The organism is Leptospira bouyouniensis (assembly GCF_004769525.1).
GTDB lineage: Bacteria > Spirochaetota > Leptospiria > Leptospirales > Leptospiraceae > Leptospira_A > Leptospira_A bouyouniensis.
Genome location: NZ_RQFT01000012.1, coordinates 327,843 through 375,000, shown reverse-complemented (window position 1 = coordinate 375,000; position 47,158 = coordinate 327,843). Strand labels below are relative to the sequence as shown.

General features: G+C 37.1%; 41 protein-coding genes, 1 other RNA gene and 2 pseudogenes (2 of these 44 only partly in view). 23 read left to right on the top strand and 21 right to left on the bottom strand.

What is annotated here, in order from left to right; all coding sequences use genetic code 11:
* Positions 1-120, top strand: the final stretch of a protein-coding gene (locus tag EHQ43_RS15950) for an ATP-binding protein (RefSeq protein WP_244242852.1). 2,142 nt of this gene lie to the left of the window's left edge; 120 of the gene's 2,262 nt are visible here — the last part of the coding sequence; the start codon falls outside the window, past its left edge; it ends in the stop codon at positions 118-120.
* 13 nt (positions 121-133) lie between these two features.
* On the opposite strand, the gene EHQ43_RS15945 is transcribed toward EHQ43_RS15950, so the two are convergent.
* From EHQ43_RS15945 to EHQ43_RS15935, 3 genes are all read right to left on the bottom strand, one after another.
* The gene (locus tag EHQ43_RS15945; protein WP_135771705.1) at positions 134-1,816 is read right to left on the bottom strand and encodes a sensor histidine kinase; all 1,683 of its coding nucleotides are present in this window, start codon (positions 1,814-1,816) and stop codon (positions 134-136) included.
* Between the two features lie 93 nt (positions 1,817-1,909).
* On the bottom strand, positions 1,910-2,683 hold the full coding sequence (locus EHQ43_RS15940) for an indole-3-glycerol-phosphate synthase (RefSeq protein WP_135771704.1): 774 nt from the start codon (positions 2,681-2,683) through the stop codon (positions 1,910-1,912).
* A 9-nt stretch (positions 2,684-2,692) separates the two neighbouring features.
* On the bottom strand, positions 2,693-3,025 hold the full coding sequence (locus EHQ43_RS15935) for an STAS domain-containing protein (RefSeq protein ID WP_100727565.1): 333 nt from the start codon (positions 3,023-3,025) through the stop codon (positions 2,693-2,695).
* A 60-nt stretch (positions 3,026-3,085) separates the two neighbouring features.
* On the opposite strand from EHQ43_RS15935, the gene murD reads away from it, so the two are divergent.
* The gene (murD, locus tag EHQ43_RS15930) at positions 3,086-4,495 is read left to right on the top strand and encodes a UDP-N-acetylmuramoyl-L-alanine--D-glutamate ligase (protein WP_135771703.1); all 1,410 of its coding nucleotides are present in this window, start codon (positions 3,086-3,088) and stop codon (positions 4,493-4,495) included.
* A gap of 3 nt (positions 4,496-4,498) precedes the next feature.
* Here murD and EHQ43_RS15925 read toward each other — a convergent pair whose 3' ends face one another.
* From EHQ43_RS15925 to EHQ43_RS15895, 7 genes and pseudogenes are all read right to left on the bottom strand, one after another.
* Complete coding sequence (locus tag EHQ43_RS15925; protein ID WP_135771702.1) at positions 4,499-5,335, bottom strand: enoyl-ACP reductase FabI; 837 nt, start codon at positions 5,333-5,335, stop codon at positions 4,499-4,501.
* A 70-nt stretch (positions 5,336-5,405) separates the two neighbouring features.
* The gene (locus EHQ43_RS15920) at positions 5,406-7,385 is read right to left on the bottom strand and encodes an HD family phosphohydrolase (protein ID WP_135741556.1); all 1,980 of its coding nucleotides are present in this window, start codon (positions 7,383-7,385) and stop codon (positions 5,406-5,408) included.
* A 45-nt stretch (positions 7,386-7,430) separates the two neighbouring features.
* A complete protein-coding gene (locus EHQ43_RS15915; protein WP_135741555.1) occupies positions 7,431-8,432 on the bottom strand; it encodes a hypothetical protein in 1,002 nt (333 codons plus the stop codon).
* Positions 8,429-10,774 carry a tetratricopeptide repeat protein gene (locus EHQ43_RS15910; protein ID WP_135771701.1) on the bottom strand — a complete coding sequence of 782 codons (2,346 nt, stop codon included), beginning with the start codon at positions 10,772-10,774 and terminating at the stop codon, positions 8,429-8,431. The genes EHQ43_RS15915 and EHQ43_RS15910 overlap by 4 nt, the downstream gene beginning before the upstream one ends.
* Before the next feature lie 96 nt (positions 10,775-10,870).
* Positions 10,871-12,265: a flagellar hook protein FlgE gene (gene flgE / locus EHQ43_RS15905; RefSeq protein WP_135771700.1), complete on the bottom strand. Its 1,395-nt coding sequence runs from the start codon at positions 12,263-12,265 to the stop codon at positions 10,871-10,873.
* Positions 12,266-12,348: 83 nt separating this feature from the next.
* Positions 12,349-12,888: pseudogene (locus EHQ43_RS15900) on the bottom strand (flagellar hook capping FlgD N-terminal domain-containing protein); the annotation flags it as partial.
* Between the two features lie 30 nt (positions 12,889-12,918).
* Positions 12,919-14,571 (bottom strand): flagellar hook-length control protein FliK, encoded by a 1,653-nt coding sequence (locus EHQ43_RS15895; RefSeq protein ID WP_135771699.1) that lies wholly within the window; start codon positions 14,569-14,571, stop codon positions 12,919-12,921.
* Positions 14,572-14,752: 181 nt separating this feature from the next.
* Here EHQ43_RS15895 and EHQ43_RS15890 point away from each other — a divergent pair, with 181 nt between their 5' ends.
* The 9 genes from EHQ43_RS15890 to EHQ43_RS15850 all read left to right on the top strand — a co-directional run bounded on the left by EHQ43_RS15890 (position 14,753) and on the right by EHQ43_RS15850 (position 23,470).
* A complete protein-coding gene (locus EHQ43_RS15890; protein WP_135771698.1) occupies positions 14,753-15,790 on the top strand; it encodes a sulfate ABC transporter substrate-binding protein in 1,038 nt (345 codons plus the stop codon).
* A gap of 3 nt (positions 15,791-15,793) precedes the next feature.
* Positions 15,794-16,621 (top strand): sulfate ABC transporter permease subunit CysT, encoded by an 828-nt coding sequence (gene cysT, locus EHQ43_RS15885; RefSeq protein WP_135771872.1) that lies wholly within the window; start codon positions 15,794-15,796, stop codon positions 16,619-16,621.
* A complete protein-coding gene (gene cysW / locus EHQ43_RS15880) occupies positions 16,618-17,421 on the top strand; it encodes a sulfate ABC transporter permease subunit CysW (protein ID WP_135741549.1) in 804 nt (267 codons plus the stop codon). Before cysT ends, cysW begins: the two co-directional genes overlap by 4 nt.
* A gap of 1 nt (position 17,422) precedes the next feature.
* Positions 17,423-18,487: a sulfate/molybdate ABC transporter ATP-binding protein gene (locus EHQ43_RS15875; protein WP_135741548.1), complete on the top strand. Its 1,065-nt coding sequence runs from the start codon at positions 17,423-17,425 to the stop codon at positions 18,485-18,487.
* A gap of 68 nt (positions 18,488-18,555) precedes the next feature.
* Positions 18,556-19,281 (top strand): phosphoadenylyl-sulfate reductase, encoded by a 726-nt coding sequence (locus tag EHQ43_RS15870; protein ID WP_135771697.1) that lies wholly within the window; start codon positions 18,556-18,558, stop codon positions 19,279-19,281.
* A gap of 5 nt (positions 19,282-19,286) precedes the next feature.
* On the top strand, positions 19,287-20,195 hold the full coding sequence (gene cysD / locus EHQ43_RS15865; protein WP_135741546.1) for a sulfate adenylyltransferase subunit CysD: 909 nt from the start codon (positions 19,287-19,289) through the stop codon (positions 20,193-20,195).
* Positions 20,195-21,427 carry a sulfate adenylyltransferase subunit 1 gene (locus EHQ43_RS15860; RefSeq protein ID WP_135741545.1) on the top strand — a complete coding sequence of 411 codons (1,233 nt, stop codon included), beginning with the start codon at positions 20,195-20,197 and terminating at the stop codon, positions 21,425-21,427. The genes cysD and EHQ43_RS15860 overlap by 1 nt, the downstream gene beginning before the upstream one ends.
* Before the next feature lie 69 nt (positions 21,428-21,496).
* Positions 21,497-22,567 (top strand): TauD/TfdA family dioxygenase, encoded by a 1,071-nt coding sequence (locus tag EHQ43_RS15855; protein WP_135771696.1) that lies wholly within the window; start codon positions 21,497-21,499, stop codon positions 22,565-22,567.
* Complete coding sequence (locus EHQ43_RS15850) at positions 22,568-23,470, top strand: bile acid:sodium symporter family protein (RefSeq protein WP_135771695.1); 903 nt, start codon at positions 22,568-22,570, stop codon at positions 23,468-23,470. It begins immediately after the preceding gene.
* On the opposite strand, the gene EHQ43_RS15845 is transcribed toward EHQ43_RS15850, so the two are convergent.
* Together EHQ43_RS15845 and EHQ43_RS15840 are read right to left on the bottom strand one after the other, a co-directional pair.
* Positions 23,467-25,134: an NADPH-dependent assimilatory sulfite reductase hemoprotein subunit gene (locus EHQ43_RS15845; protein ID WP_135771694.1), complete on the bottom strand. Its 1,668-nt coding sequence runs from the start codon at positions 25,132-25,134 to the stop codon at positions 23,467-23,469. The genes EHQ43_RS15850 and EHQ43_RS15845 overlap by 4 nt on opposite strands.
* Positions 25,135-25,141: 7 nt before the next feature.
* Complete coding sequence (locus tag EHQ43_RS15840) at positions 25,142-26,905, bottom strand: diflavin oxidoreductase (RefSeq protein WP_135771693.1); 1,764 nt, start codon at positions 26,903-26,905, stop codon at positions 25,142-25,144.
* 164 nt (positions 26,906-27,069) lie between these two features.
* Between EHQ43_RS15840 and cobA the strand changes: the two genes are divergently transcribed.
* Both cobA and EHQ43_RS15830 read left to right on the top strand, forming a co-directional pair.
* Positions 27,070-27,861 (top strand): uroporphyrinogen-III C-methyltransferase, encoded by a 792-nt coding sequence (cobA, locus tag EHQ43_RS15835; RefSeq protein WP_135741540.1) that lies wholly within the window; start codon positions 27,070-27,072, stop codon positions 27,859-27,861.
* Positions 27,862-27,863: 2 nt separating this feature from the next.
* Positions 27,864-28,457, top strand: coding sequence for a precorrin-2 dehydrogenase/sirohydrochlorin ferrochelatase family protein (locus EHQ43_RS15830; protein ID WP_135771692.1), 594 nt, complete (start codon positions 27,864-27,866; stop codon positions 28,455-28,457).
* A 3-nt stretch (positions 28,458-28,460) separates the two neighbouring features.
* On the opposite strand, the gene EHQ43_RS15825 is transcribed toward EHQ43_RS15830, so the two are convergent.
* Entirely contained in the window at positions 28,461-29,060 is a 600-nt protein-coding gene (locus EHQ43_RS15825; protein ID WP_208731104.1) for an LBF_1134 family protein, read from the bottom strand.
* A gap of 43 nt (positions 29,061-29,103) precedes the next feature.
* Here EHQ43_RS15825 and EHQ43_RS19880 point away from each other — a divergent pair.
* Positions 29,104-29,493, top strand: a pseudogene (locus EHQ43_RS19880) (nuclease-related domain-containing protein); the annotation flags it as partial.
* A 1,151-nt stretch (positions 29,494-30,644) separates the two neighbouring features.
* Here the strand turns inward: EHQ43_RS19880 and rnpB are convergent.
* An RNA gene (rnpB, locus tag EHQ43_RS15815) (RNase P RNA component class A) lies at positions 30,645-30,994 on the bottom strand.
* A gap of 105 nt (positions 30,995-31,099) precedes the next feature.
* Here rnpB and EHQ43_RS15810 point away from each other — a divergent pair.
* Complete coding sequence (locus EHQ43_RS15810; RefSeq protein WP_135771691.1) at positions 31,100-31,546, top strand: LEPBI_I1174 family sigma 54-regulated protein; 447 nt, start codon at positions 31,100-31,102, stop codon at positions 31,544-31,546.
* A gap of 162 nt (positions 31,547-31,708) precedes the next feature.
* On the opposite strand, the gene msrB is transcribed toward EHQ43_RS15810, so the two are convergent.
* Complete coding sequence (gene msrB / locus EHQ43_RS15805) at positions 31,709-32,089, bottom strand: peptide-methionine (R)-S-oxide reductase MsrB (RefSeq protein WP_135771690.1); 381 nt, start codon at positions 32,087-32,089, stop codon at positions 31,709-31,711.
* Positions 32,090-32,197: 108 nt separating this feature from the next.
* Between msrB and EHQ43_RS15800 the strand changes: the two genes are divergently transcribed.
* From EHQ43_RS15800 to EHQ43_RS15770, 7 genes are read left to right on the top strand one after another with little or no spacing between them, the layout of a single operon-like run.
* A complete protein-coding gene (locus tag EHQ43_RS15800) occupies positions 32,198-33,070 on the top strand; it encodes a Rossmann-fold NAD(P)-binding domain-containing protein (RefSeq protein ID WP_135771689.1) in 873 nt (290 codons plus the stop codon).
* Entirely contained in the window at positions 33,063-34,598 is a 1,536-nt protein-coding gene (gene hemC / locus EHQ43_RS15795; protein ID WP_135771688.1) for a hydroxymethylbilane synthase, read from the top strand. The genes EHQ43_RS15800 and hemC overlap by 8 nt, the downstream gene beginning before the upstream one ends.
* A complete protein-coding gene (gene hemB, locus EHQ43_RS15790) occupies positions 34,595-35,548 on the top strand; it encodes a porphobilinogen synthase (protein ID WP_135741534.1) in 954 nt (317 codons plus the stop codon). Before hemC ends, hemB begins: the two co-directional genes overlap by 4 nt.
* Entirely contained in the window at positions 35,545-36,822 is a 1,278-nt protein-coding gene (gene hemL, locus EHQ43_RS15785) for a glutamate-1-semialdehyde 2,1-aminomutase (protein WP_135771687.1), read from the top strand. The genes hemB and hemL overlap by 4 nt, the downstream gene beginning before the upstream one ends.
* Positions 36,823-36,825: 3 nt before the next feature.
* Complete coding sequence (locus EHQ43_RS15780; RefSeq protein WP_135741532.1) at positions 36,826-37,869, top strand: uroporphyrinogen decarboxylase family protein; 1,044 nt, start codon at positions 36,826-36,828, stop codon at positions 37,867-37,869.
* Positions 37,866-39,206, top strand: a complete 1,341-nt coding sequence (gene hemN, locus EHQ43_RS15775) for an oxygen-independent coproporphyrinogen III oxidase (protein ID WP_135741531.1) — start codon at positions 37,866-37,868, stop codon at positions 39,204-39,206. Before EHQ43_RS15780 ends, hemN begins: the two co-directional genes overlap by 4 nt.
* On the top strand, positions 39,203-40,414 hold the full coding sequence (locus EHQ43_RS15770; RefSeq protein WP_135771686.1) for an NAD(P)-binding protein: 1,212 nt from the start codon (positions 39,203-39,205) through the stop codon (positions 40,412-40,414). The genes hemN and EHQ43_RS15770 overlap by 4 nt, the downstream gene beginning before the upstream one ends.
* Here the strand turns inward: EHQ43_RS15770 and hemH are convergent.
* From hemH to EHQ43_RS15745, 5 genes are all read right to left on the bottom strand, one after another.
* A complete protein-coding gene (gene hemH / locus EHQ43_RS15765; RefSeq protein WP_135754966.1) occupies positions 40,385-41,473 on the bottom strand; it encodes a ferrochelatase in 1,089 nt (362 codons plus the stop codon). The genes EHQ43_RS15770 and hemH overlap by 30 nt on opposite strands.
* Positions 41,463-43,373 carry a type I DNA topoisomerase gene (gene topA / locus EHQ43_RS15760; RefSeq protein WP_135771685.1) on the bottom strand — a complete coding sequence of 637 codons (1,911 nt, stop codon included), beginning with the start codon at positions 43,371-43,373 and terminating at the stop codon, positions 41,463-41,465. The genes hemH and topA overlap by 11 nt, the downstream gene beginning before the upstream one ends.
* Positions 43,374-43,411: 38 nt before the next feature.
* Positions 43,412-44,326: a cysteine synthase A gene (gene cysK / locus EHQ43_RS15755; RefSeq protein ID WP_135741528.1), complete on the bottom strand. Its 915-nt coding sequence runs from the start codon at positions 44,324-44,326 to the stop codon at positions 43,412-43,414.
* A gap of 65 nt (positions 44,327-44,391) precedes the next feature.
* Positions 44,392-45,276: a HEAT repeat domain-containing protein gene (locus EHQ43_RS15750; protein ID WP_135771684.1), complete on the bottom strand. Its 885-nt coding sequence runs from the start codon at positions 45,274-45,276 to the stop codon at positions 44,392-44,394.
* A 41-nt stretch (positions 45,277-45,317) separates the two neighbouring features.
* A complete protein-coding gene (locus EHQ43_RS15745) occupies positions 45,318-45,866 on the bottom strand; it encodes a polyhydroxyalkanoate synthesis regulator DNA-binding domain-containing protein (RefSeq protein ID WP_012388157.1) in 549 nt (182 codons plus the stop codon).
* Between the two features lie 57 nt (positions 45,867-45,923).
* On the opposite strand from EHQ43_RS15745, the gene EHQ43_RS15740 reads away from it, so the two are divergent.
* Positions 45,924-46,787 (top strand): hypothetical protein, encoded by an 864-nt coding sequence (locus tag EHQ43_RS15740; RefSeq protein WP_135771683.1) that lies wholly within the window; start codon positions 45,924-45,926, stop codon positions 46,785-46,787.
* Between the two features lie 24 nt (positions 46,788-46,811).
* Here EHQ43_RS15740 and EHQ43_RS15735 read toward each other — a convergent pair whose 3' ends face one another.
* Positions 46,812-47,158, bottom strand: partial view of a hypothetical protein gene (locus tag EHQ43_RS15735; protein WP_135741525.1) — the 3' end only. It continues 427 nt past the right edge of the window; 347 of the gene's 774 nt are visible here — the last part of the coding sequence; its start codon lies beyond the right edge, outside the window; it ends in the stop codon at positions 46,812-46,814.

Sequence of the window (47,158 nt, the reverse complement as noted above, 5' to 3'; positions counted from 1 at the left end):
GGGTTCATCGATGTGATTTCCACAAAAGGAATCACAAAATTTATCGTGTATTTACCATACCTAGATAAAACAAATACTGTTAATGAAGATTCGGATTCGACATTAATATCAAACAAATAAAGGATATAAACTGTTATTTTGGGTCCGGCAATCTAAAACTAACAGTTGTTCCTTTTCCTTTTTCACTTTTTGCCCAAATCTCTCCACCGTGTAATTTGATAAATTCGTGACATAGAATGAGTCCAAGCCCGGTCCCTTTTTCGCCTTCAAGGCCTATCCTTGTTAACTGAGCATCTAGACGAAATAGTTTTTCTAGATCGGAACTTTCCATTCCTACCCCATTGTCAGTACATTCGATTTTTACTCCATCTTCATCTTGCGAGGCAGAAATTTGTATATAACCATTTTCATTTGTAAATTTGATAGAATTCGTAATCAAATTTCGAAGTACGGCTTGGATCATTTCAGAATCAGCATATACAATGGAATATTTTTCCGGAATATCCACACGTAATTGGATGCCTTTTTTTTGGACCCTTTCCATCATTTGGTCGGTTATTTTCGAAACGATCGAACGTAAGTTAATCTCTCTAGGACGAAATGGCATATTTCCAGTTTGTGTTCTGGCCCAATCCAAAAGTTGTTCTAACAAACTATATACACGTGAAGCTGATTTTTGAATTTCAAATATAGTATCTTTTTTTTCTATATCAGAGTATGTATCAAATTCTGTATACATAAGCTCCGTGATTTGTTTAAATGATCCAAGAGGATTTCTTAAATCATGAGCAATGATAGAAAAGAATATATCTTTTGTACGATTGGACTCACTTAATAAATTTTCAGATTTATGTAAAGCTTCAATCGCTTGATTTTTTTCAAATATCTGGGTTCTGAGTAACTTTGTTCTCTCATATACTTTTTTTTCTAACTCAAAACGATTAAAAAGTAATCGCTGGTATTGTAACGTTATGAATTCAGCAAGTATTGCGTATGGAATAAGAAAGGAAATTAGATAGATATACGAATCAAAAATGATGGGTTGTACAAATGGGCCAACCCCTAATCGAGTCATCAATATGCTTGATAAATATAATAAAAACACTCCTAAGGTAACGCCACGAATTTGGAAGCGATAACCTAGATAAATCAAAATCAAAAATGACAAAAAAAATAAATAGGGTAAGTGATAAACAATCAATGCTTGAAAAACTATAAATACGAATGTCCAAAAAATTAGTCGGTAAGAAAGATCCTTCCACATCAATTTTCGCCATGCCATAAACATAGGAACTGTGATAAAAATTCCTATAGTATCACCAAAAGTTATGACGAGTAATGTTCTGAAGATTTCATTCGGGTTCAAACTATGAAAGTAACCAAATGTATTTAATATAACACCAAGAATCAGAATAGAAATCAAACTAGAGAGAAAAGCTACATAAACAATGAAATAAAAATTGTCTTTAGTCGATGTTAGATTTTTACGAATTTTCCTTGTCCAAAAATAATACGATAAGGCAGATTGGAAGGCATCAACCGAAGCAGTTAAGCTGATACTTAAATAAAGAAGAAACGGAGAAAGACCATGATGGCTACTGATGAGACCATCTTTGTTTGCAATAAAACTTGCCAGCCAAACGAACGGAATGAACCGAAAACCAAAAAACAAACAACCAATCAGTCCAATACCTGAAGGTATCCATAGGACAGCTAAATTCATTGGATGGAAGGAAAAATATTCCATACCTAATTTGGCCGTACCAATATAAGCACAAAATAGGAATAGACCTTTTAAAATTGACTTCCAGTCCATATGTGAAACATCAAAAATATCTAATCTTAAATTGGTAAAAAGACAACATTTAATTCATTTAATTTAGTGATTTCTAAATTTTTAGCTGGTTTGTCACTTTGTGTTTTGAGGTGGGCCGTTCAAAAGAGAGAAAAAATCAACAGATATATTTTTACTTTTCATAAAAAAAGTTCCAACTAACATCGAATCTATCAATCCTCGATACTTTTGCCAATCATTGTAACTTTCTATTCCTGATTCAGCAACGCGAATGATTGAGGAATCTAATTTTGGTGCAATTTGTTCGATTAAATTTTTGTGAATTTGGAATGTATCTAAATCACGAGTGTTAATTCCAATGGTGTTTGCACCAGAATCGAGAGCCACTTGCACCTCATGTTCGTTATGAGTTTCTACAAGGACAGCAAGACCAAGTCCACTTGCATGACGTAATAATGATTTTAATAGTTCCGGAGTGAGGATACGAACAATGAGCAAAATGGCTGAGGCGCCATAGGCATATGCCTCATCAATCTGCACTGGATCTAATATAAAATCCTTTCGAATCACCGGAAGTGAGACTTGTTTTGCAACGGATTCTAAATCCTGTAATGAACCAAAAAAATAAGACCTGTCCGTGAGAACAGAAATGGCTCCTGCCCCAGATTCTTCATATATTTTTGCAATTTGGACTGGATCATAATCGGGACGTAAGATTCCAGCACTGGGACTTCCCTTTTTACATTCGGCGATCACCGATACAGAATTTGTTTTAAGATGTGACTTCCAATCTCGAATGGGAATCGTTCGGTCGGGTAAGGGTTTACTCCGACTGATTTCGATTTCAGAATATTTAGTTTCTACAATTTTATGTAAAATTGGATTCAATTCGATTGGTTAAAATGATTTTAATGCAGCTTCTTCCGAGTCATAAATATCAAATAAAGAAGTGAGTTCAATCACGTCAAAGATCCGCTTTACAGCTGGTTTGATATTAGAGATCTTCAGAAATCCTTCTTTCGAGTTGAGTTTGCGTAAAGTGGAAATACAAGCGCGAAATCCAGACGAAGACATATACTCAACGTCTTTCATGTTGAGAAGCACCTTTCTATGACCTAAAGAATCAATAAGTTCTGTAAGTCCCTCTTCCACTTCATTTGCCACAGATACGTCCAATCGACCTTCCAGATAAACGACTAGTTTTCCGTCTTTCACTTCGTGTTTCAGCACCGATTTACCCAACCTGATATGATTTTACAAAATCATCGTATTTTAGCGGAGTGTCAATCAATGTTTTCTGAAACACTCCCGACCCCTCAGGCCATACAAAATCTCCATTCTTTCCTCATTTTGGGTGGAGGCTCATCAGGAGATTCCTCTGCCAAACTCCTCTCTTCTCTCGGAAAAAAAGTAACACTTTCTGATCGTTTCCCTGAAAAAGCAAACCATACAATTTACCATCAAGTTTTGTCCGATAATGAGCCACATACTGTTTTATCAGGAATTGAGTGTATCATCAAAAGTCCGGGGGTATTACCGGATCATCCTATCTTACTTGTAGCAAAACAAAAGAAGATACCGATTCTCAGTGAAATATCTCTGGCAAGGATCTTTTTCCAAGGTACGGCCATCGGGATCACTGGAACGGATGGGAAATCAACAACAACTGCCTTGGCTTTCCATCTTATCCAAAAAAAATTCCCAAATTCAAAAATGGGAGGGAATATTGGAATCCCATTTACATCATTTTGTTTGGAGAAATTAGATATTGTTGTTTTAGAGTTATCGAGTTACCAATTAGATGACTCACCTAACTTAAAATTAACGGCTTCAGCAATTTTGAATCTTGCTTCTGACCATTTGGAAAGACATAAAACGATGGAATCATATGCGGAAGCCAAATGGAAAATCCAAAATTTAGCAGACAAAAAGCATAATTGTTTTATAAATCCCTCTTTTTTTACTTACACTACTTTCACAAAACCAAAAAATCCTAACCTTCATTGTGTCGGCGAGAATGAATCTTACTATGTGAGTTTGAATCCAGATTTAGTTCATACACCAAGTCACGTATACGATGCATCTCGGTTTCCATTAAAAGGAAAACATAATTTGATGAATTTGTGTTTTGCAATTGCACTTGCAGAAGTGGTAGGAATAAGTCCAGAAGAGATCCAAGCTCAATTGGAAACTTTCCAAGGACTACCCCACAGATTTCAATCGGTCGAGATCAAAAATCTAGATCCAAAATATAAATCGCTTCGTTTTATTAATGATTCAAAGTCAACAAACTTACATTCCATGTTATCCGGGATTTCGGGATTTCAAAAGGGTGATCCACTTCTACTTATATTAGGTGGGATACCAAAAGAAGAACCAATTGAACCTTTTATCAAACGTTGGAAAGAATTAGAATGCCCACTTTATGTTTATGGAAAGGCTAAAGAGGTTTGGTTAGAAGATTTAAACAAAACAGGGATTCCTGTATCTTATTTTGATACTTTAGATATACTTGTTTTAGAATTAAAAATGAATATCGAAAAGCTGCTAGTTGAGGAAAGCAAACTTAGTAAGGAAAAAAACCTGACAGTGATATTTTCACCGGCAGGAGCAAGTTTTGATTTGTACAAAAATTTTGAAGAGCGTGGAAACCATTTTGTCGCTCTATTAAATGCGACATTTGGAAACGTGACTCCTTAAAATTTAACCTCTAATATGATATCCTCCATCCACATGCCGAATCTCACCTGTGATTCGATTGGATGGACGAAATAAATAACAAACTTCTTCTGCCAGATCCTTAGCTTTCGCATTTCCAAGAGGAGATGATGTCTGACAATGAATTTCAGCTTCCTCTAAACCTTCGATCGCTGAACCTGCTTTACTTGCGCGATAAGGAGAAAATCGAATGGCATTCACTTGGATTTCTTTTTCTTTCCCTAACTCCATTGCCATTTCTTTCACAAGTCGTTCTAAAGCAGCCTTAGCAACACCAATGTTCTTATAAGGATGGACCACAACTTTTTCAGCTCCTAAATAACTGAGAGCGACAATAGAAGCACCATTTGGCAAAAGATTACGATTGTAAAGGCTTTGGACAATGGCAAGTAGCGAAAAGGAAGATACGTTCATTGCATCCATAAATTCTTCGCGTGAAACTGTCATGATTGGTTTTACTTTTCCTTGGCGAATGGTTTTATCCATCGCGATCGAATGTAATAAAGAATGGACAGATTCATTTTTTTCCTTTAGAAAATCTGCAAATGAATCAATACTCTCTTGAATGGTTACATCTAAAGGGAATGTAACAACATCTTCACCTAACTCTTTTTTGACGGTGTTTTGGAAATCAGAATAAGTACGGTCTAAAAAATTGATACTATTTTCTGATAAATTTTTGTGGAACGGGGTTTTGCCGAGTCCTGTACAAATTAGTTTTGCACCTTGGTCTTTACATTCTTTTGCAATGATAAGTGCGAGTGATGACGCATCCGTGATTCCTGTTATGATTACCGTGCGACCTTTTAGAGTTTGGTACATGTCTCCTCCTAATGCTTAGACACACAAGTTTCGGAGGTGCTTAAAAAGACGAACTTTTTTTCGGGTTTTTTTATCGTTTGTGCTGAATTTTTTCGTATGCTTTGCTTTCAATGAAAAGGTCCAACAAATCACCATCGATATGTTGGTCTCTTACTTCCATCTTTAAAATATCAAAAGCTCGGTCTAGTGGCACTGCTTTTTTATATGGTCGGTCTTGGTCCGTTAAGGCATCGAAAATATCAGCAATCGCCATCATTTTTGCCTGAACAGGGATTTCTACTGCGGACAAACCTCTTGGGTATCCAGAACCGTTCAATTTTTCGTGGTGACCATGGGCAATGCTTGGAACCATTTTTAATTCACGAGTCCAAGGAATTTTAGATAAAAATTGGAACGTATGTTCTACGTGAGATTCAATTTCCCTTCGTTCTTCGAAATCAAGTGAACCTCGCCTTATAGACAAAAATCCAAACTCTTTTGGTAAAAGTAAATTCAACTGGTTTCCATCCGTTGTGTGGTAACTCATCTTTGAAATTTCTTCTAAAAAGTTTGAATTCCCTTCTTCCAAAATGGTGGGTTCATTGGAATCAGTGATCACACGAACCATCTCTTCCAATTTTTCCTTTTCTAAGGCATATTCCAATTGGATTGATTTTTCAAACTGCGGATAACCATTGTTACCATGTTTTTTTAAGTATTCTATTTTTTTCTGGGCAAGTTTTGCTTCCACATCCTTTAATATAAATTGGAATCTCCATCGAATGAGATCTAACTCATAGTCTTCCAATTTTTTAGCTTTGACTAAAACTTTTTCTCTAACCCCTACTTTCCCAAAATCATGTAACAGGGAAGCATATCGAATTTCTTTGATTTGCGATTCATTAAAATTGACATCTTTAAAACGTCCAACCTGCACATTATTCACAGATTCAGCAAGTCCAACGGTATATTGTGCAACTCGAAAGGAATGACCTGAAGTTGTAGGGTCCCTTGATTCAATTGCAGATACACTTGCAGTGACAAAACCTTCAAACAAAGTTTCAATGTCATGAACCAAATTATTGTTTTGAATGGCAACAGCAGCTTGTCCAGCTACCGCCATTACTAATTCCTCTGAATATTTGTCATAATCCAAAACAGAATTTGATTTCATTTCATCCAATGTGAGTTTGGTTTGAAAATTCTTTTTTCTGTTGATGAGTTGGATCACACCCACTACTTCATCATGATGGTCTTTCATGGGTACAACTAACATTGATTTAGAGTAATAATTACTCATTCGATCAAAATCACTGTTAAACTTATATTCCTCTTTACCTGAGAGTTCGTAAACGTTTGGAATATTTAGTTGTTTTCCAGTGTATGCAACGTAACCAGCGATACTTTTTTTATTAATAGGTAAAATGAATTCATCACTATTCAAATCCAAAGCAGAAATTTTAAATCTTAGATTTCTTGGATTTCCACGTTCATCCTTTTCTACCAAATACAATGAACCAGAATCAGAATTAGATATCTCACGTGCCGAATTTAAAATATCACGTAGTAATTTTGTAAAATCTTTTTCATTCGCAAGACTGATTCCAATTTTTGTTAGTTTTGAAATTTCATTGGTAGAAACATTGATACGTTTTTGAAGTTCAAACTTATCAACGATCATTTGTAAGCTAGTAAAAGCATTAATAAGATTTTTAATTAAGAATACAAGTGGAGCATCGTCAGGTACATTCGTGAAAAACAAATCTTCTTCAATGGATAATGCCATATAACCAGTGTAGTCGATAGGGGCACGAACAATGATGTTCGACATAATTGTTGGATGTTCTTTTAAAAATTGATGGATTTCTTTGTGTTTATTTTCCAGCTCATATCGAGAGATGTAAAATAGTACTTTGATGATCTTGCCTTGCGAATCAAAATCAGTTGTCAAAAGGGCCGAAAGTGTTAGAACATTTGTTTTTAGTTTTTTAGAATAATCGGCAATTTTGCCTTCAAAAAAGGGGTCATCCGTAATGATGTATTTGAAATCCGGAGATTGGGTCACGGTAATACTATCGACAGCAAAAAATTCACTGTCGATTGTTTTTTGAAAAAATTATTCTGACTTTGGTTTGAGGAGAAGTAGAATTCCAAATACCAAACTCGAAACCAGATAAAAACTCAAAAAATAAAGAATTTGTACCCCTAACAATACGTAGGGTGAGTGTAACCAATCCTTTGGTTCGAGCACTAAAAAAGGCAAAAAGATAGCAATGATAGAAGGGAACAAAAAGCAAACAACTCCCCGTTTCCCAGATACTGTCCAATTCAATTGGTCCAAATAGAAGTAAAATCCACGAGCAAAAGCACCAACAAAAAAAGCCATGGGTATACAAACAAGAAGGTCGGCACCAAACGAGGAAGAAAAAGCGATAGTTCCAATCCACACCCCAATTTCAGCTTCATCTGGGATTGATACCTTTAGGATCAAAGAAACAAGTGTAAACCCAACAAAGGACGAAATTCCAATCACAACAGCGGATGACAATACTTCAATAAAACCATAGTTTGTCGAGAAAGGAGTTAAAACATAAAGAAAACACGGAAGGAATAAGAATGCCAACTTCGGCTCCTTCTCATCTCCTAACTTTAATTCAAGTAGCTTCAAATTTGGCCAAAACATTTCCCTAGACCAAACAAAGGCACCAATTGCAATGGTGAATGGTAAAATACGTGAAGTATCTTCCGCACGGATCTCAACCTGAAACATTTGTATCCAATAGAAAAAAGTACCTAGAAAAAGAAAAAGGCAAAAGGTGATTAAAAAACCAATTGTACGTCGGTATAAAAATATTCTCTCTTCTAATAATTGATAAACAAAATATAAAACCAAATTTGATTTGGTTAATAAAAGAAAAATAGATTTTGTTTCCCATCCAAAGACAGAAATACCCCATCGAGACAGTGAGTGAATCGAAATAAACGTAAGGATGATGATACCCATCCAATATGTGAGCAACAAACTTTTATTTTCCCTATTCGCTATGGAAAACAAACATCGGTATAAAAAAAATAAAGATACAAAAAAGAATAAGAAGTCAATTTCAATCGAAATCATGGCATCACCTCTTCACTGATACTAAATGGAAGGATGGAATACGGAGGTTCTCCGTTACGATCTAAGCTTTGGAAATTATGATGGAATCCTCGTATGGATTGGTTTCCAATCAAGATAAACTTTTCTTTCCCTTTTGGTTTGAGCAGGATACTACGATTGAAAAAATACAATACTGGATTCTCTTTCAATTCCTTCCCTAGATTTACAAAATGAGGTAAAATTTTTGTAAATGGTTCATAGATATCAATGGAATTGGCGGCACGAATCACTATGGTTTTATTTTTTAGGTTAGGGATAGGACGATTTCGAAGGATCCAATGGTTTGGGTCATTGTATTCTGTTTGGAAATCACCAACTCCATCTGCAGAAAGAATCCTAATATTTGAAAAACCATATAATTTTTCTTTGAGCTCAGGTTTTACTTTTTTTAAAAATAAATCAACTTCTCCTGGTAATTCCCATAATACCACTTCCATTTTTGGAAAATGTTTTGCGACAGCTTGGGAAGTCACACCTGGGTATTCTGGATGGTTGAGTGCAGGGCCAATATCCAAAAAAACAACTTGGTTACCACGATCATAAACCTTTAGATCACCAAACAATGATTTTCTAAGCATGTGCATTGACTTAGAGAGATATGCATTTGGATTCAAAAGATCATCTAAAATCAAATTTGTATCTTCTAAACGATTTTCATATGTTCTAGCACGGATTTCTTCATCTTGAGTTTGGAATAAATATCGCCCAGTATAAGACCTGATGGTTTTTTCTTCTAAATCAGAAAATAGATGATGATTTGGTATGTACCAAGTATAAGGATAAATAGGATTGCCGATTTCAAAATTCACATTAGATGGCAATGTTAGAATTTGTCCGTAAGGAGTAAGTTTTACATATTGTTTGTAATACGACTCCGATTGCTCAGCATTGTTTCTTTGAGATGACAAAATACTCAAATTAAACAATGCATTTCGATAATAGATCTTTTCCTCTATTGCATATGTTGTTTTGGAATTGATGATAGATTCCCAAATTGATTTGGCAATACTCCAGTTACCAATCTGGTATTCAGCTGCACCATATAATAACAAAGATTGTAATGAAATATCAAAATTGGGTATTGAAGATTCAAAGATTTTTTTCCTCTGTTCTTGCAAAAGGGAAATTGTCGCCTCATAACGACCTAATCTATAAAGTATAAGGGCTAAATTGTAATCTAAATATATATTTTCATAAACACCATTTAGTTTGCCTTGGATGTTCGAAAGTTCATATGCAGATAATTCAATTTGAGAGACATCAGAAAGTGTTAATCCATAAAAATATGAATTTTCTAAACCCATCGAGTCTTCCAATAAACCTAAGGTTTCATAGATTTTTTTAGCAGAAGTGAGGTAAAATATTGCCTCCTCCTTTTTACCATCTAACACTAAACTTTTTCCAATTAGAGAAATTGTATCGGCATAATCGCTATGGAAAACTTGTTTTGATGATTCTTTTTCACGGCGAGCAGCATTTGCATATTCGACAGATTTGCTGTATTCAGATTTTTCAAAATAAAATTTGGAAATGTTTTTTGCTATTTGAAATCTTATAAATGGTGTTATCTTAGGATTTGCTCCCACCTCTTTCCAAATTTCTTTTAGATTCTCTTCTGATTGTTTTTCCAATCGGAATTGGTATCGCAACCATTCACTAAAGTCTATTTTAAAGTCAATGGATTGAAAATAATTTTTTCTATTCTCTGAACTTCCATTTGCATCGTATGCGGAAAGTTTAACAAATTCAGACTCTGATAAAATTTGTTCCTCAAAAACATAGGTCCATTTTGGATTTCTTTTGATAAGTCGCTTCAAACGGATCGTTTCATCGAGTAAATGTGTTAATGAGGATTGAATTTTTAAAACAAGCGACCCCCTGTCTTCATATCTAACAAAAATAGATTTTCCTTCTATGATTGATTTTGATTCCACATAACGTAATTTAGGTGCAAATTTAATTCCCTTTTCTTCCCAATCAAATGTCCCAGATAAAATGATTTCGGATCGATTTTGTTTTGATAAATTTAGTTCAGAGTGTTTGCCCAAATAAACTGCATCCGTTGTTTGTTGGAATTGGAAATCCAACATTTCATTCAGGATACGAATAGTTCTAGGATCGGCACCATCCCCATTAGGCTCAAATTCACCTAAACTAAAAAAAACAACTGTTTCAGGAGTTTCTAATGTAATTGGTAAAGATTCTTTTTTAATTACATTTTTAATAGAATAGTATAACGGAGCATAGGCGATAGCCGTAAGGAGTGTGAATATAAGAAGGGTATTTTTTTGGAAACGTGACAATTGACAAAATTCTAAATGGTTTGGTTTGACCTAGTTTTATTAGAATTTTGCAGAACTCAAGGAAAAAACGGGGTTTCCCCCGTCTTCTCATTCACCTTATCGTTTGAGACCAAGAACTTCTTGGATCATTTGGTCAGAGGTGACAATGGTTCGAGAGTTTGCTTGGAATCCCCTTTGGGTCACGATCATATCTGTGAATTGGTCGGAAAGGTCAACGTTTGACATCTCAAGAAGTCCTGCGTTGATTTTTCCTCGCCCTTGGCTACCAGCTTCCCCAATATTTGCTTCCCCAGAGTTGAGAGAGAAACTATACATTGTATCCCCTTCTTTGTTAAGACCTGCTGGGTTTGTAAAGTTAGCAAGTGCAACTCTTGCGAGCGGTTGGCGCACGCCATTTGAGAAAACTCCAGTGACTGTTCCTGTGTTATCAATGGAAAAAGATTCCATGTAACCCATAGGGTAACCATCTTGTTTCACAGCTTTCGTAGTAAAATCTGATGAAAATTGAGTGATACCACCTACAAGACCCGCTTCCCCGAGGTTTAGGCTAAATTTTTGGGGAGTTGGGTTTCCAGGAATGCGGAAGGAAATGTCCGCTTTTAGTTTTCCCGTTGTTTGCGAATCCACTCCGTCAGAAACACTAATGATCTTGCCGTCAGGAGTAAAGGATACTTCAAGTTCAGTATTCCCAGAGACACTTGTGTTTTCACCACCAGTTCCACTTACGTCGACGGAAACTTGACTAGCATCTTCTAATTTAAAACGCATCTTCCAAACGTTATCGCGCATTTTGTAGAACTCCACTCCCATTTGTCGGGTGTTACCGAGTTCATCGTATACATTAATGGAAGTTACGTGACCTCTTCTTTGGCGAGGGTCTGGATCGTTGATATAACGTTGGATGTCTTCTTCAGTTGCGTCAGCAGGAACAGCTGCGACACTTGCATTTAGGTTTGATTGGAAGTCAACATTTTGCGTAGCGCGAGCAGGTTCTTTTGAATAAAGAGGGATTACGATGTCTTCGAGAGATCCTGCGGAGTTAATGTATTTGTTTCCAGATTCATCAAGTCTTGAATTCCAACCTTGCACTTTAAGTCCGTTAGCTGGGTTTACGTAAAAACCATTTTTATCAACGTTAAATGCACCAGCTCGAGTGTAAAATTGTTTGTCACCATCTTTAACGACAAAAAATCCTTCTCCAGAAACCGCAAGGTCTGTATTTTTACCGGTTGTTTGTAAGGCACCTTGTGTCATAATTTTATCAATGGCAGCAATCAGTGAACCAAGACCAACTTGTTTTGGGTTTGTTCCCCCAATCCTTTCATTTGGTTCAGATGCACCTTGTAATTCTTGTGAGATCATATCTTGGAACGTTACACGTTCTGTTTTAAATCCATGTGTGTTAACGTTAGAAATGTTGTTACCAATAACATCCATTCTAACTTGGTGGTTTTTCAATCCGGAAACACCGGAGTAAAGTGATCTCATCATAACGTTCTATCCTCTCTTTTTTTATCGACCTTTTTTGATTAATCCTGATAAGCTTCTTGTTTTTTTAAAGTATTGTTAGGAATTTCTGGAATGTTTGGTTGGCGTTGGAATTGTGTTTCTGATTTTAATAACTCTGGATCAGAGATTAAATTGATTTTAGAAACATCGAGCATTCTACCATTCACCCTTACATATGTTTTCCCTTCGTTATCAAAAAGTATGGCACCAGCTAAACCCGTGACATCTTCTCCGGTTACTAAATCTGGACCTGATACAATTTTTCCAACAACCGAATAACTTTGTTTTGATTCCATTCTGGCAATTCCAGAAGAAATGTTTTTCATTTGTTCGAGGGAGGAAAACTGCGCCATCTGTGCGATGAAGTCTTTGTCTTGCACTGGGTTTGTCGGATCTTGGTGAGAAAGCTGAGTTAACAGAAGTTTTAGGAAATCATCTTTTCCTAACTCTTTTTGTTTTTCTCGAATTTCGATTCCTTTAAGACCGCTTGTCTCTTCCTTTTCCAATTGGTCCAAATGTTTTCGAATATTAAAACTTCTATCGCCTTCAAAGTATTTGGCTCTTGCTGAATTTTGTGTTGAAATATCTTGCATTCCGTCTGGCATATAGTCCTCGATTTTTTTCTGTCTTAATGATTACGCAAAAAACTCTAATACTTTGGATTCGCTAGGTAACGGGATACCATCGAGACCCAAATCAGGTTCTTGTTCTAAATCCTGTGATTTTCCACGGTTTTTCGATGATTCTAATAAGGTTTGGTACAATTCATTTTGGTTTTGCCTTTCTGCAAAATGATTTCCGTCATCCCAAAGATCTATGATTAACGCCTGTAAATCGAGACCTGATTCCTTTAAGTTGTCTTTAATTGTTTGGATTTCGTTTAAGAGTGATTTTTGTAACTCTTCTGATTCTACCAAAATTCGACCTTCAACCTTTTCTCCATCAACTGAAACCTTTAAAGTCAAACGACCATATTCCTTAGGGTTCATGATGATTTCAGCACTTGATTTTCCGTTTTGGACTATGTCAAACTTTGCTTGTTTGATGAGTTCATCCAAATTTTGTTTCAAATTTGTTTCTTTCGGTTTTTGGTTTCGTTCAATGTTTTTTACTTCTTCTGATTTCGAATGGAGTTTGTTTTCAACAGAATGTAAGTTTAAACCTTGTTTAGATCCTTTGTCTTCAGAGGACTTTCCGTTCTCTTCCCCCATTTTGGAAGAAGAAACATTTTGGATTTGATTGGTAAATGAGGAATCCATTTTTAGTTTTTCATTTTGAACTTGGCTTTTGTTTTCATTTTGTTTTTGAAATTCTTTTTCTTTCAGACCAAGTGAACGAATCATTTTATCAGAAGTCATTGAAACATTGTTTGTTTCTTTCTCACCGATAGACTCAGAGAAACTGTTTTCTGATTTTTGATTTTTGATTGTTTTAAATTTTGAATCCAATTTTCGGAGTGTTCCCTCCGACTTAGTTTCATTTTCTAGACTACGATTGGTTTTTCCATTTTGTAATAAAGAATGTGCGAGTGTCATTCCACTCGGAACATTCTCCATTTTAATTGTATCCATATTTGGAGAGGATTTAATATGATTTCCTAGTTTTTCATTTTGCACTTTTTTCGCAGAATCAGGAAACATCACTAGATTGGTTGGAACTTTATCAACAATAGATAGTTTATTGGTTATGTTTATTTCTTTTGAATTGGTAAGTTCCATTTTCAAAAGACCTTCAACAAGTTTATTTGTTTCTTCTACAAATGTTTTTGATTCTTTGTTTGAATATGAAGGATTTTTTTCAGCTGATTTTTGAAGGGAAAGTAAAATTGTTTTCTCTTTAGAAATTACCTCATTCACTTCGTTAGCAGGTATGTTTTGTTTTTCCCAGAGAGAATATTTCGATAAAATTCCAATGCTATATTCGAGTGCGTCCCGGTCCAAATCTTCTTCTTCAGAAGATTCTTCGTTTTCTTCCTGTTTTTTATTTTGCACAAAGGATTCATTCACTTGGTTGGAAGGATCACTTGCCATTTGGGATGGGCTTTCTGACTCGGATTTTGTTTGAGTTGGTTTCTCCGATTCATTTGAAGTTGTTGTTTGTGTACTTAGAGGTTTACATTCGGAAGGAGACTTTGGTTTTTCGGAGTGGACCTGGAATTCACGTTCCAAAATTTCTCCAAAACTTTCTTTTACCGCAAAATAGTTGTTATCGGCACCATCACGTCTATTCGTTCTCAATTCAGCTTGAGGAAAGGGAATTAAGTTTTGTTTGTCAACGTTCACATTCATTGGGGTGCCTTCTCCCTTAAGGATCGAACTTCCCCAGATTTCCTTGAGAGAATTATCTTCTTCCTTTTCCGGTTTATGTCCAGAAAACAAATCCAAAGGCAAAAAGTGGACGGATTATCATTGACAAAAATTCACTAAATTGGAGGATAGGTCTGATTTAACGATCAAAAGGACGCTAAAAATGAAAAAAATCTCCCAATTCCTCCAGTTTAAACCAAGTATTTCTGTCATATTGTCCATTCTTTTGGGAATTGGGACTTTTTCTTCCCTATTTTCGCAAGAAAGTTTTCTGCATGTATCCTTTGATCCAACGCGGGAATTGTATGAAGAAATTAACAAAACCTTCTTAACTCAATGGAAACAGAAAAAAGGTGAAGAATTTTCGATCCAACAATCACATGGTGGTTCCGGAAAACAAGCGCGTGCGGTGATTGATGGACTTGAAGCGGATGTGGTAAGCCTTGCACTTTCTTATGACATTGATAGCATTGCCAGCAAATCAAAGTTAATTGAATCAAATTGGCAAACCAAACTTCCTAACAAAAGTACTCCTTATTACTCAACGATCATATTCCTAGTACGAAAATCAAATTCCAAAAAAATCAAAGATTGGGATGACATAGTCAAACCTGGAATTTCTGTCATCACCCCCAATCCAAAAACAAGTGGTGGAGCACGTTGGAATTACCTTGCTGCTTATGGTTATGCCAAACGAAAATATAAGTCTGACGAAAAGGCAATAGACTTTGTGAAAGCATTGTTCCAAAATACATCTGTTCTCGATACCGGCGCACGTGGATCCACAACAACTTTTGTGAATCGCAAAATCGGGGATGTTCTCATAACTTGGGAAAACGAAGCAAAACTAGCATTAGATGAAGAAAAAAGATCAGGTAAAAATAGTTTAGAAGTGATTTATCCTTCGGAGTCGATCAAAGCAGAAACTCCAGTGGCCGTTGTCACAAAGACAGCGACTGAGAAAGGAAATTTAGAAAAAGCAACTGCCTACCTTGAATTCCTTTTTACCAAAGAAGGCCAAACCATCATTGCAAAGCATTTTTTTAGACCCATCGACCCGGCAATTGCCAAGTCCTCTGCGAAAGAATTTCCCAATCTAAAATTATTTTCTCTATCCGATTTAGGGGAAACTTGGGAGACTGCACAGAAAAAACATTTTGCAGATGGAGGGGTCTTTGATGCCATCTACAAAACCAAATAAATGATGCAAATTGAAACGCGGCCGTATAAAAAAATCCATTTAGGAATCAGCTTAGGATTAACAGTCTTTTATTCGTCCGCTGTAGTCATCATACCACTTCTTGGACTCTTCTTCCATTCACTTGGAATTGGAATGACAGGGATCTTAGAAGTGTTTACTGATGAAAGAATTCGTTCAGCTCTATATTTAAGTTTCACAGTAGGGTTTGTGTCTGCCATACTCAATCTGTTCATTGGATTTTTATTCGCTTGGGTTCTTGTCCGTTATCAATTTCCATTTAAAAAATTTTTTGATACATTAGTCGATTTACCATTCACTTTGCCCACAGCTGTAGCAGGGATTGCTCTTACCACAATTTACTCCCAAACAGGGATTGTAGGATCTGCCTTTGCCAAATGGGGGATCCAAATCGCATACACTCCAATTGGAATTGTGATCGCACTTGTTTTCATCGGATTTCCTTTTGTTGTTAGAACTGTCCAACCTGTCATAGAAGAACTTCCGAAAGAATTGGAAGAAAGTGCTCGATGCCTCGGAGCCACACCCTTCCAAACTTTTTATAAAGTATTACTGCCTGAACTTTGGCCATCTTTACTTGCAGGAACTGGAATGGCGTTTGCACGAAGTATAGGAGAATATGGATCTGTTGTTTTTATTTCAGGAAACCTCCCAGGGAAAACAGAAATTTTACCACTTCTAATTGTGACAAAACTCGAACAATACGAATATGAAAAAGCGACTTCCATTGCTCTTGTGATGTTACTTACATCGTTTTTCTTTATGTTCATCATCAATTTATTACAAGAAAGGGCTTCAAAAAAACTCGCATGAAACAAAAAGCCCTTCCCATATTTTTAATTTTACTCGCATATACATTGTTTGGTGTATTATTACTTTTACCCATTTATACAGTGTTTTCTGAAGCGTTCTCAGAAGGATTTGATAAATATTGGTCATCTATTACAAGTGAATATGCTTTATTTGCGATAGGTCTAACGATCAAAGTATCTTTTGTATCAGTTGTATTAAATACTCTGTTTGGAATCACAGCAGCGTTTACCATCACTAGGTTTTCATTTCCTGGTAAAAACCTACTTGTGACAATCATCGATTCACCTTTTGCTGTTTCACCAGTTGTCTCTGGTCTCATCTTTTTATTGTTATTTGGTAGACAAGGTACTTTTGGAGAGTATCTCACAGAAAATCAGATCAAAATCGTTTTTAATACTCCTGGTCTCATCATTGCAACAGTCTTTATCACTTTCCCTTTTGTCGCACGTGAACTCATTCCTCTGATGCAAAGTCAAGGACGAGAAGAAGAAGAAGCAGGTTTATTACTGGGTGCTAGTTTTTGGCAATTATTGTGGCGGATTATATTACCAAACATCAAATGGGGTCTGTTATACGGTATCATACTTTGTAACGCAAGGGCAATGGGTGAGTTTGGAGCAGTTTCAGTACTCAGCGGACATATTCGAGGAAAAACAACAACCCTGCCACTTTATATTGAAATGTTATACAATGAATTTGATTCGGTAGGTGCGTTTGCCTGTGCCACCTTACTCGTGTTTTTATCACTTCTAACCCTCATCTTCAAATTAATTTTGGAAAAACGAACCGAGAGACTATAAAATGCCAATTGAAATACAAAATGTACATAAAATCTTTGGATCGTTTACCGCATTAAAAAATGTAAACCTTACAATACCTGACGGAGAACTTGTGGCACTGCTTGGTCCCTCGGGTTCCGGGAAAACAACCTTACTCCGTATTATCGCCGGTCTCGAAGAACCAAGTAGTGGGTCAGTGAGTTTTGTTGGTGACCAATTGGCAGCTTCGAAAATCCAAAATGGTGAGGTAGGATTTGTATTCCAACACTATGCACTCTTTCGCCATATGACAATTGCGGAAAATATTTCCTTTGGTTTGGAAGTAAGACCCAAAGCCACAAGACCATCAAAAAAAGAAATCGAAGAAAAAGTTTCTAAACTCTTAACTCTTATCCAACTTGAAAAATTTCACAATCGTTACCCACATGAACTCTCAGGTGGGCAAAGGCAGAGAGTGGCGCTTGCTCGTGCCCTTGCCATTGAACCTAAATTTCTCTTACTCGATGAACCTTTCGGTGCCCTTGATGCCAAAGTACGAAAGGAACTGCGGAATTGGTTACGTAGACTACATGATGAAATTCATATCACCAGTGTCTTTGTCACCCATGACCAAGAAGAAGCTCTCGAAGTGAGTGACCGCATTGTCATATTAAACCATGGGCAATTAGAACAAGTAGGAAGCCCGGATGAAGTGTACAACAAACCAAAGTCTCCTTTTGTCTTTCATTTTTTGGGAGATGTAAATCTATTCCATGGCCGGATCGAAGAAGGGAAAACAAAAATTGGAAACATCGCACTCGATACATCAGAACATGAAAACGTCAAGGAGTCTGATGCCGTAGCCTACGTCAGGCCATATGATGTGGAAATTGTTCGGGAAAAAGACCAAGGGATCGCCGCCGAAATCCAGTACATCCATTCTACAGGTCGCAATGTGCGAGTGGAATTAAAACGGGTGGACACAGGGACTCTCATCGAGTCTGTCCTTGAGCAAGAAACCTATAAATACCTAAATTTGTTACCAGGTGAGACGGTTTACCTCCGGATCAAAAAGGCAAAAGTTTACGTAGAAGACTTCTCTATTTAATAATTTCCGCTAATATACTTTACAATTCGTCCAATATACAAAACATTGGATGCTAGGACGGGAGAATTATGGGAAATTTGGAAGTTTTGACAGAATCTTATGCCAAGCTTTCGCTTGTCGAAGGCCTTAAAAAATTAAGTTCTGAGTTCCCTGGCAAAGTGGTCTTCACCACAAGTTTTGGATTAGAGGACCAAGCCATCACTCACGCCATTCTGAGCAATCATCTTCCGATCCGCATAGCTACTTTGGATACAGGACGTCTTTTCCAAGAAACCTATGATGTTTGGCAAAAAACTAACATCCGTTATGGGGCAAAAATCGAAACGTATTTCCCAAATCCGAAAGAAATCCAAAATTTTGTGAATGCAAACGGCCCAAATGCTTTTTACGATTCGCAAGACTTACGTAAAGAATGTTGTCGAATCCGAAAGCTTGTTCCTTTGGATTCCATATTGGATGGAATGGAAGTATGGGTGACTGGTCTCCGAAAAGACCAATCGGGATTTCGTACAGAGATGTCTTTATTCGAATCTGACCCTGCAAGAAATTTAATCAAATACCAACCACTACTCCATTGGAGTTTTGAAACCACATGGAAATACATCCGAGAAAATAATATTCCTTACAATTTGTTACATGACAAAGGATTTCCAAGCATTGGATGTGCACCATGTACGCGAGCCATTGAACCAGGGGAAGACTTTCGAGCTGGAAGATGGTGGTGGGAAGAAGAATCAAAGAAGGAATGTGGGTTACATTGGGTAGATGGTAAACTCATGCCGAAAAAAGGATAATATATATGACAAACGCCCATCGACTTTCTCATTTAGACCAACTAGAATCGGAAGCCATTTATATCTTAAGAGAAGTAGCGGCCCAATTTGAAAGACCCGCATTACTCTTTTCAGGTGGTAAGGACTCAATCTGTTTAGTCCATCTTGCGCTCAAAGCGTTTCGTCCAGGAAAATTCCCATTTCCACTTGTACATATTGATACAGGGCATAACTTTGATGAGGCGCTAAAATTTAGAGATGACCTGGCAGAAAAAATTGGTGAAAAATTAATTGTACGGTATGTGCAAGATTCCATCGACCAAGGGAAAGCAGTGGAAGAGAAAGGAAAATTCCCAAGTAGAAATGCCATCCAAGCGGTTACCTTACTTGATACCATTGCAGAATTTAAATTTGATGCATGTATCGGCGGAGCGCGACGTGATGAGGAAAAAGCAAGAGCCAAAGAACGAATATTTTCTGTTCGTGATGAATTTGGTTCATGGGATCCAAAACTCCAACGACCAGAACTTTGGAATATTTATAATGGCAAAATCCATGTAGGAGAAAACGTTCGCGTTTTTCCTATCAGTAACTGGACAGAACTCGATGTATGGGAATATATACGTAAAGAAAAAATAGAGCTTCCTTCCTTATACTTTTCACACCAAAGAGAAATTGTATGGAGAGAAGAATTAGTATTTCCTGTTTCAAAGTTTATCAGTTTAGACAATACGGACAAAGTAGAAACAAGAACCGTTCGATTTCGCACTGTTGGAGATATGACTTGTACAGCAGCTGTGGAATCAGAAGCCAATTCTGTTGATGATATCATCCGCGAAATCCAAGTTTCCCGCACAACAGAAAGAGGTTCCCGTTTGGATGACAAACGTTCGGAAGCGGCAATGGAAGAGAGAAAGAAAGGTGGGTATTTTTAATGGATATTTTACGTTTTATTACTGCAGGTAGTGTCGATGATGGGAAATCAACTCTCATCGGACGTTTGTTATACGATAGTAAATCGATTTTCCAGGACCAAATGGAAGCAATCGAAAGGGCAGGGCAAGTAAATGGGCAAATCAACTTAGCCCTACTCACCGATGGACTCAAAGCAGAAAGAGAACAAGGGATCACAATCGATATTGCTTATAAATACTTTTCTACTCCGAAGAGAAAGTTCATCATAGCCGATGCACCGGGTCATGTGCAGTATACAAGGAATATGGTCACAGGAGCATCTAATTCAGACCTTGCCATCATCCTCATCGATGCAAGAAAAGGTGTGATTGAACAAACCTACAGACATTCATATATCGTATCTCTATTACGTTTACCGTATGTGGTTGTATGCGTAAACAAAATGGATTTGGTCGATTTTTCGGAAGAAGTATTTTTAAATATCAAAAAACAATACTTAGAATTTGCGAAAGACTTAGATTTAAAATCCATTCATTTCCTTCCTATTTCAGCTTTGAATGGAGATAATGTGGTAGATAGTTCAACATCAATGCCATGGTGGAAAGGAAAATCATTACTTCATTTTTTAGAAGAAATCGAAATTCATACAGAAGAAGAGTCCCCTGCCCCAAGATTCCCAGTACAAAATGTGATTCGCCCACAAACGACAGAATACCATGATTACAGAGGTTATGCGGGTCAAATCAGAAGTGGTCACTTTACAGTTGGAGATCCTATAACCGTTTTACCGAGTGGACTTACTTCTAAAATCAAAGCCATAGATACTTATGATGGCCCACTCACCACTGCTTATTCTCCAATGTCTGTTACAATTCGATTGGAAGATGAAATCGATGTGAGTCGAGGTGACATGCTTGTTGTGACCGGGAAAGAACCATTCATCTCCCAAGACTTGGAAGCACATATTTGTTGGATGGACCAAAAAGTCCTCACACCTGGTTCCAAGTATTTACTCCGACAAACAACAAATGCCGTTAAAGTTTCCATCCGTTCGTTAGAATACAAAGTCGAAACAAGCACTCACGAAAAAAAAGAACAGGCTAGTCTTGGATTGAATGAAATCGGTAAAATCACCATTCGAACCGCAAAACCTGTCGCTTATGATCCCTATTCCAAAATTAGAGGGACTGGGAGTTTTATTTTAGTCGATGAGGGCACAAACCAAACCGTTGCGGCAGGCATGCTATTGTGAACTTTTTCTCCATTATAGCAGATTTTTGACTTGATTCCTGAAAGTTAATGTCGTTAATCTGACAGTAAGATGAGTCAATCAACAACTGTCGAAAAACAATGGATCAAAAAATCCTTCCTTCAGGGAACGAAACTTCCTCTTGTCTATGAACCACTCGAGGACATTCAAATTGAGAACCTCACTGATTGGATCCGATCCCACCAAAATGAGTGGCGCGAAGATTTAAAAAATCACGGAGCAATTCTTTTCCGAAGTTTCCCCGTACATGAAGCACTAGATTTCCAATCGATCCTTTATGCAACGGAAGAAAAAAAGTTGGGGGAGTTTTATTTAGGTACGTCTCCAAGAGACCAAGTTGTTAAACATGTGTTCACTGCAAGTGAATTACCTCCTCACTATCCTATCATGCAACATGCTGAAATGAGTTTTTTAGACAATCCTCCAAAGTTATTATTTTTTTATGCAGAAAAAGCTTCTGCTTTTGGAGGAGAAACTCCACTCACTGACCTTCGTGAAGTGTATCATCATGTACATCCAAAGATCAAAGAAAAAATTGAAAAACATGGTATTCGATATAGAAGGCGATACGATGGTCCTTCAAAAAAATCCAGATTTTCACTTTGGAAAACAAAACGATGGGATGAAATGTTTGGAACCACAAACTTGGAGGAAGTTAAAAAAATTGCTGAACAAAACCGATTTCAATTGGAATGGTTTGGCAAAGATTCGTTAACCATCACCAATGAACAATCCGGATTTCGAATCCACCCAGAAGCAAATACCATTGCATGGCATAACCATTCACAAACATTTCACTACCAAGCAGCCGTTAGCGAGGTATGGAAGATTGTAAAACGACAAAAAACGATTCGTTCTCTCGGTGTTGCGATACTACTTACTCTACTTACGATATTAAAAAGATTAGCAGGTCAAAAATCACATGATGTACATGTGACTTACGGGAATGGAGAAGAAATTTCTGTGAACGAAATGAAATCGATTTCAGATGTGTTTTGGAAACATATGGTTGCCTTCCCTTGGCAAACAGGTGACGTCCTCATCATTGATAATTTTTCAGTTTCGCATGGAAGGCTTCCCTTCACAGGACCACGTCGTATCTTAGTAGGATGGTCTGATTAAATGGATATCAATGGAGTTCGACTTAATTTTAACAAAGAATCCGTTTATCTTATCAATGCATTGGTTGGATTTATTATGTTTGGAGTCGCATTGGAATTAAAACTCCAAGACTTCCGTCTCCTCTTCCGAAATCCTAAACCAGCGATTATTGGTCTTGTCAGTCAATACTTACTGTTGCCGATAGCGACTCTTCTTATCATTTGGGTACTGAATCCACATCCAGGCCTAGCTTTGGGAATGGTCCTTGTAGCCGCTTGCCCAGGTGGAAATATGTCGAATTTTTTCACACATTTGGCGAAAGGTAATTTGGCCCTTTCAGTGAGTCTTACAACTTTTTCTTCGACCTTTGCCTTTCTATTGACTCCTATCGGATTTTTCTTTTGGGGAAATATCCTTCCGATCACTAGGAGTTATCTTAAATCGATCTCTGTCAGTCCAATCGAGATTTTAGTTTCCATTACAATACTGCTCGTTGTTCCCCTACTACTTGGAATCTTTTTTCAAATACGATTTCCTAAACTCACTCATTCTGTGAAACGTGTCGTACAAAGGATCTCCATTTTGTTACTTGCATTTTTTATCATCGGTGCCCTGCTAACAAATTGGAAATTTTTCAAAGAATACATTCACCTGCTATTCGGACTTGTATTCCTTATGAATTTAGCAGGACTTTCGATCGGATATTACTTTGCAAAATTATTTCAGTTACCGAAGAGCGATCGGAAAACAATCTCAATCGAAACCGGAATTCAAAATTCTAGTTTAGGTCTTGCCATTGTTTTTAGTTTCTTTGATGGTCTAGGTGGGATGGCGATGATTTGTGCTTGGTGGGGAATTTGGCACCTAGTTGCAGGTGCCATCATTGCTACTTACTGGAATCAAACTTCCAAATTGGGATCCTAATTTAAGATCCCAATCCGATTGATGAAATCACCAAAAGACTCTTTTCCATTTCTTTCTTTTGAGAATCTTCCAAATAATCCATCTAACTCATGTAATATTGCAGACTCATCTAAATCCTCTTTAAATTTTTTGTTGAGTCTATAACCTTCAGCATCTGCACCTAAGTGTAAATTATACTTACCATATGAGGTACCTACAAGTCCAATCTCAGAGATATATGGCCTTGCACATCCATTGGGACAACCTGTCATTCGGATGGAAACTGGCTCATCAGATAAATTGTGCTTTGATAGTAGTGGTTCAATTTTATCGATAAGACTTGGAAGGTATCTTTGTGCTTCCGCTAACGCCAACGAACATGTATTTAAAGCTACACAAGCGATGGAGTTTTTTCGAATCGGAGAAACTTCTGCTGTTTTTCGATGCACGCCAAACTTCACAAGGATTGATTCAATAAGATCTTTGTCTTTTGGGAAAATATCAGACAAAATTAAGTTTTGGTTACAAGTAAAACGAAATGTAGCTCTTCTTGTCTTGGAAACTTCAAGCAGAGCGGTTTTTAAGTTATAACCATGTTCGTCACATACTCTTCCATTTTCGACAAAAACGGTATAATGCCAGTTCCCAGCTGCATCTTGTTTCCAACCAAAATCGTCAGACCTTGTTGTGAATTGGAAATCCTTTGCAGCTTCAAAACTAATACCAGCGCGTTTTTCCACTTCTCGTTTGTAAAACTCAACACCTAACCGATCTAGTGTATATTTTAAACGAGAAAGTTTTCGATCTTCTCTATTTCCAAAATCTCTTTGGACTGTGACAATTTCATATACAACTCTTAATATGTCTTTTTTAGGAATGAAACCAAAAACAGTTCCAACTCTTGGGTAAGTATCTGGGTTTCCATGAGTTGTACCAAGTCCGCCTCCAACAGCTACGTTAAATCCAAGTAGTTGCCCGTTTTCAATGATCGCAATGAGTCCAATATCATTGGTAAAAAGGTCCACATCATTATAAGGTGGGATTGCAATGGCAATTTTAAACTTACGAGGGAGATAAACATCCTTGTATAGAGGATCTTCAGGTTCTTCCTTTTCTGCTAATAAATTTTCATCCAACCAAATTTCATAATATGCTCTTGTTTTAGGTAAAAGGGATCGACTGATCTCACCGGCATAACCAAACACTTCTTTGTGGAGAGGGCTTGCTGCAGGATTCGATGTACAAGTAACATTACGATTTACATCACCACATGCAGCGATCGAATCTAAAAACACAGAATCAAAAGCTTTGATCGTTGGTTTGATTTTGGACTTTAAGATACCGTGAAGTTGGACAGTTTGCCTTGTTGTAATTTTGATTGTTCCAGTGGAATTTTCACCAGCAACATTATGTAATGCTTCCCAATGGACTGGTCCAATCATTCCACCAGGAATTCGAAGCCGAATCATAAAGGAATACAAACGTTCTAATTTTTTAAGAGCACGTTCATCCCTTCTGTCTCTGTCATCTTGTTGGTACATTCCATGGAATTTGAGTAGGAGTTGGTCATCAGAACGAAGAGAACCTGTATGTTCGTCTTTTAAACTTTCAACGAGAGTACCTCGAAGTCCACGGCTTAGTCTTTTTACTTTTTCTGCGAGAGTTTCTTTTTTTGCTTCTGCCATACGTTCCTCAGTAAACGTCCTTTATGTAACGACCAGACTCTTCTAATTCTTTTAAATAATCTGAAGCTTCTTTTCCAATGTCAAAAGTTCTTTCGGATAAAATTTCGATTAATTTACGATCAACATCTTTACTCATTGGATCTTTTGATCCGCAAAGGTAAATGACTGCTCCATTTTCAATCCACTTCAAAAGTTCCGCAGCATTTTCTCCCATTCTGTCTTGGACATATACTTTTTCTTTTGTATCCCGTGAAAATGCTGTATTCAATTTATGTAATACACCGGTGTCCATTAGTTCTAACAGTTCTGATTGGTAATAAAAATCAGAGACAAAGTTCCTTTCTCCAAAAATTAACCAATTTTTTCCATTCCCACCAGACTGCTCTCTTTCAAATAAAAAACTTCGAAACGGTGCAATACCTGTACCTGGACCAATCATCACAATATCCGTATCAGGGCTTGGCAATCGAAATGAGTTGTTCCTTTGTATAAAAAAAGGAACACTATCTCCTTCTTTTAATGAAGATAGGAAACCTGAACAAAATCCAGATTTTATACCCGTAAAAGTTTCAATTTCAACCTCAGCCACGGTTAGGTGAACTTCATCATCTCCATGTGCAGAAGGACTTGATGCAATAGAATAATACCGAGGAACTATGGGTTCTAAAATATCAACTAAGGACTGTACTTCGAGTTTTGTGTCAGCAGGGTATAATGTCAAAAGAACATCTAAATCTAACTTGCCAGATGGGATTTCCTTTTTTGCAAGTGTCACATACTTTTGGATAACACGTTCTGGTAAAAAACGGATAGAAACTTTTTTGCGGAGTAAATCAAACAACATCCAAGTTTCACCTTTATAAGTGACTCTTGTTTCTCTGTCAGTTTGTAGTAATCCCAAAATTCGATTCACTTCTTCTTCTCGGTTATATGCTAAAAAACCAGCACTATCACCGGGCAAATAATCAATGGGAAGAGCAGATTTGATTTCGATATGACGAGTTGACTTTGTCGATCCAATGTCGTTTAACACAAGATTAGTGACAACTGTACCTTCATAAACAACTTTTCCACCTGAACTTGGTTTAGTAGCAGTTGATTGGGTTTGTTTCGAGGATTGTGTCGTTGCCGTTTTGGAAATTGTATTGAGTTTTGATATGAGTTCAGACATCCATGGTTTTGATACTAACTCAAAATCGACATCACATTTTCCAAGGGAATGGATTCGTTCCGCACCGAGTTTTTCTAATTGGTTATCTACATCAATCCCTGTTTGGCAAAATAGTGGGTAGCTAGTATCACCTAACCCGAGTACAGCGAACTTTACCTTTGAAAGCGAATCTTTGGTATCGGATAAAATTTGGATGAAAGGTTTTGCCGCTTGAGGAGGTTCTCCGTCACCATGAGTGGAAACAATCACGAAGAGATATTCTTCTTCTTTTAAGTCTTTTGCCTTGTAAGTATCTGTACTCTTTAATTTTGCTTGGACACCAAGTTCTTTTAATTTTTTAACAAGTTCTGTTCCCAACTTTTTGGAATTTCCAGTTTCGGTTCCATACACAACACTGCATTGGATGGGAGCTGCTTTTAGATTTCCGTGTGATGGGTCATTCGAGGAAATACTCACAGGAGCATTTAGGGAAACATCCACACTCCCCCCAATACTTGCTTGTGTGATGGCAGAAAGGTATCCCGACATCCACACCCATTCGTCTTTGGTGGATTCTTTCAGTAATTGTAAAAATCGATTGCGCTTCTCATCGGATAACATAAAAACCTATGCTTGTGTTGGATTCCAGTAAAACATCCAAAAAGTCTTATAAATTGAATCTTTTCCTAAGGTTAGAGCCGAGTAAACTAAAAAAATGGAGATTTTGTAGAAATAATTAGGCATTCACTTGACTATTTCTAGCAATATTGCAAGGTATAACAGATATGTCCTCCAATAAGACAGAACATGGTTTTGTAAGTTTCGTGAGTGGTGGCCCAGGTCCCATCGACTTATTGACACTCCGTGGAAAAAATCGAATCGAATCGGCAGAAGTGATTCTCTATGATGCCCTACTTGATCCCAGTTTTTTAGATATTTTCCCTGAATCGGCACAAATCCTTTATGTCGGAAAACGAGCCAAAGAACACTACCGTACCCAAACAGAAATCAATACACTGCTCGTCGAATTTGCAATGAAAGGTAAAAAAGTGGTCCGACTCAAAGGGGGAGACGCATCCATCTTTGGCCGACTCTCGGAAGAAATCCATAACCTTCAAAACGCAGGCATTCCCTACGAAGTGATCCCTGGAGTGAGCTCTGTGACAACAGGAGCTGCCGATCTTTCCCTCTCGCTTACGGTAAGAGGGATATCTCGCCAAATCATCATCCTTGATGGACACACCATTTTAGAAGACGAACGAAGTTGGATGGGTATGGAAAATTTTCCGGGCACCATCGTCATCCTGATGGGAAGTCAAAAAACGAAGGAACTGGCAGAAAGGCTCATTCAAAAAGGAGTGAATCCTTCAACTCCAATTGCTCTTCTCGAAAATGCGGGGAGTCAAAATGTAATTTTTACAACCTCAACTCTCGCCAAAACTAAATTAGATGGTATCGAGAAAAAAACAAAAGGACCAGGAATCCTTTATGTTGGAGAAGTGGTTCGCCCAATTCTAACTAGCGATCAATCTAACACCGGACTTGCGAATTTTTCTACCACCACTACGGAAATTTAGAAATGGACACAAAAAAATATCCTATCTTTCTGAATTTAGAAGGAAGGAACATTCTCATAGTTGGTGGTGGGAATGCATGTTTAGAAAAATTGATAGGACTGGAATTCACAGGTGCAAATCTACATTTGATTTCTATTTCCTATAACGAAGATGTCCAAAAGTTTTTACAAAAATACCCGCAGATCAAAACAGAGACTAGGCCTGTCACAGAAGATGATTTGAATCATCGTGATATCATATTCTTAGCTACTAGTGACCCTGAAACCAACAAGAAGTATCGTGCTCTTGCTAAATCAAAAGGGATTTGGGTAAATTCTGTGGACGATCCCAAAAACTGTGATTTTTATTCTTCATCCACAGTTTCAATAGGCCCAATTCAGTTTGCTATTTCAACAGATGGAATGTTCGCAGGAGTTTCTTCCACATTACGAAAGTTATTTGAAGAAACCCTTCCTGAAGAAGACCATGAGCTACTGGAGACAATATTTGTTATGAGGCGAAACCTAAAAGAACTTTTGCCAAACCAAGAAGAAAGAAGAAAGGTTCTTAAAGATGTCATCCATAAACTAAATTCTGAATACTTTCACAAAACTTAATATTCATTCAGGGAAAATTTGAACGACTGTTAACGCATGTTCGCCAGCCCAAACTGCATGTAAGGGAATATTTACAATCATTGTTTTGTTAGTATCCAATCGCACTGTCCACTCACCAGCGGTTCTCGGATCTAAAAATTTCACTTTCTGGATGGGAAATGGAAAATGTACTTCAAATTGGATGAATTCAACCAATGTATTAAAACGAAGCAGGTCATCACGTAATTTGGCTTCTGAAAGTATAGAACTGATCTCGTTTCGGTTGATTTGAAGTGCTTTTAACAAAGGTGAATCTTTGCTCGTATCAATGGCTAATTGGATTTCGGTTGTTTGGTCTTCTGTGAACTGGATGAACCGAAAGCCCGGAGGCAACATATGGGTGTAGTTCCCAAATTGGTATGATCTTTCTTTTAGGGTGATCTCCAACTCCCCTGTATCGGTAAGACCAGAACCCAAAAAAATTCCCTTTTGTTTCTTCGTAATTGTTTTTTGATAAATGACTAAGTCACCTGAAAGATCAGGTTTGATCTTTATTTTGATATTCCCACCGGCGCAGGCACAAAACAATAGGCAGAAAAATAAGGTTTGTGGTATCCGTTTCATATCGCCATTAGAACCGAAACATCCAAGTTAACAGAACTAAAAAATGATTTATCCCAAACAGTTTCACGGAAAAACGAGAGACATCTCTCTAGAATCCCATTTTTACAATCGATTTGCAAAAGAGATTACAATTCCTTGTAATATTTATTATTCACTTACACTGATCACTCCTGATGTCCCGATGCGTGAGATTGATTTCCTTGTGGTATCTCCATATGGCGTGATCACAATCGAATTGAAAAATGGGAAATGGAGACAAAAAAAAGGTGAATGGGAATTTTATAATGTAAGGGGACGTGAGTGGGAACCAGTCCAAGGCAAATCCTATAAAAATCCCATTGAACAAGTTAATACCCAACGTGATATTATACGTGAATTTTTTAAAAACCACAACCAACTTGTTGATTTGTTTCCAAAAGAATATTATGATAGTGCCATTTTCTTTTTGAAAAATGAAAGGAAAGAATTCCATCTTCCCAATGACCAAAACTTATTTGTATTTGGTGGCAAAGAAGTAGATGATGAAACTAATTTGAATGATATCTTAGAATCGATATTTTATAGAAGTGGAAGAGAAGCCTTGCCTGACACAGTGCTTTCGAAAGCTCATGAAATCATTAAAAAAAATCTAAACTTTTTTCAAACCTTCCGTTCTCACAAAGAAAAAGAAGACGAGAATTTATTATTTTTTACGAAGGAACAATTTTCATTAGTAGAAGGGATTGGCAACTATCCTCATAATTTAGTGTATGGAAGCCAAGGATCCGGCAAATCGATATTATGCGGAGAGCTTGCACTTCAAAATGCAAGGAAAGGAAAAAAAGTTTTATTATGGCAGGGCGCAAAAGCCTTATATGAAATATGGAAAGAAGAACTCCTCCAAATTCCCGAAAAAAATAATATCGAACTCATTTCCAATTACCACGAGATAGAGCACAATCACATCGATATTCTTATCGTCGATGGAATCGAAGAGATCCTACAAGACAAATCTCAAAGCGATATCTTTTTGTTTTTGTCCAAATTATTTTGGGAGGAAAAAGAATGGATCCTATTTGTTTCCAGACGATTAAAATACACCTCCACACCATTTTTGGATTATTTACAAACACTACCGGTTCATATATGGGATATCAAACGAAACATCAGAAATTCACCTGAAATTGTTTCCTTTGCCAATCGACTGCTCAATGATTTTTCAGAATCACCAATTCAAAACAATTTCTCCGATATCCAATTTATCAAAAACGATGAGGATCTAACAGATCAAATTCGGTGGTGTTATGGGTATGCAAAAAAAGTATTAGAAATTGAAAATAATGAGATCGTTGTTTTGTATCATTCAGAAGAATCGATTAAAGAAAATGGACTTAAACAATTTTTGCTTGAGAATGATATGCGTCATTATTCCAACAAAGAATTTGCTGGAATGGAAGAAACATGTGGAATATTGATCGGATTTGAAAATTGGCACCTAACGGAAACCAAAACAGAATTAGCAGAAACCATTTTAAAAATTAGAAGTTTAGTTTGTGTATTTTATCCACCGAATGAAGAAGAGGTGATCCAAGGGATTCTAAAAAAAGGTGACTCTGGCCCATAAGCCGGATTCTGTTTTAGGCGATCATTTATCTAATGCTCTCTACCCACAACCTGGCGGGACAGGCTCATAACGGTTGTTTACTTGAGATTGCACATCGGAGGGTTTACACTGCCTTTGTTTTCACAAACAAAGCGGTGGGCTCTTACCCCACCATTTCACCCTTACCTACCGAAGTAGGCGGTATCCTTTCTGTTGCACTTTCCGTCCCTTCCTTTCCATTGCTGGAAAAAAAAAGCCCAAGCATTACTTGGTCCGATTGTCCCCTAGTGTCCGGACTTTCCTCCCCCCTCTTTCCTGTAGGAAACAAAAAGGCGATCGCTCGGCCAGAGTCAATTTCATGGAATCTGTGATTCTTTTGCCGTCGAGGAGTATTTCCTTAATTTGGCACAATTTATGCAATTTCATCCTTGAATTGAAAATGACAAGGAACCAACGTATGAAGTTTTACCAGATCGCTTTATTTTTCATCATTTCCATTGGTTTGTGGGCAGATCCAAGTTTGGACCAGTCAGTTGATGAAATCTTAAATCACACAAGGCTTTCTCGGATTCCGCTAGTAATCGCAGATTTGGAAACAAGATCCCAACATAAAATGGAAACAGGAGATTTAGTTTCTGCAAGGGATGATTTAAAAAAAGCAATTTTACTCAAACAATCGATTGGCATGAAAGAAACAGAGGGGAATGCACATCTTTTATTCCAAATGGCAAAATTGGAAACCAAATTAGGCCATAGTTGTGAAGCACTCCATTACACTTCCCTTGCCAATCAAATCGTAAAACGAGTAGGAATCCGTTCTGAATCCCTAGTCCTATCCAAAGGCAAAGAAACAACTGTAAAAAAATGGGAGACTTGTGAAGAAGTTTCCTGGTTGCAAGAATAGAAATACAACAGAAAGAGAGTTTTTGTCAGTTTACATTGAATGTAAAAATTGCTACCGAACGAATCAAATGTTTTAAATCAGAAGGAAACAACTCGGATTCCCATCGCTTTCAGGATTTGAAAATTGTCACTGAAAGCGAAAGGTCAAGAATCGATCTTTATCTTACTCTGACTTTTGAAATTTGAGGGAAGCAGAATTGACACAATAACGAAGTCCAGTTGGTTTCGGACCATCAGGGAATACATGCCCTAAGTGAGCGCCACAATTTTGGCACTGGATTTCCGTACGAACCATTCCATGTGACTTGTCTGTTCCTGTTGCGATCACTTCAGATCGAATGGGTTCATAATAACTCGGCCAACCACTCCCAGAATCATATTTAGATTCAGAGGAAAACAATTTTTCCCCACAACATACACAGAGGTATGTACCTTTTTCTTTGTGAGCATAATACTCACCAGTAAACGGCCGTTCGGTGCCTTTTTCTCGAGTCACTTGGTATTGAAGTGGTGTGAGTAACTCCTTCCAATTTTTATTTTCCATTCTAATCTTCTCCTTCCAATTGAGACTAAGTATCATTATCACATTTTATTTTTTTAGGAACTGACAATCTTGTGACAGTTACAACGATGTATTTGATAGAATAAAATTATGTGGTCAAACCTGATTCTACTCCATTCGACTGATCCCATTGTCCAACCTTTAGACGATTCGCGCCTAGAGGTTTGGCAAACTTGTCAAAGGTCTCTTGTATTCACAGACAAAAGGATTTTTCCAATCGAGACATCAGATCGATTTTTAAATGGATGGGAAGTTTACCATGGGTTTGATGCTTATCGATTTTTATTAGAAGTGGTTTCTGGCTTACGTTCCAAATTATTCGGTGAATCCGAAATCCAAGCTCAGTTTCGTGATCGTTTTCGAGAAGAAAATACATGTGGATCCAATTTTGCAGTTTCCCTACTCCGCTTGCGAGACCAAATCTTAGAACACACCAAACAAATTCGGTCCAAATACTTAACTGGGATCGGTAGACAAACATATGGAAGTATCACCGAATCTTATCTACAAAACCATAATGAAGTAACACTACTTGGCACCGGAAAACTAGTTGATTCGATTTTACCGTATTTAGTGTCCAAACAAAAACAAATTCGATTGATTGGAAGAAACCAAAATCGGCTAGAAGAATTAAAAAATAGTTTTCCTATCAAAACTTTTCATTGGGAAGATTATAAACCTGGAAACGAAGCCATTGTCATTGCATCAAGTTTTTTACCGTTTAACTGGGATGAGATGATCCACTCTGCTTCCCTCATTCTAGACTTCAGAGAACAATCTCCAAAAAATCATGGATACCGACATTATATTCCTCTCACTCAAATCTTAAACGATTTATCAGATACTGACGAACAAATCCAAAACGTTAAAATGGACTTACAATACTATCTTACGGAACTCACTAGGGAACGGGAGGAAGAACAAATACATATTATGAATGGATGGGAAGACTTACTTGTCTAAAACAATCAAAATAGGAGGAAGATCCTCCCTACTCTCTCGTATCCAAATCCACACAGTCACGTCTGCTCTCAAAGAAAAAAACAAAAATCAAATTTTCGAAACTTTCTTTAGTGAATCAAAAGGTGATAAAGACCTTACAACTCCTTTATGGCAATTTGCCGGTAGGGGAATCTTTACGAAGGATTTACAAGAAGACTTACTCAGTCATAAATTAGATATAGTCATCCATTCATTTAAAGATATGGACCTAAAAGAAAGAAAGGATACAACACTTATCCCTATATTAAAGAGAGAAGATGTAAGAGATGTTTTACTCTTTAAAAAAAACAAGTGGATCAATTTACCCAATGAAATTACAATTTTAACTTCTTCGCCTAGAAGAGAATACCACATCAAAGAATTTTTAAAGAACTACTTTCCAACTCCCATCAGTAACTTTGAAATCAAAATCGAATCAGTTCGTGGGAACATCCAAACAAGACTACGCAAATACTTAGACCATGAATCTGGTGGCATTCTAGTAGCAAAAGCTGCCTTAGACCGAATCGTAAACTTCCAAGATCCAAGCAATTTGTTGCCTGAACTAAAAGAAGTTAAACAGCTCATAAGGGAAACGATGAATGTTTCTTTATTTATGGTATTACCCTCATCTATTTTTCCAAGTGCCCCTGCACAAGGAACATTATGTGCTGAGATCAGAAAAGAAGACAAACACCTCGAATCCATGTTAGCTGAAATTTCAGATTTGGAAACCAAACAAACCTCAAACGAAGAACGAGAAATTTTATCTCGTTACGGTGGAGGATGCCATCAAAAAATTGGAGTGACTGTATTACATAGAGATTATGGCAAAGTTTCTTTCATTCGAGGGGTAACCGAAGATGGTCAAATTTTGCAGACGAAAGAACTATCCGGAAGCCCTAATTTAACATTTTCCAGAGACGAGGTATGGCCACCTAACGCAAAAATGGCGGCAAGACAGAGAGAGCGATTAACCTACTCCATTCCCAAGGATGTTGATGTCTTTGTATCAAGAGGTTACGCCTTTCCATTAGATTTATCGGTAAATCCAAGTAATCAAATCCTTTGGTCAGCAGGTCTTTCCACTTGGAAAGACTTAGCACTTCGTGGCTTTTGGGTGAATGGTACTTGCGATGGACTTGGGGAAAGTGAACCTCCTGAGATTGATTCCATTTTGGGAAGGAAAACCAAGTTTGTCAAACTTACACATTTGGATTCAGACAAACACTCGAGTATTTATCCAGTGATTCCCACCTACTTTGTTTCTGCTCCTGAAATTCCAATCCCCTTTGATACTTCCAAAATCAAAGCAGCTTACTGGCGGAGTGGATCAGAATTCGACATCGTTACCAAACGATACCCAGAATTATTAAATGTAATTCATTTCGTAGGACCAGGATCAACATTTCGTAAAATCAAACACACGCTAGGCGAAGAAGGCTCCAAAAACAAAGTATTTGTTTCTTTATCTTTTGAATCTTGGGTCGAGAGGTACATCAAACCATGAAAAAACAAACTCTTCGATTACGTTCCAACAAATACCTTCGTCATTTGAGTGAATCTGGTTCCTTAAATGTAAACAAAATGATCCAACCTTTATTCCTTGTGGAAGGGCTTATTGAAAAAGAACCCATCAAAGGATTACCTGATGTATACCGTGATACCAATCAAACAATTTTCAAACAAATTGAATCTGATTTAAAATCAGGAGTAACTCAGTTTTTACTGTTTATGGTTCCAAGTGAAAAATCAGATACAAGTTTCTCAAAGGATTTTTATCATACAAACATCAGTGCTATCAAATCAAAATTTCCTGAAATGTTTTTATGGTTAGATACTTGTATCTGCTCAGTAACGACAACAGGTCATTGTTGCCATTTCCATCCCAAAGGAACCATTGACTTACCATTAACCTTACAACGATTATCTGAACTTGCTCTGATTTATGCAGATGCTGGGGCTGATGGGATTGCTCCCAGTGACATGATGGACGGAAGAGTCGCATCACATAGAAAGATACTTGATGATAACAATCATATTCATGTTCCCATTATGAGTTATTCTACAAAGTTCAAAAGCCATTTTTATGGTCCATTTCGTGGAGCTGCTGACTCCTCACCACAGTTTGGCGACAGAAGTGGATACCAACTTGATGTGAGAGACAGAGACACTGCAATCCATACTTCGATCCGAGATAAAGAAGAAGGTGCAGATTTGTTAATGGTAAAGCCGGGTATGACAGCAATTGATTTAATCGGACCGATTAAGGACAAAACTGGACTTCCAACCGGTGCCTATCAAGTCAGTGGTGAATACGCAAGTCTTGCATATTTGGCTAAAGAGGGTTTTTTAGATTTTGAAGATGGTTTGAAAGAAACATGGGATGTGTTTCGCAGAGCCGGATCTTCGTTTTTAATTACATATGGTGCAAGGATAGCCAAGAGGTTGTATTCATGAATTCGGAATTATTATTTGAAAGATCGAAACAAGTGGTTCCTGGCGGAGTACATAGCCCCGTAAGATCATTTTCTTCCGTGGGTGGTACACCCATTTTTTTTACTGAAGCAAATGGCGCCTATCTTAAGTCAGTCGAAGGAAAAGAATATATCGATTATTGTTTGAGTTTTGGTCCCCTTCTTTTCGGTCATAGAAATCCGGAAATCCAAGAAGTGGTCGAAGATACCGTAAAGAAAGCCTGGTCATTTGGAGCTTGTGAACCTTATTCTCTGGAACTTGCCGAATACATCACGGAACGTCTACCCTGGGTTGAAAAAATTCGATTTGTAAACTCAGGTACGGAAGCCGTGATGAGTGCTCTTCGTGTCGCAAGAGCTGCAACTGGAAGGAATAAAATTTTAAAATTTGACGGTTGTTACCATGGACATTTAGACCAACTACTAGTGAAATCAGGATCAGGTCTTGCGGGCCTCAGTTCTAGTGATAGTAAGGGAATTGGGCCAGAAATCATTCAAAACACACTTGTATTACCATTAGATGACGAAACAAAACTGGAAGAATTATTCCAAAGGGAAGGATCTAATATTGCGTGTTTGGCGATCGAACCTTTACCAGCTAATTATGGTTTACTGCCACAGAGAATTGAATTCTTAAAAAAATGTCGTGATCTTTCAACAAAATATGGAGTTCTACTTCTTTTTGATGAAGTGATATCGGGTTTCAGAGTTTCATTTCAAGGGATGGCTGGTGTGACGGGAATTGTCCCTGATTTGGTTTGTTACGGAAAAATCATTGGAGGTGGTTTCCCTGTTGGTGCTTATGCTGGTAAAAAAGACTTAATGGACCTTGTAGCGCCAAGTGGACCAGTTTACCAAGCAGGAACCTTATCTGCCAATCCCATTGGAATGAGAGCTGGACTTAAAACTCTCACAAAAGCTTGGACAGAAGATCCTTATACTAAATTAGAAAATGCCACCAAACAACTCACAGATGGAATTGTAAAAATTTTATCTGAAAAAGGTGATTCAAATTGGGAAGCTGTGACTTTTGGGAGTTTATTTTGGTTAAAGTCAAAAACAGAAAATCCAATTCGAACCATAAATCAAATCCCAGAGTCACATAAATCCAATTTTGCAAAACTCTTCCATAAACTCTTAAACCAAGGAGTTTATCTTGCACCAAGCGGGTATGAAGTTGGATTTTTATCAACGGCACATACAGTCGATATTATAAACAGAACTCTCGAGAAAACAAAACAAGCATTAAAGGACTAATCTATGATCACAACCAAATACTACAATGAACGATTTGCCAATGCGATTCAGTTAGTCCCCCAAGATGTTCCTCCAATTTGGTTTATGCGACAAGCGGGAAGGTATCATTCCCACTATCGTAAACTGAAAGAAACTTATAGTTTTATGGAATTATGTAAAGAACCTGAACTGGCAGCAGAAGTAGCATTAGGCCCAGTAAAAGAGTTTGGTTTTGATGTAAGTATATTATTTTCTGACTTACTTTTTCCACTTGAAGCATTGGGAATGGGACTTACATATGATCCAGGTCCTAAACTCTCATTTTCACTCACCTCCACTTCTGATTTCAATAAACTAAAATCAGTGGAGGAAGCGATCGAAGGATTACACTTTCAAAAACAGGCAGTGATTCGTACACGTGAAGTATTACCGAAAGATGTATCTTTAATCGGATTTGTTGGTGGACCATTTACACTCATGACTTATGCAAGTATTGGCAAACATGATGGAAACCTAGCTTTTATTAAAACAAACCAAAACTTTGTAGATGGTTTTTATTCGATTCTACTCCCCCTTCTGAAAAAAAATATAGAATTACAACTGCAAGGTGGCGCAGAAGTCGTCATGATGTTTGATACAGCCGCAGGTATGTTAGACCCAATCAATTTTCATCGTTACGTAACAGAGCCAATATCAGAACTTACAAAAATGTTCCCAAATCAAATTGGATACTATGCAAAAAATTCCACAGAAGAACAGATTCGCCAAATACACTCAATTTCAGATTTAGTTGGATTTGGAGTTGATCATCGTTTTTCGATCCGTACCATTTTACAAGAATTTGGTGGGAAAGGCTTCATCCAAGGAAATTTTGACCAGGAATTATTGTTTGCAGAGCCAATAACCCTCAAACAAAAAATTCGCGAATATCTTTTACCAATAAAAGATTTGGACCCAAAAGATCGGGTTGGTTGGGTCGCAGGTCTCGGCCATGGTGTATTACAATACACACCTGAAATTTCGGTCCATACACTCATCGAAGAAACACGAAAGGTGTTTAGTACATGAAACACTTACTTGAAAAATATGATACACCAGCACCAAGGTATACAAGTTACCCTACTGTTCCATATTGGACTGATTCACCAACAACTGAAGAATGTATCCAATCTTTAGAAACATACCTTTCTCCAGTTGAATCAAAATTAGCTATTTACCTCCACATTCCGTTTTGCGAAACTCTTTGTACATTTTGTGGTTGTAATACTTCAATCACAAAAAACCACTCAGTAGAAGAACCCTATGTAAGTGCTATTCTGAGAGAATTAGAATTATACTTAAAAAAAGTTCCTTCCCTTAGAGGAAAAGAGCTCAGTGAACTTCATTTAGGTGGAGGAAGTCCTACATACTTATCTGATTACAACCTTCAATCTACGATCGAATTCATTTTGAATCAGTTGTCACAAGCAAAAGACTCGCAGTATTCAATCGAAGTAGATCCAAGAAGGACACGAGTATCCCAGCTCAAACTTTTAAAGCAATTAGGTTTCAAACGTATAAGTTTAGGAGTTCAAGATTTTGATCCAGAAGTCCAAAGGCTTGTCAATAGAATCCAACCTTTTGAACTCACTGAAAACATAACATTAGAAGCAAGAGCACTAGGGTTTGATTCGATTAACTTTGATTTGATTTATGGTTTACCTAAACAATCACTTGACTCCATGAAATACACAATGGAAAATACATTGAAACTCAAACCAGATCGGATTGCGTTTTATTCTTATGCTCACGTTCCTTGGATAAAGGCTTCCCAACGATTATTCACCGAAAATGATTTACCTGAGCCTACACTCAAACGCGAGTTATATGAGACAGGAAGAGCTATTCTTGAAAAAGAAGGTTATCGTGAAATTGGTATGGACCATTTTGCACTCCCTCATGATAAATTGTGGAAAGCTTTTCATTCAAAACAATTACATAGAAACTTTATGGGATATAGTGATTCCAAAACAGACGTTATGTTAGGACTTGGATCTTCTGCCATTTCGGAAACTCCAAATCTATTTTTTCAAAATATTAAACTCGAAATGAAATATCGAAAATCTCTTTTTGATAGCTCATTACCAATTCTACGTGGGCATAAACTAACAAACTCAGACCAATTGAGAAAACAATTGATATTGGCTCTAATGACAACTTGGAAAGTAAATGTCCCACACGAATTACAAAATCATGTGAAACCATTCCTAGCTGAAATGGAATCTGATCATTTGATAGAGTGGCAAAATGATACACTTGTGATCACTGAAGCAGGGAAACCTTTTTTACGTATTGTTGCAATGGCATTTGATGAAAAACTCCAAGTGAACCAACCATCGAAACCAGTATTCTCAAAAGCAATATGAATGAAGAAATTTTTATTTATGGTGGAGGGATCACAGGTTTATTCGTTGCATACCACCATGTTAAAAAAGGAAATTTTGTAACACTTTTTGAAGAAAAAAGTAACCTTGGTGGTCTGATTGGGACCAGAAGAGAAAAGGAAGGACTCGTTGAACTTGCAGCAAATGGAATCCTCTTAACCGATGATATCAAATCGATGTTAAATGATATTGGCCTCTCCCCAGTATTCCCTAAAAAAGCATCAAAACGTAGGTATTTTTGGATAAACCAACGACTATCACAATTCCCTATCTCCATATTTTCAGGAACAAAACTTCTATATTCAATCTTTCTCAAAAAACTAAAATTTGATTCCAGCTTAAATTTTGAATCTTGGAGTTCTGGGATGTTCGGTTCTTCTGTGACTAAAAACATAATTGAGCCCGCATTAGGTGGTATTTATGGAACAAGATTATCAGAATTGCAAGCAGAGACTATCTTTTCTCAATGGAATGGGAATGGTAAAAGCACCATTTTCCAAGAAATCAAAAAAAACAAAAAGAAAACTTATGGAACTGTTTCATTTCCTAATGGAATGGGTGATTTGGTTTGCCATTTAGCAGATTATCTTTCACCGAGAATCCAAATTAAAACAGGAGTTTCTCTTTCTAATATCGATGAAATTCAGAATTTAAATGGAACTGTTCGCATTTGTACTTCATTAAAGAAATTATTACCATTACTTGAGCCTTTACTTAGAAAAAATGAAGTTCCCAATTTACTAACAATCTCCACCATCACTCGGTTTGGTGAAACTAAACTCACAAAAAAACCTTGTTTTGGTGTTTTATTTGGAAAAAACGAAGGAATCCAAGCACTTGGTGTTTTGTGTAATTCGGATATTTTTGAAGGAAGAGTGGCTACCAATTTACACTCCGAAACTTGGATCTATCCAAAGTTAGATGGTGGAGAAAACAGAGACCTATTAAAGTCTATAGTTGAAAAAGATAGAGCCACCATCACAGGGAAACAGGAAGAGTCAAAAGCATTTTACCAGACCACTTGGGAAGGGGTATTCCCAGCGTATGACAAAAAATTATACCTATTCAACGAAACATTAAATCGACTTGAAACTGATTGGAAATCAAAAGGAAAAGATATCAAATTTTATGGCAATTACCGAAAAGGGATAGGACTTCGATCAATCTTTGAATCGACAATGTCGGAGTGATTCACCACCTTTCTCTTTACAAACACAGTGTTTGATCCCCGAATCGGTTTGTTTTACTTTATCCGCAAGGAATTGTATAAATTCTGGGTAAACGCTTAAAGTAGGAATTCGAACAAATGATTTTCCTCCTTTTTCCCATGTTAACTCCTTAAATTGTTCGCCTATTTCTTCCAATGTCTCAAGGTGATCACTGACAAAACTAATTGGATAAACAGCAATATGTTTTCCTTGTATTGCTAGCTCGGTTATTTTTTGGATTGTACTTGGTTCTGTCCACTTCGCAGGCCCCACCTTACTTTGGTAAGATATATGAATATTCCCTCTATAACCATATTTTCTAAGTTCATCAGTTATACCTTTCACAGAAAGTTCCACCTCTTCCATATATCGATCTCCTTTTTTAACAAGTCGCATCGGTATACCATGTGCTGAAAAAACAAGATCAATATCTTTCCAATCACAATTGGGTTTATCATCTGGATAATGTAAATATTGTTCGGGAAAAAGTTGGTTAGTAAAAAAATCAGAAATAAATTGAGCACTAATTTGATGGAATTTTGGTTCTAGACCAAAATGAGGAACGTAACCACCACTGCCAACTGGGCATTCAGAAAATTTTGATTCTAAAATAGATAAAGTTGATAACACAGTTGACCTTGAAAACTGAGGGTATAACGGAAGATAAATGGTATCTGGTCCTGGTTTAGTAAACTTGGGATCCCTAATGTTTGGGTAGGCACAAGCCATTGCCACCAATACTTTCCATTGCACTCTTGAATCGTTGTTTAAAATTTTTTCTAATGCTAAAGCTTGTTTTTCTGTTTCTTCTACTAGTGGAGACCCACCGCCAAAACCCATTGATGCATAAGCAGTTTGTACTTTCGGTGCTCTTTTTTTCGCAATAAATCGTGCCAAACGAATACGTAAAAATTCTGGCAATGGCAAATCAAAGACGAAAGGATCTGAGAATAAATCTTTTAAAAATACTTCAATTTCAGCAGGAGTTCTAGGACCTCCCAAATTCACAAGGACCAACGTTTTTTCTGGTTTATTTGTCATAGGTGATGTAGTCACAGTGAGGGTAACGCGAACAAAAATAAATGGTTTTTCCATTTTTGCCAAGTTTGGTTTTCACAAATCCTTCTAAACACTTTGGGCAAGTTTTACTCTCAACAAATCTTGGACTCTCTTTCTTTTGCGAACCTCGACGGAGAGATTCTTTTTCGAAAATCGGATTCTTTAACTTCGAAGTTTCTTTTTGGTTTGTAATCGCTAATGATGGAGATTCTAGTTTTTTTCTGGGGGACTTTAATATCTTTTTCAATAAATCATAAAAAGATGATACTAATTTCACCCTAGATTCTTTGTTATCAGTGATTTGGTCGAGCTGAGATTCTAAATCTTTTGTAAATGACTCTCCTATCAAGTTTTGAAAATTCAAAAACAAATAAGCATCAACTTTTAAACCAAGCGCTGATGGACCAATGTTTTTTTGGTATTCAACGATGTATTTTCTTAATTTTAGAGTGTCAAGAATGGTCGCATATGTAGATGGACGACCCACCCCTGTGTCTTCCATTTTTTGAACCAATTTGCCTTGCGTATAACGGAGTGGAGGTTCCGTTTCTTTTTCATCCGCGGAATACGATTGGTAAAAAAAACGATCTCCCAGTTTCGCAGTTATATTTGTTTTTTCAAGATTTTCCTTTGGAAGTGGAAAGTTTTTGAATCCCGGATCATAAATTTTTTCAAAGGAATACTCAAACATATGTTTCCCAACTGGAAATTCATAAATGACTTCCTCACCTACTTCCGGTTTCATCAGTGAAGTTAAAAATCGCTCCCAAATTAATTGGTATAATTTCCCTTCGTCGATCGATAAAAACGATCGTATTTGATTTGGTGTAAGATTAGGATCAATAGGAGTTATCGCTTCATGTGCATCTTGTGAAAATTTTTTTTGTTTTGTCTGACCTTTATTTACTTCCGATAAAAGATTCGGATAATGTTCTTTTAAATATCTCTCACCTAACTTTCGTTTTTTCTCAGATACCCTTGTGCTATCAGAACGCATATAAGTAATAAGTCCGACAGTTTCACCTGAATGTAATTTTTTTCCTTCAAAAAGACTTTGGGCAATCCGCATCGTTTTTTTCGAATCAAATTGAAACTTTCGAAAACTGGATTCAAGCAAACTGGCAGTAGAAAATGGCTTTGGAGGGTTACGTTTGATTTTTTTTGTCTTAATTTTTGTTAATGTTAATTCCTTGAATCGGGATGGTTCCGGTAAAATTTTGATATCGGATAAAATGGCTTGAATGTCATTGCTTTTAAGTTTATCTTTTGAAAGGTATTTTAATTCAATTGGGTTTTGGTTCAAAATACCTTGTAATTTCAACTGGAAGTAGGTTTCTTTCGAGAAGTTTTGAATTTCTTTTTCTCTTTCGCAGATCCAATGTAAAACAGTCGATTGGACTCTTCCAGCTGAAAGTGATGGAATTTTTAATTGTCGCCATAAATCGGGAGATACTTCGAAGCCAAAAATTCGATCAATCACTCTTCTTGCTATTTGTGATTCAATTGCTTCATAACTTAATCCTAACTTCTTTTGAATTTGTAAATTTACTTCCTCTTTTGTAATTTCTTTTAGTCGCAGTCGATATATAGGTTTTTTTAACTTGGAAAGTTCATCAAAACAATGTTTTGCGATAATTTCACCTTCGCGATCTGGATCACTCGCTATGTAAATACAGGATGATTTTTTAGCTTTAGCGATAATGGTTGCGAAATGGCTTTTTTTACCTTTTAACCACTCATATTCAGGTTCAAATTGGTTTGAGATATCCACCCCATAGGTTTTGGGGGGCAGGTCTTTGATATGACCTTTTGTCGCCACAACCATCCAATCCTTACCTAAGTAAGAAGTGATGGTTGCCGCTTTGGTAGGTGATTCGACAATTAATAGATTGGTGATATTATAATCCCATCAAACTTTAGTTAAACGAAAAGTCCTTCAACTGATAAGTATCGTTCTCCAGTATCATAACAGAATGTGAGGACTTTTGAACCAGCTGGGATCTCTTTTAGTTTTTTAGAAACAGCAGCAAGGCTTGCTCCTGACGAAGTTCCGATGAATATTCCTTCTTTTTTTGCAGCAAGAACTGCCATCGTGAAGGATTCTTCTTTTCCAACCGTGATAATTCCATCTAATAATTCTGTTTTACAGTTTTTAGGAATGAATCCAGCGCCTATCCCTTGTAAAGGGTGTGGTCCTGGTTTTCCACCACTGAGGACTGGAGAACCTTCAGGTTCTACTGCAAACACTTTGAGTTTAGGAAAACGTTTTTTTAAATTTTCTGCACAACCAGAGATATGCCCACCTGTTCCAACACCAGTGATAATGTAATCCAAACCGTCAGGGAAATCTTTTGCAATTTCTTCGGCTGTTTTTTCTCTATGAACCTGGATGTTTGCCTCGTTTTCAAACTGTTGTGGCATCCAAGCATTCGGATTGGCGGCTACCATTTCTTGCGCTTTGGCAATGGCACCGGGCATTCCTTTTTCTCTTGGAGTGAGTTCAAATTTTGCACCATATGCTGCCATGATACGACGTCTTTCAACAGACATATGTTCCGGCATTACAAGAGTGATCGCATAACCTTTGACAGCTGCAACCATCGCAAGGCCAATCCCTGTATTCCCAGATGTTGGCTCAACAATGATAGAATCTTTTTTTAATTTTCCTGATTTTTCTGCGTCTTCGATCATAGCAAGAGCAATCCGATCCTTTATGGACCCACCTGGATTTTGTCTCTCTAACTTCATATAAACTTCGTGATCGGTTCCAAACAAACGAGTCAATCGAACATGTGGTGTATTACCAATGGCTTCTAGAATACTATTAAATTTCATAATTTCTCCGTTTCAGTCACATATTTATAGAAAATCTAGATTTGTCCACAATGAAATCATTGGGTTTAAGGGTTACGAAATGAAATTAAGAAATTATAGTCTTCTTTCATTTGTGTAAGGACAACTGGGTGATTTTCAATCTCGATCGCCTTTTCCAAGTAAGGTGCAGCGATTCTTAGATCAATTCTTCTTAGCCCAACCGATGCTTTTTTTCTCACTTCAGGGTCTTTATCGGAGAGCATTTCCGTGACCGACTTAAAGTTCTGGTTCGGTAATCGTTCAATCCCTACAATTGCCGCCAAAATAGAAATTTTTGTATAAGGAATTAGTTCTTTTCCAAGTGTTTCCGCAAGATTAGTCAGATATTCTTTTCGATTTGATTCATACATCGCATCTGCGGCTGAACTTCGGATATAAAAATTTGGATGGGACAAAGCTTGTTTGAGCGTGGATCCGGAAGTTTCCGTGTGAGGCAAAGAACCTAATGCCCGTAATATTTCTCCACATGCCAAAACCATTGAGATTTCTCCGTCTTCATAAAAATATGGACTGGAATTGGAATACCGGTCGGCAACTCCATCGGTGATTTTTCTCTGTTTTGGAGGATTATATTCTACAATGGAGCCAGATTCTTTTTGAAACACTTTAATCAGGACTGGAATTGCAATGGAATCTCCCTTTTTACTTAAAGCTTTTGCTGCATAAAATTTTACAGCAGGAGCATTGTTTTCACTCGTCGGAAAATTGGGATTTCCTTCCAAGGCAGAAAGAATATCTCGTAAACCCTTGTTTGATTTAATAAACGTTAGCCGATCTATGGCATCTCGGATTTCAAATAGATCTGAAGAATTTAGACGTTTCCTTTGTGTTTCAAAAAAGATATCCTCTTGTTCTGAAAAGAGACTGGCATTTAGCAAAACAAAAAGTAAAAGAACAGATTGGAATTTCATTCATTTCCCCCGAAATTGGAGGACATTCTAACCGATTTTGGTTAATTTTCTTTTAATTTTTCTGCGACTTCTTTTAATTTTTCGGAGAGGTCACCAAGTGTAGCCTTGTCTTCTTCCAAAATGGATTGGCTGAATTTTTCCAAATCCTTTTGGATTTGCTCCTTTTTTTCACTCGCGCGGGAGGCCATTTTGCGGAGTAAATCCTCTCGGTAGAGGCTAAAATCAACCTCCTTCAATTCCCCAAGTTCCACCATAGAATTGACAATTTTTTCCAATCGTTCCCGTGTCAGGTAATTGGCTCCTATCCCCCCGAGCACCAATCGTTCAAAAAGACCAGATACATCTCGGCCTGTTTCTCGGATAAGCGACGTTAACATAAAATTTGAAAAATCTTCGTTTCTCTGGCCAAGGCTGACTTTTAAAAAAGTTTGGCCTAAAATCTTGGGTGTGATGTCTTCTCCGGAAAGGTTGTCTTGGACTTTAATCTCTTCACCGCCAATGATCATCTTTGCCACATCCTCTAATGTGATTGTGGAACTTGTTTCTGGATCATAGAGCCTGCGGTTTGCGTATCGCTTGAGTAGCTTCATTGGAGATGCTTTTTAAAATGACTTTCAAGCCTAGGGGGTCAACTAAAATACAATCGTATGGACTCACTATTCGGTGCCGTTTTGACACAACTTCCTGAACTTGAAAAAAACCTCATCATTTCATGGTTACAAGTAAATGGTCTCGTAGTGAAAGAATGTACAAGTAAAAATTGGAAAGATTTTCCAGACTGCGTTCGTCTTTTTTCAAAACCAAGTCCAGAACTAGCGAAAGAACTTTTGGATTGGAGCATCGAACCAATCTTATGTGGTAAATTCACAAATGAAGAAAAAGAAAAATTTAAAGCGGCAGGTGTATCAACTCTTTGGGAAAAATCATTTTCTAATATCCATACGTTTTCTATCATTCCATTACCAGATAAAAAATTAACCTGGGTAGTTTGCACAAAAAATCCAATCCTTGATCATAACATTTCGATGTTTTTGAAAACAATGGGTTTTTTGGTTTATACGGAAGGAAATTCTGAATTTTTGATCAAAAGATTGTTAGTTGGTCCTTGCCATTTTTTAATTTTGGATTGGGATCAAATAGATGCCAAAATACTTGTTCCACATTTGCAAAAAATAAAAGGCGAAAAACCATTTTTATCGATTGGAATCAAAGACTTTAACAAAGAACATCTATATCGCGATTTAAAAATGGGTATCAGTGGGATTTCGGAAGTTCTTATCGACAATCAAGATTTTTGGAAAGTATTATTGGAAAGTTTTCCTTTAACGGCAAATTTGGATGTTGAAAAAAGCTGGTCCGAATCTGCGAAGACAGTATCCAAATTAACATTTTCCTTCCAAGAAAAACATATCCCCGTTTCCATGAAACAAGTTGATACAACCATCATTTCGGCTTTGCCACTCCACCAAGAATTAAAGCATAGGATCGATTTATTTCGTTGGTTGGTTTAGATCAAAAGTAAGAGTAAATTCCTTTCATTCGAATAACAACATATCATCACTCGAAAGTTCGCCTGCCCCTCGATTCGGGAATGCTTGCTCAAAAAACAAAGCTGCTAATAAATCAAAGTCTTCATCTTCATCTCTCTTTTCTAATTCCCAAAGTTCATTTCGCCGTTTGATAAGAAGAGATACTGTTGCATCTTCGAGAGCAAAATCAATTTTCAATCGGTTTAAGGTACGGATCCAAAAGTTCAAATTGTATATGCTATAGTCTCGAAAATAGGTCAATCCTGCAATGGTTGGTTCGTATTTGAGAAGTGCCTCTGTTAAATAACACGCAGTTTTTAAATCTTCTGTGGCTCCAGTTTCTTTAAAGTTTT

Excerpts from the sequence above, each read along its gene's own strand:
- EHQ43_RS15800 (WP_135771689.1), top strand. The coding sequence starts at position 32,198 with ATGTGGTCAAACCTGATTCTACTCCATTCGACTGATCCCATTGTCCAA.
- EHQ43_RS15740 (WP_135771683.1), top strand. The coding sequence starts at position 45,924 with ATGGACTCACTATTCGGTGCCGTTTTGACACAACTTCCTGAACTTGAA.
- EHQ43_RS15945 (WP_135771705.1), bottom strand. The coding sequence starts at position 1,816 with ATGGACTGGAAGTCAATTTTAAAAGGTCTATTCCTATTTTGTGCTTAT.
- cobA (WP_135741540.1), top strand. The coding sequence starts at position 27,070 with ATGTCCTCCAATAAGACAGAACATGGTTTTGTAAGTTTCGTGAGTGGT.
- cysW (WP_135741549.1), top strand. The coding sequence starts at position 16,618 with ATGAAACAAAAAGCCCTTCCCATATTTTTAATTTTACTCGCATATACA.
- EHQ43_RS15750 (WP_135771684.1), bottom strand. The coding sequence starts at position 45,276 with ATGAAATTCCAATCTGTTCTTTTACTTTTTGTTTTGCTAAATGCCAGT.
- EHQ43_RS15915 (WP_135741555.1), bottom strand. The coding sequence starts at position 8,432 with ATGATTTCGATTGAAATTGACTTCTTATTCTTTTTTGTATCTTTATTT.
- hemB (WP_135741534.1), top strand. The coding sequence starts at position 34,595 with ATGAAAAAACAAACTCTTCGATTACGTTCCAACAAATACCTTCGTCAT.
- EHQ43_RS15810 (WP_135771691.1), top strand. The coding sequence starts at position 31,100 with ATGAAGTTTTACCAGATCGCTTTATTTTTCATCATTTCCATTGGTTTG.
- EHQ43_RS15890 (WP_135771698.1), top strand. The coding sequence starts at position 14,753 with ATGAAAAAAATCTCCCAATTCCTCCAGTTTAAACCAAGTATTTCTGTC.
- EHQ43_RS15840 (WP_135771693.1), bottom strand. The coding sequence starts at position 26,905 with ATGTTATCCGATGAGAAGCGCAATCGATTTTTACAATTACTGAAAGAA.
- EHQ43_RS15745 (WP_012388157.1), bottom strand. The coding sequence starts at position 45,866 with ATGAAGCTACTCAAGCGATACGCAAACCGCAGGCTCTATGATCCAGAA.
- EHQ43_RS15830 (WP_135771692.1), top strand. The coding sequence starts at position 27,864 with ATGGACACAAAAAAATATCCTATCTTTCTGAATTTAGAAGGAAGGAAC.
- EHQ43_RS15895 (WP_135771699.1), bottom strand. The coding sequence starts at position 14,571 with ATGAATGTGAACGTTGACAAACAAAACTTAATTCCCTTTCCTCAAGCT.
- hemN (WP_135741531.1), top strand. The coding sequence starts at position 37,866 with ATGAAACACTTACTTGAAAAATATGATACACCAGCACCAAGGTATACA.
- EHQ43_RS15770 (WP_135771686.1), top strand. The coding sequence starts at position 39,203 with ATGAATGAAGAAATTTTTATTTATGGTGGAGGGATCACAGGTTTATTC.
- EHQ43_RS15845 (WP_135771694.1), bottom strand. The coding sequence starts at position 25,134 with ATGGCAGAAGCAAAAAAAGAAACTCTCGCAGAAAAAGTAAAAAGACTA.
- EHQ43_RS15860 (WP_135741545.1), top strand. The coding sequence starts at position 20,195 with ATGGATATTTTACGTTTTATTACTGCAGGTAGTGTCGATGATGGGAAA.
- hemL (WP_135771687.1), top strand. The coding sequence starts at position 35,545 with ATGAATTCGGAATTATTATTTGAAAGATCGAAACAAGTGGTTCCTGGC.
- murD (WP_135771703.1), top strand. The coding sequence starts at position 3,086 with ATGTTTTCTGAAACACTCCCGACCCCTCAGGCCATACAAAATCTCCAT.
- cysD (WP_135741546.1), top strand. The coding sequence starts at position 19,287 with ATGACAAACGCCCATCGACTTTCTCATTTAGACCAACTAGAATCGGAA.
- EHQ43_RS15780 (WP_135741532.1), top strand. The coding sequence starts at position 36,826 with ATGATCACAACCAAATACTACAATGAACGATTTGCCAATGCGATTCAG.
- flgE (WP_135771700.1), bottom strand. The coding sequence starts at position 12,265 with ATGATGAGATCACTTTACTCCGGTGTTTCCGGATTGAAAAACCACCAA.
- EHQ43_RS15870 (WP_135771697.1), top strand. The coding sequence starts at position 18,556 with ATGGGAAATTTGGAAGTTTTGACAGAATCTTATGCCAAGCTTTCGCTT.
- EHQ43_RS15925 (WP_135771702.1), bottom strand. The coding sequence starts at position 5,335 with ATGTACCAAACTCTAAAAGGTCGCACGGTAATCATAACAGGAATCACG.
- EHQ43_RS15825 (WP_208731104.1), bottom strand. The coding sequence starts at position 29,060 with ATGAAACGGATACCACAAACCTTATTTTTCTGCCTATTGTTTTGTGCC.
- EHQ43_RS15875 (WP_135741548.1), top strand. The coding sequence starts at position 17,423 with ATGCCAATTGAAATACAAAATGTACATAAAATCTTTGGATCGTTTACC.
- cysK (WP_135741528.1), bottom strand. The coding sequence starts at position 44,326 with ATGAAATTTAATAGTATTCTAGAAGCCATTGGTAATACACCACATGTT.
- hemH (WP_135754966.1), bottom strand. The coding sequence starts at position 41,473 with ATGACAAATAAACCAGAAAAAACGTTGGTCCTTGTGAATTTGGGAGGT.
- cysT (WP_135771872.1), top strand. The coding sequence starts at position 15,794 with ATGCAAATTGAAACGCGGCCGTATAAAAAAATCCATTTAGGAATCAGC.
- EHQ43_RS15855 (WP_135771696.1), top strand. The coding sequence starts at position 21,497 with ATGAGTCAATCAACAACTGTCGAAAAACAATGGATCAAAAAATCCTTC.
- msrB (WP_135771690.1), bottom strand. The coding sequence starts at position 32,089 with ATGGAAAATAAAAATTGGAAGGAGTTACTCACACCACTTCAATACCAA.
- EHQ43_RS15850 (WP_135771695.1), top strand. The coding sequence starts at position 22,568 with ATGGATATCAATGGAGTTCGACTTAATTTTAACAAAGAATCCGTTTAT.